Source organism: Moraxella sp. I5G (assembly GCF_055193055.1).
Window position 1 is genome coordinate 1 of record NZ_JBUXLH010000012.1, and the last position, 57,671, is coordinate 57,671.

The following is a 57,671-nucleotide window of genomic DNA, read 5'->3' on the forward strand; positions in this document are numbered from 1 at the left end:
GTGGGTGATTTCCAATTGCACACTTGGCGCTTGTGGGTCGGCTTCGACTTGGTAACCGTGTTGTGTACTTGCAGAACTACCACCTTTAGGCGAGGTAGCATTGATAGTTGCCTCTATTTTTTTATCAGTGTCAGCAACCAAATCTGCTGCTGGAACATTTAAACTATAGCGCCCCTGTGCATCAACAGGTGTGGTGAAAGTCTTGTTATTAATGCTTAATGTAACGATATTACCCGCTGTAAAATCACCAGATACCACACCAGTCACAGGAACGTCAGTGCCTTTTTCAGCCGATTGGACAATATTATCGCCAGCAATACTGGTGATACTGATATTAACGCTTGGTTTATCTGGACCTTTATTTTTGTGTTGGCTTGCAGCTACAGCGCCAACAGCGCCAAGACCACCCAAAAGCCAAGGCAGTGTACTACCAAGCGATGCTGCTGGTGCTGCGACACTACCAACTGTGCCTGCTGTCACCCACCATGGGCTAATCATGGTATTACCACCCAAAGCCTGACCTTCAATTTCACCATTAGCCAATCTAGTTACGTAATCCGACGCTTCACCAGTGTCTGGTACATAGTAGTGGTAAGCTCCACTTTCAGCTTGACCAATCAACGCAGAATCTGGATAGTTATAAAAATCTTCAATGATTAAATCAGTTTCTTGCCCTAATTCTTCAAAAGAAACATGCAAATCTTTTCCAGCACGTTTTGTAATAATATGGTCGGGTGCGCGACCTGTGGCATCTTTGACAAATTCATAATGCATATTGCCATTCGCCTTTATCACAGCAGGCTGACCACTTCTAGTAACAACCTGTACTTGGTTGACTGTTTGAGTAGCATTGTTGGCTTTTACAGTAATATTTTGCATATAACACCTTTTTTACAAATGTAACCCAATAATTGCCTAAATTAGGTTACGGAAATCTTAATTTTAATATTGCCGTTATAATAAATCATTTCCAAAATTTAAGCTATATAAAAACCGTAAAAACATCCCGATTGGCATATTTAAGTATATCAATGGTAAATATAAAACAATCAAATAATTTGTGAAAAAAATACACCGATTACCTTGATTTATCAAGGGTTTTTTTATATTTTATTTTAATATATTTGAATAATTTTTATTCATTTTATAATAACAATTCTAATACAAAAAAAGCCTTATCAATGATTGACAAAGCTTTTTAAAAAATAATTACAAAACTGATTAAAACTAATACAATTTTATATAATATCCATTTATCGGTTAATTCAATCCATTAATCTGAAATCTAATTTAACAAATAATCAACAATGACAGGGGCATGGTCGCTAAACCATTTTTCACGGTAGACCCAAGCTCCCAGTACTTTTTGCGCCCAATTAGGTGAGCACATCTGATAATCAATTCGCCAACCAACATTATTTTCACGTGCTTTGCCACGATTTGACCACCAAGAATACAAATCAGCTTCCGTACGCGCCCTGCGAAAACTGTCTACATAACCCATTTTTTCATATGCATAATCCAGCCATGCTCGTTCATGTGGCAAACAACCAGATGATTTTTGGTTACCTGAAAAATTCTTAATATCAATTTTTTTATGCACCATATTATAATCGCCACAAACAATCAATGATTTGTCTTCATCGCGCCAGCGTTGTAATATTGTTTGATATTCACGCAAAAATAAATCTTTTCGGGCTTGAGCATCGTCGCCTGATGAGCCTGATGGTAAATATAAAGAAGCAATAAACAAAGGTTTTTGTTCAGAAAATGTTGATAAATCCAGTTGCACCATAGTGAAACGCCCTTCAGTATCGGCAAGTTCAAATCCTAAACCATCTACGACTGACACAAAAGGTAATTTACTGTAAATTGCTGTACCAGAATAACCCAATCTTTGGGCAGTAAACAAATGATAATGCCAGCCCTGAGGCTTAAATTTATCGTCCCATTGCTCATGGGTCAAACGGGTTTCTTGCATACAAATTATATCGGCATCACTGGTTGCTATCCAATCAAACAGCCCTTTTTTATGGCTAGCTCGCAGTCCATTGACGTTAATAGAAACCACACGCAACGTGCAGGGAAGTTTTGAAGGGATGATATCGTTGGGTTTTGGGGTGGTCATGATCATTCCAAATTAAATAAAAGTATTGTAGCCTCATACTTTATCTATGGCAACAAAAACACCCCAAAAGCTGTTGCCTTAGGGTGTTAAATACAGGTGTGTTTATCTTATAAAATCACTAAAAAAGTCGTTTCCAGTATTTTGAGACAGCTGAACCTACCACACCTAAAGCTTTTGCACCTTTTTTTACAATTTCGATACCTGCGTCAATACCATCTGCTAAATTATCCACGAATGAATCCCAAAACGACTTTTTAGTTTCCTCTATAAACTTTATGGACTCTTGACCACTTGACCAGTTTTCATCATTTTGGTTAATTTTGTTTGCCATGAGAAAACGTTTTTTCTTTTTGGTGTGTCGCACAATAAACGCCAATAACTTGGATAAATTATAGGGTTTTCTTTTTGCGCCATTGCCTGCTGAATAATAAATCACATCCACATCTATGCCTGTGGCTTCTTTAATACGTTCTTTGGTTGAGATAACTTTATCTTCCAAAAATTCAACTAATTCTGGTTCGGGCTTATTATCTGTTAAATCCCAGCAATTATCCATGGCTTTATCTGCTTTGTTAATCGCCACTAAAATACGATGTTTATCCTCGCCTAGATTTGGTATAATGACACCATTAATCAGTTGACAAGTCGTCCCCAAATCACGACTGCTGCCATCTACAATCACTAAAACCATATCAATTAATAAATCACCCTTACTGTCTTTTTCGTGTAACTTATCAATGATTATTTTTGTATGTCTTTGGTCTGCTTCTTTACCATCGCCAAGACCCGGTGTATCCCACAAAATCAGATTATCCAGAACATAGCGATTAATGCTCATTGTTTCAGGATCAGAGCCTTTGCCAACTTTTGCTATATCGGTATCAAATAATGCGTTGATGGTTGATGATTTGCCTGTACCTGTACCGCCAACAATCATCAAATTAAGTTTGTTACGTTTAAGACGATTGAAATTTCGAAGAAATTTTCCCTTATCCTCATCACTAATACTGGGGTCGTTTTGAACAGAGTCCACAACATCTTTGAGTTTTGTATCAAATTCAGTATCATTTTCGAAACTTTGGTGAGACATATTAGAATGATTCATAATCTTTCCTATAAATTACAAAAAATAATTGAAAATTCACTATATTTATGGGTAAAATTTTAATCTATATATTAAAAACCTCAATCAACCGCTGGTTGAATTTCCCCACTAAAAGTTAATTAGCATGAAAACCCAAGAGAAAATCCGTGTCTTACGCACAGGGCAAAAACTTTCCCAAGAACAAATGGCAGAAAAATTAGAAATATCCTCGCAAGCTTATTCAAAAATTGAATCAGGAAAAACAAAATTAAGTTTAGAACGTATTGAACAAATTGCCCATATTTTAAATGTAGATATTACAGAATTAATAAGCAGTCATGATAGCGAAGTGTTTCTTTTGGTTAATGAATACGGTACAAATCATGGAAAAACCATTTACCAAAATCATGAACTTGCAAAAGAAATAGAAAAACTACAATTAATTATTTCTCATAAAGATGAAATCATCAATCACCTTAAAAAAGAAAATCAGTCTTTATATGATATGATTAGTTTATTAAAATCCAATCACTCATCCTAATATGCCTTTTTCTCATTTCTTTTCCCACCCCGTTCGCCTGCTTGCCCCAATGGAAGGTCTGACTGACCCACTGATGAGACGCATTTTAACCAAAATTGCCAGTGATTTAGGCAGACCTTATGACTGGTCCGTCAGCGAATTTATTCGTGTAACCCACTATCCCCTACCAGCTCATGTATTTTATAAATATGTGCCAGAATTACATCAAAATGGTGAAACCCTAAGCGGTACGCCTGTTCATATTCAGCTTTTAGGCAATAACCCCAATATGATGGCAGAAAGCGCAGTAACTGCTTGTAGTCTTGGAGCAAAAGCTATTGATTTAAATTTTGGCTGCCCTGCAAAAACGGTAAATAATCACAAAGGCGGTTCAATTTTATTAAATGAGCCAGAAACAATTTATCAAATTATTTTGGCGGTTAGAAACGCTGTTCCACACCATATTGGAGTTTCGGCAAAAATCAGATTGGGTTATGAAAATATGGATAACATGGACGAGATTGGCGATGCTGTGTTACAAGCTGGCACAAGCTGGTTAACCGTACATGCCCGTACCAAAACCCAAGGGTACCGCCCGCCTGCGTATTGGGATAAAATTGCATCGTTTACCAAACTTGGTATTCCCATCATTGCTAACGGTGAGATTTGGAATTCTCAGCACGCTACCGACTGTACTCATCAAGCCAAAACACCTCATCTGATGCTTGGACGTGGTGCAGTAACTCGTCCTAACTTAATTGCCACACTGGATAATCATTTGAAAAATAATTTTACTTGGCAAGATTTATTGCCTTATCAACTTGAATTTTTAGCAGATAATACAGACAATCAAAACGGATTGATTGGACGTTATAAACAGTGGCTAGGCATGCTAACATCAGGGTTTGATGAAGCGCAATCATTATGGCAAGTCATCAAAAAAGAAAAAAATAAATCCAACATTCTGCAATTATTATCAGGCAAATAAAACCCCTTTATGTATCCATAAAGGGTTATTAAAACCACTAGGTATAATCTGTTAAATCAATGGAAAGTTTATTTGCCCCTTCATCCAAATCACCATTTTTGGCGTGTTTACTTTCTAGTTTGATTTGTAGACGTAAATCGTTGGGGCTATCTGCGTGTTTAATCGCGTCAGCATAGGTAATCTCACCATTTTCATACAAATCAAACAAGGCTTGGTCAAAAGTCTGCATGCCAATATCGCGAGAACGTTTCATTACTGGCTTAATTTCGTGAATCTCACCTTTACGAATGTAATCAGCAATCAGCTGTGTACCAAGTAAAATTTCAATAGCGGCGCGACGACCCTTACCGTCTGGTGTCGGAATTAACTGTTGGGCGATAATTGCGCGCAAGTTCAGCGACAAATCCATAAATAATTGCCCATGTCTGTCTGCTTCAAAAAAGTGAATAATACGGTCAATGGCTTGGTTGGCGTTATTGGCGTGTAAAGTGGCAAACACTAAGTGTCCAGTTTCAGCATACTGAATGGCATAACTCATGACTTCACGGTTACGAATCTCACCAATCAAAATCACATCGGGCGCTTGACGCAGGGTATTTCTTAAACCATCTTCAAAAGACAAAGTATCAATTCCAACCTCACGTTGTGTAACAATACAGCCTTTATGTTGATGTACATATTCAATTGGGTCTTCAACGGTAATGATATGACCTCGAGAATTTTCATTGCGATAACCCATCATTGCTGCAAGCGTCGTCGATTTACCCGTACCTGTTGCACCTACAAGCAAAATAATACCACGCTTTTTCATCGCCAATTCATTCAAAATAGGCGGTAATTTTAAATCATCCGTGGTTGGGATTTGGGTTTCAATTTTACGCAAAACCATGCCTGCTTTATCACGTTGAATAAAAGCAGACACACGAAAACGGGCTGTTTCTTCTTTGTCAGTAATGGCAAACTGACATTCGTGAGTTTCTTCAAATTCCGCCTTTTGTTTATCCGTCATAATTCCAAGAACCAAAGCCATGGATTGTTCGGATGTTAAAGGTGTTTTGGTCATCGGGTGAATGGTGCCATTGACTTTTAAAGACGGTGGCACCCCTTCAGTAATAAAAAGGTCAGAACCATTTTTGGCAATCATGACTTGTAATAATTTATCAAAATTCATAAGTTTCCTTAATATGATAAAAAATTCATATTATAAAAATGCTTCTGGCTGTTTGGCATACATACGCGCTGATTCTTTGGTGATGACACGGCTAGCAACCAGATTTTTTAAGGTTTGGTCAAGAGTAATCATACCTTCGCCCGCGCCAGTTTGAATTGCTGAATACATTTGAGCCACTTTATTTTCACGAATCAAGTTACGAATCGCAGGCGTGCCAAGCATGATTTCATGAGCTGCCACACGACCTCCGCCAATGCGTTTTAATAACGACTGAGAAATGACCGCCTGCAAAGACTCTGAAAGCATGGCACGAATCATATCTTTTTCGGCTGCAGGGAAAACGTCAATGACACGGTCAATCGTTTTTGCAGCAGAGTTGGTGTGCAGCGTACCAAACACTAAATGCCCAGTTTCAGCAGCTGTCAGTGCCAGACGGATCGTTTCAAGGTCGCGCATCTCACCCACCAAAATGACATCGGGGTCTTCACGCAGTGCCGAACGCAGTGCCGCTTCAAAACCCAAAGTGTCTCGATGAACCTCACGCTGGTTTATCAGCGATTTTTTGGATTCATGCACAAATTCAATTGGGTCTTCAATGGTTAAAATATGTTCTTTGCGAGTCTCATTAATATAATTAATCATCGCCGCAAGTGTTGTTGATTTACCAGAACCTGTTGGTCCTGTTACCAAAACCACACCGCGTTTAAAATCAGAAACCTTTTTGAAAACAGGTCCCATGCCCAAATCATCCATTGTCAAAACTTTGGATGGAATGGTACGAAATACAGCGCCTGCGCCACGATTTTGGTTAAAAGCATTAACACGAAAACGAGCTAAATTAGGAATCTCAAATGAAAAATCCGTCTCAAAAAATTCTTCATAATCAGCACGCTGTTTGTCATTCATGATGTCATAAATCAATTTATGCACTGTTGAATGGTCCATCTCCGGTGTGTTAATGCGCACCACTTCACCATCAACACGAATCATCGGTGGCAGCCCTGCTGACAAATGCAAATCTGACGCTCTGTTTTTGACCACAAAACGCAATAAATCTTCAATACTAGGGGATGACATGATTTACCTTTACTTTATTGTAATATAACTAAAAAACACAAAATCAAGAAATAAAATGAATCAAAATACAACATTGAAAAATGCTATTTTTATGTATGTATTAAAACATGACCAATTTTAAGATACAAGGCATTTTATAACAAAGTTTATGCCTTTGATGGTAAAATTTTGTTAGAATAAATAAAATTGTTTTATTCTTGTATCAATTATGACCACTCAAAATTTACTCATTCAACGTTTTTTGAATGTTAAAAACCATTTAAATCAATATAATCAACAATTTAACCAAAAAACTCAATTATTAGCCGTTTCAAAAACCAAGCCTGCTGAGGATATTCGCACATTATTTCATCAAGGTCAAACCATGTTTGGTGAAAATTATCTACAAGAGGCAGTTGCTAAAATTCAACAATTACAAGATTTACCAATTGTTTGGCATTATATCGGACATATTCAGCGCAACAAAACACGTGATATTGCCCAATATTTTGATTGGGTGCAGACTATTGATCGCGGCATCATCGCTAAACGCTTAAATGAGCAGCGACCAGAAAATTTACCTCCCATCAACGTACTGATTGAGCTCAATATTGATGATGAAGCCAATAAATCAGGATGTAAAGTAGATGAACTTGACAAGTTAATTGATGAAATTTTAAGCTACCCGCGTTTATGTTTGCGAGGTTTGATGATTATTCCCAATAAACATGGTAGCGATGCTTTTGTACGTACTCAGGCAATTTTTACCCAAGTTCAAAAACAGCGCGCACTGAAAAACTGGGATACACTTTCTATGGGCATGAGTCGCGACATGCAAGATGCAGTTGCTCATGGTTCGACAATGGTGCGAGTAGGAACGGCGATTTTTGGAGAAAGAGACTATAAATAATACATCACGCCTAATAAAAATAACAGCGTGTGTTTGTTGGAAATTAAAAACCTGCGTTAAAATTAACACAGGTTTTTGTAAAAGAATAAATATTACTTATTAATGAATATTGCCAAGTTCGTTCGCAAAACTAGCAGCAAAATCATCATCACCTAAATCTGGTTTTGGTGACTCAAGTGACAAAAATTCTTCTTTTTGTTTGGCTTCATCCAATGCTTTTTGGGCGCGACGCTGACGACTTTGATGATATGCAAGCCCCGTACCTGCTGGAATTAGGCGACCAACAACCACGTTTTCTTTAAGCCCACTTAAGTCATCTACTTTGCCCATTACTGCCGCAGCGGTTAACACGCGGGTAGTTTCTTGGAAAGATGCCGCTGAAATGAAGCTTTCAGTTGCAAGACTGGCCTTGGTAATACCAAGAAGCTGACGCTCAAAACGCACAGGGAATTTATCTTCCGCTAAAAGTTTGGCATTTAATTCACGAATCTTATTAAATTCAGCTTGGTCGCCTTTAAAGTAACTAGAATCGCCACCGTCAATAATTTCCACTTTGCGCAACATTTGACGTAAAATCACCTCAATGTGCTTGTCATTAATTTTTACGCCTTGTAAACGGTAAACTTCTTGAACTTCATTAACCACATAATTTGCCAATGCAGTTTCGCCTTTTAAGCGCAAGATATCATGTGGATTTTGAGGACCATCTGACACCACTTCGCCGCGTTCTACCGTTTCGCCTTCAAAGACGTTGATTTGACGCCATTTTGGAATTAGCTCTTCATGAGTGTTGCCATCTTCATCGGTAATGATAAAGCGGTTTTTACCTTTGGTTTCTTTACCAAAACTAACAATACCACTCATTTCTGCCATAATTGCATGGTCTTTAGGACGACGCGCTTCAAATAAATCAGCAACGCGTGGCAAACCACCAGTAATATCTTTGGTTCCTGATGTTGCTTGTGGTACACGACCTAAAACCGAACCTGTAGTTACCGCCTCACCTTCTGTAACACGAATAACGGTTCCTGACGGCAAATAGTAAATAACTTCTTTACCTTCATCTGTATCCAAAATAATTGCAGGACGCACATCTTTTGCAGTACTTGGACGGTCTCTAACAGCTAAAATCTCAAATGAGCTGACCCCAGTTGTTTCGTCAGTTTTTACCGCTGCGGTCATACCATCTATAATGTCATTAAAACGTACTTTACCTGCAAATTCTGTGATAATTGGGTGGGTATGTGGATCCCATTTGGCAATCACATCACCTTGACTGACTGAATCAGCGTCGCAAACCAATATGTTTGAACCATAAGGTACTTTATAACGCTCACGCTCACGACCCTGTTCATCAATCACACCAAGCTCAGCAGAACGTGATACCACCACCAAATAGCCATCAGCATGTTCTACTGTTTTCATATTATGAAAACGCACTGTACCTGTATTATTAACAGAAATACTATTATCTACAGACACTGCACTTGCTGCACCACCAACGTGGAATGTACGCATCGTTAGCTGTGTGCCAGGCTCACCGATGGATTGAGCTGCCATAACCCCAACCGATTCACCGATATTGACCAGATGACCGCGCGCCAAATCACGTCCATAGCATTTTGCACATACGCCGTGATTGGATTCACAGGTAATCACTGAACGCACTTGAACTTCGTCAATAGCATTTTTATCCAGCACTTCAACCAAACGCTCATCAATCAAGGTGCCTTTGGTGATAATCACATCGCCTTTAGCATTGATAACATCTTTAGCTGCCACACGACCAAGTACACGGTCTCCCAAACGCTCAACAATTTCACCGCCATTAATTACAGGGGTCATGCGCTGACCTGCTTCTGTACCACAGTCTTCTTGGGTGATAACCAAATCTTGAGCAACATCAACCAAACGACGAGTTAAATAACCTGAGTTAGCCGTTTTTAATGCTGTATCTGCCAAACCTTTACGCGCACCGTGTGTTGAAATAAAGTACTGCAGTACTGACAAACCTTCACGGAAGTTTGCCTTAATTGGTGTTTCAATAATTGAACCATCTGGTTTTGCCATCAGACCACGCATACCAGCAAGCTGACGAATTTGGGTTGCACTACCACGAGCACCCGAGTCTGCCATCATATAGATGGAATTAAAAGATTTTTCACGAACCGTTTCGCCATTTGCATTAACCACTTCATCGCTTGATAAGTTTTCCATCATGGCATTAGCAATTTTATCACTGGTACGCGACCAAATATCCACCACTTTATTGTAACGCTCGCCAGCGGTCACAATACCTTGGTCAAATTGTTTTTCGATATCACGCACTTCAGCATCGGCAGCATCAACAATGGCTTTTTTGGTTGGTGGAATTACCATATCTTCCATGCCAATAGAAATGCCTGATAATGTTGCTTGGGCAAAGCCTAAATACATCAGATGGTCAGCAAAGAGTACAGATTCTTTTACGCCCAGTTTACGATAACAAGAGTTTAGTAATTTTGAGATGTTTTTCTTGGTCATCTCTTTATTACATTCGTCAAATCCCATGCCTTCTGGCATGATATTCCAAATTAAAAGACGTCCTGCGACTGTGTCTTTGATTTGGGTATGTTTGCTTTTTTCACCCGTTCTTTCGTCAATCATAACCTCGGTAACGCGTACTTTGATGGCAGCATTTACCGATAAATCATCAGAACCAATGGCGCGCAAGGCTTCATTAACGGTACTAAAGACCATGTTTTCACCTTTTGCTCCAATGCGACTACGGCTAATATAATAAAGCCCGAGTACCACGTCTTGAGATGGTACAATAATAGGCTCACCATTGGCAGGTGATAAAATATTATTGGTAGACATCATCAAAGCGCGAGCTTCAAGCTGTGCTTCTAGGGTCAATGGTACGTGTACCGCCATTTGGTCACCGTCGAAGTCGGCGTTAAATGCCGCACAAACCAAGGGGTGTAGCTGGATTGCTTTACCTTCAATCAATACAGGTTCAAACGCTTGTAGACCCAAACGGTGAAGTGTAGGCGCACGGTTTAGCAATACTGGATGTTCACGAATTACGCTAGCAAGCATATCCCAAACCACCGGCTCTTCACGCTCAACCATTTTTTTAGCGGCTTTAATTGTGGTTGCAATATTATTTTGTAGTAGTTTAGCGTAAGTAAATGGCTTAAATAATTCCAGCGCCATTTTCTTAGGCAAACCACACTGATGCAAACGCAATGTTGGACCAACTACAATGACCGAACGCCCTGAATAGTCGACACGTTTACCCAAAAGGTTTTGACGGAAACGACCTTGCTTCCCTTTAATCATATCAGCTAGGGATTTTAAAGGACGTTTGTTTGAACCGGTAATTGCGCGACCACGGCGTCCATTGTCAAGCAACGCATCAACCGCTTCTTGGAGCATACGCTTTTCATTACGAACAATAATATCTGGTGCGTTTAACTCCAACAGGCGTTTTAAACGGTTATTACGATTAATCACACGACGATACAAATCGTTTAAATCTGACGTTGCAAAACGACCGCCCTCTAATGGCACCAAAGGACGTAAATCTGGTGGCAACACAGGCAAAACGGTCATGACCATCCATTCAGGTTTGTTGCCAGAATCACGGAAAGACTCTAACAACTTCAAGCGCTTAGACATTTTTTTAAGCTTCGTTTCAGAACCTGTTTGTGGAATCAGAGCACGCAGTTCTTCAATTTCACCCTCAACATCAATGTCTTTTAACAAGTTTTGAACCGCTTCAGCACCCATTTTAGCAACGAATTCATCGCCATATTGCTCAAGTGCATTAAAATACTCTTCATCATCAAGCAGCTGATATTTTTCCAATCCAGTCATACCAGGATCAGTTACGATATAGCTTTCAAAATAAAGCACACGTTCAATATCACGCAACGTAATATCCAGCAAAAGACCGATACGGCTTGGCAAAGACTTTAAAAACCAAATATGTGCCACAGGTGAGGCAAGCTCAATATGTCCCATGCGTTCGCGACGAACTTTTGCGGCAGTAACTTCTACACCACATTTTTCACAAATGATGCCTTGAAATTTACGGCGTTTGTATTTACCACACAAGCACTCAAAATCTTTAACAGGTCCAAAAATTTTTGAACAAAACAGACCATCACGCTCTGGTTTAAATGTACGGTAATTAATGGTTTCAGGTTTTTTTACTTCACCATGCGACCATGATTTGATGGTGTCAGGTGATGCCAAAGAAATCTGAATGCTGTCAAACTCTTTTATACCATCGGCAGGTTTCATGATGTCTAATAAGTCTTTCAAAGGGTTTCTCCAGTTTGATAAATGGGCAGGTAAGGAGGCGTACCCCCTTACTTTAATCAGTATGATTTAATTGGAATTTTATTTCTTTTCTTTTAAATCAATATTGATACCCAATGAACGAATTTCTTTGGTTAATACGTTAAACGATTCTGGCATACCAGGGTTCATATACTGCTCACCATCAACGATGTTTTTATACATGCGGGTACGCCCCTCCACATCATCGGATTTAACCGTGAGCATTTCTTGCAAGGTGTAAGTTGCACCATACGCCTCTAATGCCCAAACTTCCATCTCACCAAATCTTTGACCACCAAATTGAGCTTTACCGCCCAATGGTTGCTGAGTCACTAATGAGTATGAACCTGTTGAACGGGCATGCATTTTATCATCCACCAAATGGTTAAGTTTTAACATATACATATAGCCCACGGTTACTGGACGGTCAAATTTTTTGCCTGTACGACCATCATAAAGTGTTTGCTGTCCAGTCTTAGACAAACCTGCCAGTTCAAGCAATGATTTGATTTGCGTTTCTTCAGCACCATCAAATACTGCTGTACCCATTGGTACACCTTGACGTAAGTTTTGAGCAAGTGCAAGTAAATCATCATCAGATAAACTATCCAAATCTACCTGCTCACCCCCAACTTGGTTATAAATTTTATCCAGGAATACTCGCAATTCACTAATTGCTGCCTTGGCTTTTAGCATTTCATCAATCTTTTCACCAAGACCGCGAGCAGCCATGCCTAAGTGTGTTTCCAAGACTTGACCAATATTCATACGAGACGGTACACCCAGCGGGTTTAATACGATGTCTACAGGGTTGCCCTTACTGTCATATGGCATGTCTTCTACAGGCATGATGCGAGAAACTACGCCTTTGTTACCATGACGACCTGCCATCTTATCACCAGGCTGGATACGACGTTTTACCGCTAAATACACTTTGACAATTTTTTGTACGCCATGCGCCAAATCATCACCTGCAGTCAATTTGCGTTTTTTCTCGGCAAATTTATCATCGATTTCTTTTTGTTTATCCACTAAAAAATCTGAGATTTGTGTTAAACGCTCTGAAATCTCTTCTTCAGCTGGCTGAATGTCAAACAAAGTATCTAAGGCAAGATTTTCTAAATCAGCTGATGTCAAAACAGTGCCTGCCTTAAATCCAGCACCGCCACTGACTTTCTCACCCTCAAGCAACGCCATGACACGACTACGGGCAGCAGCTTCAAAAATTACCAACTCTTCTTTTAAATCTTTTCGATAATCATCAAGCATTGCTTTTTCAATGGCTTTAGCGCGACTGTCTTTTTCCAAACCATCGCGAGTAAATACCTGAACATCAATAACGGTGCCTTTGGTCGATGATGGTACACGCAGTGAAGTATCTTTTACATCAGCAGCTTTTTCACCAAAGATTGCACGTAAAAGCTTTTCTTCGGGAGTGAGTTGGCTTTCCCCTTTTGGCGTTACTTTACCCACCAAAATATCACCAGCACTAACTTCAGCACCAATGTATACAATTCCCGCTTCATCCAAATTAGATAATGCTGCTTCGCCCACATTTGGAATATCGCCTGTAATTTCTTCAGGTCCAAGCTTGGTATCACGCGCCACACAAGTTAATTCTTGAATATGAATGGTGGTAAAACGGTCTTCTTGCACCACACGCTCTGATAACAAGATGGAATCTTCAAAGTTATAACCATTCCAAGGCATGAACGCCACGCGCATATTTTGACCTAATGCCAACTCACCCAAATCAGTTGATGGTCCATCTGCCAAAATATCGCCTTGAGCAATAACATCGCCTGCATTTACAATCACACGTTGGTTGATACAGGTATTTTGATTGGAACGAGTGTACTTAATCAAATTATAAATATCAATCCCTGCTTCACCCGCTGTCATTTCATCTTCATTGACGCGCACAATAATACGACTAGCATCAACTTCTTCTACAACACCGCCACGTTTAGCAACCACACACACCCCACTATCACGTGCTACGTGGCGCTCCATACCAGTACCAACAAGTGGTTTATCTGAACGCAAAGTTGGTACGGCCTGACGCTGCATGTTTGACCCCATCAAAGCACGGTTAGCATCATCATGCTCTAAAAATGGAATTAGGCTTGCAGCAACTGACACTACCTGACGAGGCGATACATCCATGTGGGTAACTTTGGATGGACTCATACGCACAGACTCACCTTGGTGACGAACCATAACCATCTCTTCGGTCAACTCGCCCTTTTCATTCATGGGTGAATCTGCCTGAGCAATCACCATGCCCACTTCTTCAATTGCTGATACATACTCAATTTCATCGGTAACGCATCCATCAATAACACGACGATACGGAGTTTCCAAGAAACCAAAATTATTTGTTTTCGCAAAAACTGCCAAAGAGTTAATCAAACCGATGTTTGGACCTTCAGGTGTTTCAATTGGACAAACACGACCATAATGGGTAGTATGTACGTCTCGTACCTCAAATCCTGCTCGTTCACGCGTCAAACCACCCGGGCCCAGTGCTGACACACGGCGTTTGTGAGTAATCTCTGACAATGGGTTGTTTTGGTCCATAAACTGAGACAGCTGACTAGAACCAAAAAATTCTTTAATAGAAGCAACCACAGGTTTTGAGTTAATTAAATCTTGTGGAGATAAATTATCTGATTCAGCATTAGTTAAACGCTCTTTAACCGCTCTCTCAACGCGCGCCAGACCAATACGGAACTGATTCTCTGTCATTTCGCCAACAGAGCGAATACGACGGTTACCCAAATGGTCAATATCATCAACTTCGCCACGACCATTGCGAATTTCGATCAGTTCTTTCACCACATCAATAATGTCTTCTTTGGACAAAACACCTTGCTGGCGCTGAACCTCGATATCGTCTGAATCGATAAATTCACGACCTAAACGACGGTTAAACTTCATACGACCAACATTGGATAAATCGTAACGCTCTTGGCTAAAGAACATGGTTTCAAACAATTTTTCAGCAGCATCTAAAGTAGGTGGTTCACCCGGACGCATAACCTTATAAATTTCAACCAGTGCTTCCTCACGTGTTGTAACTACATCGGCGCGCAATGTATCAGCAATATAAGTACCATGATCGATATCATTGGTAAATAGGATTTTAAATTCTTGAATATTTTTCTCAGCCAGTTTTACCAAAAGTTCATGGTCAATCAATGAATTAGCACGAGCAATCACTTCATCATCAACTACGATATCTTCTGCTAAAATGCGCTCATATAAATATTCATCGGGCACAGCCAACTTGGTCATATTTGCTGCTTGCAATTTTTTGATGCGATTAGCGTTGATACGCTTGCCCTGCTCTACAATTACTGTACCATCAGGAGCAACGATATCAAATTGAGCCATCTCACCCGTCAAACGTTCAGGAATCAACTCAATCTCAAACTGCTCTGCGCCCTTATAGATGGTTGTTGTTTCAAAAAACGTGTGCAAGATATCGCTAGTAGTCATACCAATAGCACGCAAAATAATACTTGCTAATAGTTTACGACGACGGTCAATACGGGCGTATACTAAATCCTTAACATCAAATTCAAAATCCAACCAAGAACCGCGATAAGGGATGATGCGAGCATTGTATAACACCTTACCACTTGAATGGGATTTACCCTTATCATGGTCAAAAAACACACCAGGAGAACGATGTAGTTGAGAAACGATTACGCGTTCAGTACCATTAATAATAAATGTACCATTATCTGTCATCAATGGAATTTCACCCATATAGACACTTTGTTCACGAACATCTTTGATGCTGGTTTTATTATCTTTATCTTTAATTACTAAACGAATTTTAACACGTAAAGGCGCAGCAAAAGTTGAGCCACGCATGATGCACTCACGCTCATCAAATTCTGGTTTACCTAAATAATACTCAACAAATTGCAACTCAGCGTTGCCTGAGTGGCTAACAATTGGAAAAATTGAGGAAAAGGCTGCCTGTAATCCTACATTGGCACGTCCCTTAGGTTTTTTATGTTCTTGTAGAAATTGCTCATAAGAATCCACCTGAATGGCGAGCAAATAAGGCACGTCCATCACATCTGGCAGCCTAGAAAAACTTTTGCGAATGCGTTTCTTTTCAGTATAAGAATATGCCATCAAGATTCCTTAATAAACAGTGGTAAAAACACGCTAAATTGATTTTAATTAGTAAGGTGGACAACCAAACCGCTAATCTTCAGCTCAAATCAACCAATCAAAGATACGAAAACAAGCCAAATACTTCTGTATTTAGCTTTTAGAATAATTGGTCAGTCAATAGGTGCTTGCATAGGAGCATGGATTCTTTTTGAAGCAACCAATGATGTAAAAATCATTAAAGTTACATAAAAGGTCAAATCCTGTATTTTACAGCAAAAAACCCAACAATGCAACTACATTGTTGGATTTTATCAATTTTGTCAAACAGCTAAGCTGCTTTAAGAAAATTATTTAAGCTCAACGCTTGCGCCAGCTTCTTCAAGTTTTTTCTTAAGTTCTTCAGCATCAGCTTTAGAAGCGCCTTCTTTAACTACTTGTGGCGCACCTTCAACTAGGTCTTTAGCTTCTTTTAGACCTAAGCCAGTTACTTCACGAACCACTTTAATTACAGCTACTTTCTTATCGCCAGCGCTAGTTAATACAACGTCGAAATCATCTTTTTCTTCAGCAGCAGGAGCGTCACCACCAGCAACAGGAGCAGCGGCTAAAGCGGCGGCAGATACGCCAAATTTCTCTTCCATCGCGGTGATAAGTTCAACGATTTCCATTACTGATTTTTCAGCAATCGCATCTAGGATTTGTTCATTAGTCAATGACATAGCAATTATTCCTATAGAAATAAAAAAATAAAGTTAATAAACGGCACAATTATGCCGCTTCTTCAGCTTGCAATTTATCACGTAAAGCAGCCAAGGTGCGAGCTAGTTTGCCAGCAGCGGCCTCTTTCATGGTACCCATTAGACGCGCAATTGCTTCGTCGTAGGTTGGTAAGGTTGCAAGTTTATCAATAGATTTTGCATCAATAAATTCGCCTTCAAAAGCTGCGCCTTTGATTTCGAACTTGTCGTTAGCCTTTGCAAATTCCTTAAATAAACGAGCGGCCGCACCAGGGTGCTCATTTGAAAATGCAATTAAAGTAGGCCCAACAAACACATCACTCATGCACGCAAATTCAGTGTCTGCCAATGCACGACGCAATAAAGTATTACGTACAATGCGCACATCCACACCCGCCGCGCGAGCTGATTTACGAAGTTCGGTCATCTTAGCTACTGTAACGCCACGAGAATCGGCAACTACAGCAGAGAGCGCACCTTTGGCAACTTCACTTACTTCAGCAACAATTGCTTGTTTGTCTTGAAGATTTAATGCCATGGGTTGTCTCCATATTTATCACAAAGTGATAAGCAAATTTTACAAATATCAACTCAAATGTCGTATTTGCACCAATATTACGGTGACAATTAGTCTTACCGTCTGCGTAGGCTGGAATTTTAAACCAACAATTTTAATTATTAGTACCTACGGTCTTAGACAGCACAACCCGTGTGCTGAACTAAATTTATTACTTAAGGGGTGCTATTATAGGCAAAAAACCAGAAAAATCAAGTCAAATTTTTTGCCGAAACATCCAAAAAGTTGTCAAATCAATTATTTATTAGCACGGTGTGGTACCGGGTCAATAGCAATACCAGGCCCCATAGTGCTTGATAAAGTAATTTTTTTGATGTAGATGCCTTTTGAAGTTGCTGGTTTAGCACGCTTCAAGTCGTTTAATAATGCAGTGGCATTTTGCTCAATTTGTTCACCAGTAAAGCCAATCTGACCAATTGAAGCGTGAATAATACCTGCTTTATCAACACGGTATTGTGCTTGACCTGCCTTAGTATTTTTAACTGCGGTAGCAACATCAGCAGTCACTGTGCCGACTTTTGGGTTTGGCATTAAACCACGTGGACCTAAGATGGTACCTAGTTGTCCTACCACACGCATTGCATCAGGAGCGGCAATCACAACATCAAAATCTAGGTTGCCAGCCTTAATACTTTCAGCCAAATCTTCAAAACCAACTACATCAGCGCCCGCCTCTTTAGCGGCATCAGCAGCAGCACCTTGTGCAAAAACAGCAACACGTTTAGTTTTGCCAGTACCAGCAGGTAGGTTGGTTGCGCCACGAACTACTTGATCAGATTTTCGTGGGTCAACGCCTAGATTGATTGCAATATCAATAGACTCTTTGAATTTTGCTGGTGGTAATTCATTTAAGATTGCCACAGCTTCTTCAATGGTGTATAGTTTGGTATTATCAATTTTTTCATTGATAAGTTTTTGACGCTTAGTTAGCTTAGCCATTATACACCCTCCACATTTAGACCCATTGAGCGAGCAGTACCTGCAATGGTACGAACTGCTGACTCAAGATCGGCAGCGGTCAAGTCTGCTTCCTTGGTTTTTACGATTTCTTCTAATTGAGCACGCGTTACTGTACCAACTTTAGTTTTATTAGGCACAGCAGAACCTTTGGCAACGCCAGCGGCTTTACGCAGTAATACAGCTGCTGGTGGTGATTTCATGACAAATGTAAATGATTTGTCATTAAATACTGTAATTACCACAGGCACAGGCAATCCTGGCTCCATGTTTGAAGAAGCGGCGTTAAACTCTTTACAGAACGCCATGATGTTCACGCCTTTTTGACCCAATGCAGGACCAATTGGTGGTGAAGGGTTTGCTTTGCCAGCAGGCACTTGTAGTTTGATGTAGCCATCAATCTTTTTTGCCATGAGAAAGTTCTCCAGTTATGGGTAAAACGCTAAAAATTTAGCTCCCCGATGATAATAAAACCCAATTCTTACTTGGGGAGGCGAGCATTATACAGCCATTATAAAATTTTTTCAACTTTAGTAAATTCAAGTTCTACTTCCGTTGGACGGCTAAACACACTCACCGTTAAGAACAATTTTGATTTATCATAGTCCACTTTTTTAACTTGACCTTTAAAATCAGTAAATGGACCATCAATAATCAATACTTCTTCACCTGGTTCAAAAATAGTTTTTGGACGTGGGGCTTCAGAAGCTTTATTGATGCGATTTAAAATACGGTCAGCCTCAGCTTGGGTAATTGCCGCAGGGTGTTCAGGGGTGCCACCAATAAATCCAGTGATGTTTGGACAGCTTTTAACAATATGCCAAGTGTCTTCACGCATTTCCATATTAATCAGTACATATCCTGGAAATAATTTGTGCTCAACTGTGCGTTTTTTACCATCACGAATTTCAATCACTTCTTCTGTTGGCACCAATACATCACCAAAATATTCAGTCAATTCACTACGTTTGATTCGCTCTATTAATGCTCTTTGCACTTGTTTTTCATACCCTGAAAATGCTTGAATGATATACCAACGCATAATACACCTAAATTATCTTATATTTTAATATGCAAAATCACACATAAAACAAGCTCATGCGTGATTCTAATCTGGAAGGATTGTATCCACCAACAAAATCGGGTTCCACCATTTTTAAATGGCAAAACTGAAACTGCTAAGGAAGATTTGACAAAACAAATTAATTTAAAATCAAACCAAATAACTGATTAAATAAAGTATCAATCAGCCAAATAAAAATCCCAACAATCACCATTACCACAATCACTTGCCAAGTGTAACGAATGGTTTCATCTTTGCCAGGCCAAGTGACACGTCTTAATTCAATGCCTGCATCTTTTAATAACACTCTGAACGCCCTACCTTGATGAGTAAAGGCCAAACAAACCCCAGCAAGCACAACCAACAGCAAAGTAATGGCGATTTGTGTCCAAGGATTGCTAGCAGGAAGCCAGTACTTAGGTAGGTATTGCGAAATCAATGTTGAACTAATCAATGCTAATATAGCAATCAACCATAAAATCATATCTTTGATTGAGCGTGTTTTAGCAACTTCAACAACATTTTCTTCAGACACAACAACAGCTTTGCGTTTATTTAGCAAATCTTGGGCAAGTGCTTTTGCATCGGCAAGTTTATTTTCTAAATTGTCTTTATTATCACTCATGCAGAAATCTGCCTTGAATTGGCTAACTTTGGAGAAATACAGGAAAATTTTGAAGAAAAGATGGCAGGCGACGAGGGACTCGAACCCCCAACCCTCGGATTTGGAGTCCGATGCTCTACCAATTGAGCCAGTCGCCTAGGGTGTTAAGGACTGTTATTATAACAATGATTTTTAATTTTGCAAGTATTTTTTATAAAATTATTTTGTTTTTGGCTTATAAGAGCCTAAATAAATTGCCAACATAACTAAAAAGACGCCCAACCACTGCATTAAATTAATTGGTTTGGCAAGCCAAAAATAATCAATGAGTAATGCCGCGACAGGTTCACTTAACAATAAAAGCCCAGTTAAGGTTAAGGCAATCTTGGGGATACTATAAGCTATCAATCCCCAAGCAACACATTGCATCAGTGTGCCATAAATTACAATCCAAAAAATATCGTACACATCCACTGGAATTATTTTACCAGAATCCACAATCAGCATAATTGGAAAAAGTGCAGTTGCACCACTAATGCCAATCACGCCCATCATCGGAAAAAGTGGTATGCTTGCCATCTCGTGAGCACGGCGGATAAATACCATAGAAACCGCCAGACACAGCCCTGATAAAATACCCCAGATAAAGCCCCATAATGCGCTTTGATTGTGTTTAAATTCTGGACTTGCTATTAAAGCAACACCAACAGATGCCAAAATCAAACCTAGAATCTGTATGTTAGTTTGGCGCTCTTTAAACCACCAAAAACCAATAAATGCCAAAAAGAAAATTTGTAGGCTATTTAGTAAGGTTGAAATTCCAGGTCCTACAGCGTAAATGCTTTCGTGCCAAAGCGCTAAGTCCAAACCCAGCACCGCACCCGCTAATATTGCAAATTTTAAAGCATGGTGGTTTTTAGGAAATGATTGTTTAAATATAAAAGATAGTAAAAGAAAAATGGGAGCAGACACCAAAAGTCGCCAAAATGCCATGGCAAAGCCGCCTAAATTTTCAACATGAGCAACAATCAAACTGCCCATACCAAAAAGTACACAGCCAAACACCAAACCTATCATAGAAAACCAATGTTCTGATTTGTTTGCCATTTTTAGCATATAACAATCCCTGTCTTTATCTTACTATTTTTTGTTTACCACCTAAAGTCGTTGATTGTCATTTAATATTGTCAAAAATTGTGTTTCATCAATGATTTTTACATTCAATGCTTGAGCCTTGTCCAGTTTACTACCTGCTTTTTCGCCAGCTAATAAAGCGGTGGTTTTTGCTGAAATACTTCCTGAAACTTTTGCTCCTAATGCTTGCAAATGCGCTTTAGCTTCATCACGTCCCATCTGTGATAATGTGCCAGTAACAACCCAAGTTTGACCATTTAAGGGTAAATCTTGGGTGGTTTTATTCACTATTTGCCAACAAACCCCTAAGGCAAGCAGCTCATTTATCACTTCCATATTATGAGAAGCACGGAAAAAATCATAAATATTATGCGCGGTAATTTCACCAATATCCACCACATTTAATAATGCCTCTACACTAGCATTTTGCAAAGCAGATAAATCACCAAAATGCTCAGCAAGATTTAATGCGGTGCTTTCACCTACTCCACGAATACCAAGTGCAAAAATAAAACGGGGCAATGTTGTATTTTTAGATTTTTCAATGGCAGTCAACATGTTTTGTACTGATTTTTCACCCAATCCTTCCAAACTTGCCAGTTGAGACTGTTTTTCTCTTAATTTATAAATATCGGCAACGGTCTTAACAAAACCCATTTGAAAAAAACTAATCAACCATTGTTTGCCCAATCCATCAATATTCATTGCTTTTCGGCTAACAAAATGAATTAGAGCTTCTTGAGCCTGCGCATTGCAAAACAGTCCACCCGTGCACCGCGCTAACGCTTCTCCTTCTGGCAAAATCACAGGCGAACTACACACTGGACAAGTTTTAGGTAACTGTATTGGGTAAGCGTCTTGCGGACGGAGTTCTTTGAGCACCTTACCAACTTTAGGAATGACATCCCCTGCCCGATGAATGCTCACCATATCACCAGCCATCAAGCCTAAACGACCAATTTCCCCAAAATTATGCAGTGTTACATTACTTACTGTAACTCCGCCCACCATAACCGGTTCAAGTTTACCCACAGGTGTTAGCTGGCCGGTACGCCCAACTTGCCATTCTACAGATATCAGTTTGGTTACAGCGGTGGTTGCAGTAAATTTATAAGCAGTTGCCCAACGCGGTTCACGACTTAAAAAACCCAAATCATCTTGTAAAGCTAACGAATCAACCTTTACCACCATACCATCAATTTCAAAAGGTAGTGATTGGCGTTTTTGGCTAACCTCTTCATAATAAGCTTGAATTTGCTCAATATTGTCTGCTAATTTAAATGGCGATACTTCAAATCCTTGATTTTGCAAAAAAATCAAGGCGCCGCTTTGAGTATCAACATCCTCAGGCAACCCCTGAGCGACCGCGTAACCAAAAAATGCCAGAGGACGAGCGGCAGCGACGGCAGGATTTAACTGACGAAGCGAACCTGCAGCAGCATTTCTAGGATTGGCAAAGGTTTTTTCACCCTTTTGCTCATTATCTTTGTTTAATTTAGCAAAACCAGCTTTTGGTATCAAAACCTCACCACGCACCTCCAAAAGCTCAATATCTACACATTTTGGCAAAAAAAGTGGTAAATTGCGGATAGTTTTGACATTTAAGGTAATGTCTTCACCCACCTTACCATCACCACGAGTAACTGCTTGAGTAAATAAACCACGCTGGTATTTTAACGAGACTGCCAACCCATCCAATTTAAGTTCCATTTCAAATTTTGGGTTTTGATTTTTTGCATCCAAACGCTCATTAATTCGGCGAATAAAATGCCCCAAATCGTCTTGATGAAACACATTGCCAAGCGATAACATAGCAATGTCATGATGGACTTCTACAAAAGCAGGTAAAGGCTTATCACCTACTTTATCTGTTGGGCTATCTGGCTGTTTACAATCAGGAAAATCATGCTCCAAAGCTAATAATCTTTGACGCAAACTATCATACTCTTCATCACTGATGGTAGGATTATCCAGCACATAATAAGCATGATTGTGCTGTTTTAAGGTTCGAATCAAAAGACGCATTTGCTCAATAATGGACTGCTGCATAAATTTCCTTTATGTTTTAGTTATTGTTCAGGTTGATAATTTGCTACTTGTATGCCTAATTTATCAAAATCTTCATCGTTAAATGTGTAACCGCCCTCATCATGAATTTCTGCATGCAATGCCCTAGCAAAAGAACGAGCTGTACTGACCATAACTTTATAAGCTCTGTAGGCGTGTGGATGCGGCAAAGATAAAAATAATGATAATCCTGAAAAACGCTGTTCAGGCAGTGTATTTGGGTCAAAATCCTGAACATTACCATCACGTCCAACCCCCAACATACTAAACCATAAAATACCTGTACCCTCTTTGTCATCTTCGTAGCGATGATACATGCCCATCACGCCAAATTTTAATCCATAAGAACGAATGAGATTCATTACTTCCTTGCCTGATATTCCAACTGTATGATTGTATGGAGTAATAAATAAGGTTACGGTATCTTTTGCATTTAACAATGGGTCGTTATTTTGTTCAAAATTTTCTTCTTTGTTTAAATGATTGTCAAGAATGGGTGAATTACTATCAAAGGTGTGTTTGACCGTTGTCAAAATATCTCTACCTTCTCTTTCGCCAGTCATGGTTTGATGATTGATTGTTTGCTGGCTTTGGTTGGAAGAATTTTCAGCAGCATGCGCAAGTCGCGATAATGCATCCTCATCACCCAAGTTGATTTTGATGTCATCATTTGATGGCTCTGGCTCAACAACAGCATCAACACGTTCTGCTCTAGGTAAAATTGGCAAATTGTTTTTATATTCTAGTGATTTATCATCGCCCTTGTAGGTTTTAGAACGCATGAATTGGATTAACATAAATAAACCCACCAACATCACAATGACAATCAGCACAACAATAAAAGTATTCATACAGCGAAAACTCTAACATTTTTTAAGAAAATTCTTTATAGTTTAGCACGCTTATGTTTTTTCGTCATCATTAGTTCAAGACTAATCTTTGGACAATTTTAACATATATTATAACTGGGTAAATTAAATGGAAATTTTTCTTCAAGCCTTCTGAATATAAGGTTTGATTAAATCTGCCATTAATAAAATATGTTCACTGTTTGCATTAAGCGCAGGAATATAAGCATAGTTTTTGCCACCTGCTTGTAGAAAGTTATCGCGATTTTCCACCGCCAATTCTTCTAAAGTTTCCAAGCAGTCTGCAGAAAAAGCAGGGCTAATCACCTGCACTGATAAACCCTGATGACCCCATTCGCTTAATAACTCATCAGTATATGGTTTTAACCATTCTTGCGCACCAAATCTAGACTGAAAACTCATTTGCCATTCATGACTTGCCAAACCTAATTCACTGGCTAAAAGTACGGCAGTTTTTCGGCATTCATCAGCATAGGGGTCGCCTTTATCAGCATAAGGTTTAGGAATGCCATGAAAACTCATAAGGAGCTTATCAGCACGTCCATTTTTTTCCCAAAAATCTCGTACGCTTTTTGATAATGCCTGAATATATAAAGGATGGTCGTGATAATCACGAATAAAAATTAGCTCAGGTAAATCACGAATGCCCTTAAAATATTCAGCTACTTTGTCAAAAACAGCGGCGGTTGTGGTTGCTGAATGCTGTGGATATAACGGCAAAATAACCAAGCGATTAAAACCTTCTTTTTGCACATCTGCCAACACCTGTTTAATATTGGGATTGCCATACGTCATCGCAAAAAAAACGTTCGTTTGTAAATGATTTTGTAAAGCATGGGCTTGCTGTTTTAAAATAGCCAAAAGCGGTGAACCGTCATCTGTCCAAATACTTTGATACGCATGAGCTACTTTTTGGGGGCGAGTGGTCAAAACAAATAACCGTAAAATAACCTGCCAAATAAATACTGGAATCTCTATCACACGCGTATCGCTTAAAAATTCTTTTAAATACGCGCGCACGCCTTTTGGTGTTGGACTATCTGGTGTACCAAGATTGACCAAAACAATTGCTGTTTTTTTATTATAAGATGAAAGAGCCATTGTTGCCTTTATCAATGATTTAAAATGCTTGTTAGTTTAGCACTTTTTAACCATTTAATTGTAAATTAATTTCAATATAAGTTGATGTAAATATCATTGAATCTGTATTTTGTTTACAGATATCAAAATAACATTTTGTTACATTATCATCACGCCTTGTTGCATTATAATGGTGTAAGTAGTTTATTTTTTAAGGCATTTTTATGATTCCCATCAAACACAAAATGACTGAACAGCCAAAAACCAATCGACAACCTGAAAAATGGTTCAGAATACTTTTATGGATAATTGCATTAATTTTTGCAGGATTTTTGATTGGGCTTGGCGGGAAAATTGTAGGTGATTTGCCACTAATTCAATCAGAACCCAAAGAAATCGCTGATTATGTTGATGATAAAAATACTTACCAGCAGTTAAAACAGGAACTTACTCGTCAGCAAAATATACAAAAAGACATACAAAATCAATATGATACGGTTTCATTGCAATTAGAACAGCAAAAAACCATTACCCAAAATGCTCAACACAGTTTTAACAATTGGCTGGCAACTCGCAGTGTTACTGAGCAATCCACCCAAAACCCCGAAGTTATTAAACGCACCAACGAACTGGACAATCTAAAAGCTAAAGAAGCCGAAATCCAAAAAAATCTGGCGGTCATTGAACAAAAACAATTATCCAGTGAACAGTCTTATAATGATACCCAAGATAAAATCCAAAACCTAGAAGACATTGCTCAACACGCCAAAACTCAAGATGACCAAAAAATTGAACTTAGAGTGTTTATTTATCGGTTATTAATTACATTGCCGTTGTTGCTTTTAGCGTGGTATTTATTTACCAGACATAGAAATGGTAATTTATGGCCTTTTGTTTGGGGGTTTGGTTTTTTTGCCTTGTTTGTGTTTTTTGTTGAACTTGTGCCTTATTTACCCAGTTATGGCGGGTATGTTCGTTATGGTGTAGGTATTATTTTGACATTTGTAGGCGGTCGCTATGCAATTATCGCAATGAATCACTATCTACAGCGTAAAAAAGTTGAGGAAGAAATTTCCAGAAATCAACGTCAATCCCAACTAAACTACGAACAAGCTCAAAATAAACTTGCCAAATCCATTTGTCCAAGCTGTGAGCGTAAATTGGATTTAACCGACAATAATTTGGATTTTTGCCCACATTGTGGCATCTGCATTTTTAATTATTGTGATAACTGCCACACCAGAAACAATGCTTTTAATCACTATTGTTACAAATGCGGAAATGACCATTCTCAATCTTTGGCAAACCACAATACGCCCAAAGTCACCGATGCGTCATCAAATAATCCGTAATCATCGTTAGTGTCTCTGTAGTAAATTAGTTTATGATGATTGCGTCTTGTTGGTTTGGGTGATAAATTACAAGGCTATTAAAGTAATGATAATTTTAGTTTACTGCTCTTAGTTTGACTAAAAACAGCTTTATCATTAAAAGTCATTTTAGGAAAAATATCATGTTTAGCGCCCTAACCAATGCTTTGGGTTTAAATCCATTAAAAGTAGATACCTTGATTGACACGCCAATGGTTGTGGTTGGCGACACTTTGCGTGTGGTCATCGCCATTCAGGGTACAACTGCTGCTAAAACCATCAATCATATCAGTCTACACCTTAATACCATTGCTGAAAACGATACGGACAATGGCGATATTCGTCGTGTACACACTTTAGGAACGGTGTACTTGGCAGATAATTTGACGATTAACGCTCATGAACGTGTTCATTTGCCTTTTGAATTGGCATTATCACCAGAAACACCTGTTACCAATATCTCGTGCGTAAAAAATCAAACCAAACTTTGGCTAGAAACCAAGGTTGATGTTGCTGCTACTTTAGATAGCAAAGACAACGATGAAATCTACACCCTGCCAACGCCTGTAATGGCGAATTTTTTACAAGCGATGGAGCAGGCGGGTTTTAGGCTGCAAAAAACCGATGTTGAAAAAGGCATGGTAACCACGCCTTATGGCACGTCAAGTTTTGGTTGTTATCAAGAGTTTGAGTTTAGTTGTTTTAAACTTGGTTTAAACAGCGTAGAAGTTACCTTTTTACCCAAAGATGATTATACTTATGTGGTTTTAGAAATTGATAGAGCATTTCGTTCAGACAGTTATAAAGTCATTGGATTAAATCCACACATGACAATTAATGATATGGTGTATTTAATACAACAAACCATAGGTGTTTAACTTTAAAAATTTAACCCCAATCATTCAATCACGCCCCAAAAGTTAAAACGGCTTTTGGGGCTGGTTAATTGGTGGTGTTTTTTTAAAACAATCATGTTAAAATGACTTGTTTTTTATTAAATTTATCCGTAATAAATTAAGTGGATGCGCTATGACAACAAAATCCGATACGGCACATGATGCTAAACTGATGCAACAACAACTTGAACAAGCCGCCCTACACTATCACGAACACCCCCGCCCTGGTAAAATCTCCGTTACTCCAACCAAGCAAATCGCCAACCAACGTGATTTAGCATTGGCGTATTCCCCCGGTGTTGCTGTACCATGCCTTGAAATTGAAAAAAATCCCAGTCTTGCTGCTCGTTATACCGCTCGCTCAAACTTGGTGGGTGTTATCACCAATGGTACGGCAGTTTTAGGGCTTGGCAATATTGGTGCCTTAGCCTCCAAACCTGTTATGGAAGGGAAAGGTGTTTTATTTAAAAAATTCGCTGGCATTGACGTTTTTGATATTGAAATTAATGAAACTGACCCTGACAAATTCATTCAAATTGTAGAAAGTCTTGAACCAACCTTTGGTGGCATCAACTTAGAAGACATCAAAGCTCCAGAATGCTTTAAGATTGAAAAAGAATTGCGCGAACGCATGAACATTCCTGTGTTTCATGACGACCAGCACGGTACAGCAATTATTTCAGCCGCCGCCTTATTAAACGCTTTAAAATTAAATGGCAAAAAAATTGAAGACATTACTTTGGTTTGTTCGGGCGCAGGGGCAGCAGCGATTAGCTGTCTTGATTTGGTATGCGCTTTAGGTGCAAAACGAGAAAACATCTACGTTCTGGACTCAAAAGGCGTTATTACCACAGACCGACAAAATTTAGATGAGTCCAAACAGCGTTATGCCAGACAAACCAATAAAAGCACCTTGTCAGAAGTTATGGAAGGCGCGGACGTATTTTTTGGTTTATCTGGTCCTGGTGTGGTTAATCAAGACATGGTACGCAGTATGGCAAAAGACCCAATCATCTTTGCCCTTGCCAATCCAACCCCAGAAATCATGCCTGAGCTTGCCCATGCTGCGCGCTCTGACGTCATCATGGCAACAGGTCGTTCAGACTATCCAAACCAAGTCAATAATGCGTTGTGTTTCCCTTATATCTTCCGTGGTGCTTTAGATGTTGGGGCGACGGTTGTAAATGAAGAAATGAAATTGGCGTGCGTGCATGCCATCGCCGAAATGGCACATCATGAATCCAGTGAACTGGACAAAACAGGCAAAGCCGCCAAACATTTTGGAAAAGATTACTTAATTCCCGGACCACTAGAACCTAATTTGATTTTGGAGATTGCGCCTGCCGTAGCTAAAGCTGCAATGGACAGTGGCGTCGCAACCTCACCTATTACTGATTTTGGTGCATATCGTCAAAAATTATCTGAATTCATCTACAACACCGCCTTGGCAATGAAACCTGTCTTTAACAAAGCCAAAAAAGACCCCAAACGCATTGTTTATGCTGAAGGTGAAGACATTAATGTACTGCGCGCGGTGCAAGTGGTGGTTGATGAACAAATCGCTCTACCCATCTTAGTTGGTCGTCCTTCGGTTATTGAAAAAGAAATCTCTGCTTTGGGTTTGCGTTTGGTAAATGGTGAAAATATCACCATCATTGACCCCAATAATAATCCGCGTTATGAAGAATACTATCAATATTATTATCAAACCAACAGACGTCATGGTGTTAGCCTTGAATTAGCGCGTCGTGATGTTCGCCGCAAAACAACCTTGCATTCTGCACTGATGGTAGAACATGGCGATGCTGATGGCATGATTTGTGGTACATTTGGATATTATCATCTGCATCTAAATTATCTTAATCGCGTAATTGGCAAACGTGAAGGGGTGAAAAAATTATCTGCAATGAGCGCTGTTTTAATGCAAAACCGCAATTTATTCATTGCTGACACCTACATCAATGAAGACCCAACCGCTGAAGAGCTGGCAGAAATGACTGTTTTAGCGGCTGATAGCGTTCGTCGTTTTGGTTTAACGCCAAGAGTTGCCCTGCTTTCTCATTCCAACTTTGGCACGTCTGATCGTGAATCTGCAATTAAGATGCGTCAAGTACATGACATCTTAACTCAAATGAATGTTGATTTTGAATTTGATGGCGAAATGCATGGCGACGTTGCACTTGATGTTCGTATGCGTGAGCAAAATTATCCATTTAGTACTTTAAAAGGTGCAGCGAACTTGCTGATTTTACCAACATTAGATGCTGCTAATATTGCCTTTAATTTACTAAAAACTGCAACTGGTTCGGCAGCTTTAGGTCCAATTTTACTAGGTGCGGATAAACCTGTACATATTTTAACGCCGTCAGCAACCGCTCGACGCATCGTAAATATGACCGCCCTTGTTGTATCTGATGCTCAAGACATGGCAAAATAATTTTTTGACCAATAATTTTTAACCAAGCATCAATTAAATAAAAGCACTCCTTTGGGGTGCTTTTTTTATTCTTCAAAAAACGCTACAATTTATGTTATGTTATTTTTTATCCAAGGTAAATTATGCAAGTATTTTTGGTTGGCGGAGCCGTTCGCGATGGTCTGCTTGGTAAAGCCATTCATGATAAGGATTTTGTTGTGGTTGGCGCAAGTCCTGATGAGCTGCTTGCTTGTGGTTTTACTCAGGTAGGAGTCGATTTTCCTGTGTTTTTGCATCCTGATACACACCATGAATATGCTTTGGCGCGTACTGAGCGAAAAACGGGTAAAAGCCATACTGAATTTGCTGTGCAATTTGATAAAACCATTACTTTAAAAGATGATTTACAGCGTCGGGATTTAACCATCAATGCGCTTGCCATTGAAGTTACAAGTTTATTTGATGACACACCCATAACAGGGCAAGTTATTGATTATTATGGGGGGGTTTTAGATTTACAACAAAAAACTTTACGCCACGTCAGCCAAGCATTTAGTGAAGACCCACTCAGAATTTTGCGTGTGGCGAGGTTTTTTGCGCGCTTTGAAGGTTTTAGCATTGATAGCAACACTCAAAATCTTATGATACAAATGGCAAAAAACGGTGATTTATCTCATTTAAGCAAAGAACGTTTATGGGCTGAAAGCAGTAAAGCCATGCAATGTAAAACTGGTTTTTTGTATTGGCAGGTTTTGGCGGATTTAACGATTTTAGAGCACTTTTTGCCCGATTTAGCAAAACTTTGGCAAGACTTAGGATTAAAAACTCAAACCCTTCTGGCATTATCATTAATTTTTCAAGATGATTTTTTTCTATCTTTATCAGATGACAAACGTTTGATGATGCAATTTTCCCTTTTAACGTCTGGATTTAACCAAAAAAGTTTTATCAACACCACTGCTAAAATGCTTTGTGCGCCCAAAAACTGTCTTAATTTTTCAGAGTTATTCTTTGATTTTAAGGATATTTTGCAAAAAAATTGTTCAGCAGGCGATTTGATAAATTTAATAGAACGCACCAAAGCCCATCAAGAAATCAAAGATAAAAAATCAGCTGAAAACTCAGTTGCTTATATGCTCATTGCAAGCATCTATCTTTATTGTCAAGCCTGCCAAATAACGCCTTTTTACACAATAAGCCAAATAAAAAATATCGTTTATCAATCAATCAGTTATTATCAAAATACCAAAATTCAAGAAATTGATGGTCAATTAACTGGTGCCAAGATTGGTCAAGCCTTAAAAAAAATTCGCATGGCAAAAATTCAAAAACTACTTTGGCTTATTCATCATGATACATAACACAACATTACACAAAACCGCCTTCATTACAGGTGGCGCAAAACGCATTGGTAAAGCCATCAGTCAAGCTCTGCACGCTGATGGATTTAATGTGATTGTTCATTATCATCACAGTCAATATGATGCCAAAAATTTATGCAAAAAACTCAATCAGATTCGCCCAAATTCAGCCGTCAGTTTTGGTTGTGATTTGGCAGTTATAGAAGAGCAAAACCACGCAAAAACATTTTTTAAAAGCGTTAAAGATGCTTTTGGTCGCATTGATGTTTTAGTACACAACGCATCGAGCTTTTATGCCACCCCAAAAACCGATGACTGGGAGAATTTGCATCGCGCTTGGAATGATTTATTTTTAACCAATGCCAAAGCGCCTTATTTTTTAAGTCAATTATTCTTCCAAGAACTTCAAAAAAATCAAGGAAACATTATCAGTATTTTAGACATTCATGCTGATAACAAACCATTTCTTGACCACTGCATTTATACCATGGCAAAAGCCTCCCATCGGTCAATGGTACAATCATTAGCCTTAGAATTTGCACCTTTTGTTTGTGTTAATGGCGTATCACCCGGAGTAAATATTTTTCCAGATAATGATGAGTTTTTTAATTTAAAAATACGCGAACAATTACAAGACTCGGTACCGCTTGGCAAAGCTGGCACGCCAGATGATATTGCCAAAGCAGTGCTGTTTTTTGCCAAATCATCGTATATTACAGGACAAATTTTAGCCGTCGATGGAGGACGTAGTCTAACACTCAAAGGCGGATAATCGCTGATAAACCAGCAACAAACCATTCGTTCTACCAAGTTTTGCTCAAAAGTTGAAAATTATGACAATTTGTCAGTTAAAGTTGCTAATTTTTAGCAAAAAATGCTGACATCAACTCATTTTTAAAGTACAATTACCGCTTCAATTTAATTAGTGAAATTTCCCCAAAATATCTTAGGGTTACCGATGATTTTTGGGGATTATTTTGTAAATTTCGGAGTTGATAGCATAATCAAATCTCAAACACGCCCAGAAATCAGATAATCATCTGTCATTAGCAAGCACGTTTGATAGGTATTAAGCACCCCCAACGCCTTTTGTCTAATTTGCGTTTACGCACGCTTTTGGAGAACTCACGTTGAGTACACCTACTGTTGCTAATGCTGCCAAATTGCAGCGTAATCTTGGTTTATGGCATGTCATTATTATTGGTCTTGCCTACATTCAGCCCATGACCTTACTAGATACCTTTGGTCTGGTATCACAAAAAAGTGGTAGTCATGTTCCCATGTCTTATATTTTTGCTTTAATTGCTATTTTGCTGACCTCCATCAGCTATGGGCATATGATTAAAGCCTATCCATCATCAGGTTCTGCCTATACTTACACCCAAAAAGCCATTAATCCATCTATGGGTTTTATGGTTGGTTGGTCAAGCTGGTTGGATTATTTATTATCGCCTATGGTTAATATTATTTTGGCGGTGATTTATTTAGAAGCCTTATTTCCAAGCGTTCATCATTGGGTTTGGGTAATTAGTTTAACTACCTTAATGACCATTGTTAATTTGTTTGGTTCAAGAGTAGTGGCGTACTTTAACAGTTGGATTGTTTTTGTTCAATTTGCCATTATTGCTGCATTTACCTATATGATTTATGATGCGCTGCAAGCTGGCTCATACGCTTCAGGTACATTAATGCAAGATACTTATGAATTGTGGAGCCTTGAGCCATTTTGGAACAGCATGACGTCTGTTGGCGCTTTGATTACAGGGGCAACGGTTTTATGTTTCTCATTTACAGGGTTTGACTCGTTATCCAGTCTTGCTGAAGAAACCAAAGACGTTAAAAACACCTTACCCAAAGCGATGATTTTAACTACTTTGATTGCAGGGATTGTATTTATTATTAGCACCTATTTTATGCAAACCTATCTGCCATCCGACCCAACAATCTATTTTGAACAGGTTGATGAAACCCAACCTGAAATTTTAATGCTTGTTGGCGGCGCAATTTTTAAAGCGTGGGTTCTAGGCTTTGCTATTGTTACTGTTATGGCTTCAGGTATTTCGGCACACGCTGGTGTTTCGCGTTTGATGTATGTTATGGGTCGCGATGACGTTATTAGCAAAAAAATCTTTGGCACAATCCATCCAAAACTCTTTACACCCGTCAATAATATTTTGATTGCAGGCGCGGTGGCATTAACTGCAGGTTTTATCAGCTTTGAACAAGTTGCTGATTTGATTAGTTTTGGAGCTTTGACTGCATTTAGCTTTGTAAATATTTCTGTGGTCTTTCATTATGCTTTAAGAAACAAACTGGTTAAAAATATTAAAGACATCATCAATTACATCATTGTACCCATTGCTGGCTTTATCAGTGTGTTTTTGATGTGGCTAGAGGTGGATGGTGTTACCTTAAAAGTTGGTTTAATGTGGGCAGCGTTAGGTTTTATCTGGCTAGGCATCAAAACTTCAGGTTTTAAAAAGCCTGTTCCTCAATACAATGAGCATGAGTGATGGTTTAGTTTGTTTTCAGTTTATAAAAGTCTGCTTTGGCAGGCTTTTTTGATGGATTTTTTTGTATTTATTATTTACACCACAGGTGGTAATAATGGTTTGATTAATTTGGGAGGCAAACGTTCTTTGGGCATTTTTTCTTCAATCTTTGCAATCATTGGCAAAGCAGGCTGATAATATTTGGGTAAATTTAGAATATGTAAAACAATTGTCAAACGAAAATATTTTCTACTGCCCAAATACTGTTGATAAAAACTAGAATTTAACAATCCTGCCCCACCATGACCAATCGTCCAAATCACCGCCAAATATTCCAAAATATTCATAGTGCTATTTTGCTCATTCAGATAAGTTTGAGCTATGGTGTAGTGATTTTGCATACGCTGCTGACGAATTTCATATAACTGATTGAAATGATGCTTTAGGTCTGTGGTTACACCTGCCAAATACTCTTCAAGCACATGAAAAACTGCTGTTTTTTGTGGATAAATCAACTGCTGTAATATCATGCGCGTAACGCCCGCACTTGCTCCATCGTTAATTTGACTAATGGTTAATAATTTTTTTTCATAATTAATTAAAATTTGCAAAATCAGTTCATCTTTACTAGTAAAGTGTCGGTATAAAGTACCTTTTGCCAATTGTAATTTTTTTGCTAATTCATCTAAAATTAAACGATAATCCCCAGATTCTAAAAGCATGGCTTCAGCAGTTTGTAAAATACGCTGATGACGAGCGATAAATTTATCTTTTCGTTTACTCATAAGCATCTAAATTAGTTGTTGCACTTTAATCCATCAAAGACAAATTACGCTTTGGTTACCAAGAATCGCCTGCACCGCCGCCACCAAAACTGCCGCCGTCACCAGAGTAACTTGATGAATCACCACCAGAATAACTTGATGAACCACCACCAGAATAGCCGCCGCCATATCCACCTCCTGATGACCAACCGCCACCAGAGTCGCGAAGTTTTACAAATAATAAAAACCAAAAAATCACTGCTGTAACGATGCTCAAAAACAGCCCCACGCCAAACATCAAGCCAGATACTAAAATTCCAAATGCGGTAACAGTGGAGCCCAAAAACCGTCCAAATAATCGTATTAAAATCGACCCTACTATCGGTGCAATAATGATTGTCAGCAGTAAAAATCCACCTGAGCGTTTCTCGGCAGCATCCTCTTCTGCTAAAACTTCAGGCTCGGTACGCAGTCTTTTGTCAATTACTGCAATGGCGTCCGAGATGCCTTTAGCGTAATCACCATCTTTGAAGGCAGGAACAATTTCATCACGAATAATTCTTTTGATAATCACATCAGGTAACACACCTTCAACGCCATAGCCTGTCAAAATATAAACTTTCCTGTCATTAATCGCAGCAAATATCAAAATTCCATTATCTTTACCTTTGGTGCCCAATTTCCAACGTTTGGCGGTGGCAAATGCGTAATCAAAAACATCCACCCCATTCGTCGTCGGTACAATCACCACCCCTATTTGCGCTAATTTATCGTTATAAATCTGTAAAATTTGAGCCTGAAGTTTTTCTTTTTCACTGTCTGTCAAAACATGCGCTTCATCAATGACAGGACTGTTTAAAACCAAGTCATCACTACCGATTGGGGATGAATTTGAAGTTTTGGAACCTTGATTTTTATCTGAGCTACTTAGTTCTTTAGCATTGCTACTGTTAGCGGTTGCAGTTGCTTGATTTGACTGCTGATTGGTTTGGCTTAACTGACTTAGTGCTGCCAAATCATCTTCAAGTGTATTTGCAGCATCTTTACCGTAAGCAAAACCAACACAAAACCAGCTAAAAACCACAAATAACGCTGTTATTAGGCTTGTTTGCCAAGCATATCGTTTTTTATCCAGATTTGTCATTGGTTTTCCTTATTGAATCAAGTTTAATGTGCTGCTATTTATTTGCTTGGTTGGCTGGCTGACTGTTTCCAAAATTCACCGTTGGTGCCGTTGAAATGGTTTTTTCATTATCCACGGTAAAACCCGCTTTGGTTTTTAGCCCAAACATCTTAGCGGTTAAATTGGTTGGAAACTGACGCACAGTCGTGTTATAGGTTTGCACATCTTGAATGTAGTTTTTACGAGCCACAGTAATGCGATTTTCCGTTCCTTCAAGTTGGGCTTGCAAATCTTGAAACATCGCATCTGCTTTTAACGCAGGGTATTGTTCTGATACCATCATCAATCGCGACAAAGCCGAGGTCATTTGTGCTTGAGCTTCTTGATATTTTTTTACCGCTTCTGGGTCATTGATTGCTTCTGGGGTTAGCTGAACACTTCCCGCCGCAGCACGGGCCTGCGCAACCTGCACATAAACATCCTTTTCATGCTCTGCATACCTTTGCACAACTGCCACCAAATTTGGCACCAAGTCGGCACGACGTTGATACTGGTTTACAACTTCTGACCAAGCAGCTTTGGTTTGCTCGTCTTGAGCCTGAAGCGTGTTATAACCGCAACCTGACAAAGATAAAGTGCCACAAAGTAGCAAAGCACTGATGATTTTTTTACCAAAATATTTCATTACATTTTCCAAATAATAAACAAAAACAAACTTTATCTTTTTATAATGGCAAGTTTTGCAAAAAAATACAAGCCATAATGACAAATATTTACAACTTATACTTATTGTTAAACTAGATAACCTGTTAAAATTTCTAGCTAAATTTTTAGTTGCTTGATGATTTTAAACAAAATGTAAAATTTTTGCTAGAAATTATTGCCAATTTGTGGCAAATTAACAAATGCAATTTTATGAATTGGATGATAAATTCATCAACGTTTTAGATTTTTTACTAACAACTGTGTGTTGCTTGGGAATGGTAACTCGCCTAAGGGAAATATGATGGAAAATTTTATTAACAGCTTAAATGGCATTATTTGGAGTCCTGCCCTGATTTATTTGTGTTTGGGAGCAGGGCTTTTTTATTCTGTGTTAACGCGTTTTGTGCAGGTGCGTTTATTAAAAGAAATGATTAAACTGATGTTTAGCGGCGTTAAAAGCGCTGAAGGCATTTCCTCATTTCAGGCGTTTGTTGTTGCCCTTGCCAATCGCGTCGGGGTTGGCAATATTGCAGGCGTAGGAGCAGCAATCGGCTTTGGCGGGCCTTCTGCGGTGTTTTGGATGTGGGTGGTGGCATTTTTGGGAGCATCTACTGCTTATGCCGAAGCAACCATGGCACAAATTTATAAAGAAAAAGACCCCATCACAGGGCATTATCGTGGCGGCCCTGCTTACTATTTTGAAAAAGGTTTGGGGCAAAAATGGTATGCCATTTTATTTGCTGTATCAGCAGTGATTTCTTGCGGGGTGTTTTTGCCAGGCGTACAAGCCAATGGTATCGTCAGTGCGGTAACCGGTATTACTGGCGAAGGCGGTCAAATGAGTTTTTTAGGCACAATGGTTGGTGAATATCGCATCTGGGTGATGGTGCTTGTGGTCATTGGACTTAGCACGATTATTTTTGGGGGCATCAAACGCATCGCTCGGGTGGCTGAATTTGTCGTGCCTTTTATGGCTTTGGGCTATATTTTTTTAGCACTAATCATTATGATGACGAATTTAGACAAAGTGCCTGCAGTATTTAGCCTTATTATGAGTGATATTTTAAATCCGATGGCAGGGCTTGGAGCAGCGATTGGCTGGGGCGTAAAACGTGGTGTTTATTCCAATGAAGCAGGTCAAGGCACAGGCCCACATCACGCTGGCGCTGCTGAAGTAGAACACCCTGCACAACAAGGTTTGGTACAAGCATTTTCTGTTTATGTTGATACGCTTTTGGTTTGTTCAGCAACCGCATTTATGATTTTAACCACAGGAATGTATAACGTCAAAAATGAAAAAACGGGCGAATTCATTGCATCTAATATTCCCCAAAGCACTGAAATTGGCACGCCTGCTTTTACCCAAATGGCGCTTGAACAAACGTTTGGCACCTTTGGTCCTTACTTTATTGCAGTGGCGATATTTTTCTTTGCTTTTACAACAATTTTGGCGTACTACTACATCGCTGAGGTCAATATCGCTTATTTGACTCGCCAACTTGATAAATCCATGCAAAAACTTGGGGCATGGCTACCTAAAATTACGGTAGTTTTGATGGTGGCTTATGGCAGCATCAACAGTGCAGGTTATATCTGGAATATGGGCGATATTGGTGTTGGCATGACCGCATGGCTAAATATCGTAGGAATTTTGGTCATGTTTTTTATGGCAAAACCAACACTCAAAGCTTTGCAAGACTATGAAAATCAAAGAAAAATGGGCGTAAGCCATTATCAGTTTGACCCAGTTAAGCTTGGTATTAAAAATGCCACATTTTGGGAAGAAAAACTAAAACAAAACCAAAAATAAATAATCAGCTAAAAATAAAAAGGCGCGTAAAGACGCCTTTTTTTGTTGTATTAAACCGCAGTTTATAATACTTTAATCATACAAATTATAAGTTTGGATTTAACCACTTTTTGGCTGTTGCCATATCCCAGTCTTTACGTTTGGCGTAATCTTCTAGTTGGTCTTGGTTGATTTTACCAACATTAAAATACGTACTATCAGGATGACTGTAATAAAAACCCGACACACTTGACGGTGGCCACATAGCGTAACTTTCAGTTAAAAATGTACCAATGGCTGCTGTCGTGCCCAGCCAAGCAAACAATTTACCTTTTTCAGTATGCTCAGGACAGGCAGGGTAACCCGGAGCAGGACGAATGCCAACGTATTTTTCTTTAATTAAATCATCATTAGATAAATTTTCATCAGATTGATATGCCCAATAATCACGGCGAATCATTGCATGCAAATGTTCAGCAAAGGCTTCAGCAAATCGGTCGCATACTGCTTGCACCATAATGGCATTATAATCATCGCCACGTGCCTTGTAATCACTGGATAATTCATCAGCTCCAAAAATTGATACCGTAAATCCGCCTAAGTAATCATTATCCTTTGGTGAAATAAAATCTGCCAAACTGTAATTGGGTTTTCCTGTTACTTTATCACTTTGCTGACGCAAATGTTCAAAACGATAAGTTTCCACATCATTTTGATTATAAACAGCGACCGTATCAGGGGCGATTCTTTGAGCTTTTTCCAAGCGAAACACTGCCTTTGCAACAACCAGTTTTTCATCAATAAATTTTTGAATCATTGCTTGAGCGTTGGCAAATAATTCTTTGGCTTCTGTACCAACAACGTCATCATCAAAGATTTTAGGGTATTTACCAACCAATCCCCAAGAGATAAAAAATGGCGTCCAATCCACATAAGGTAAAATTTTCTCTAAAGGATAATCATCAAAAACCACTTGACCTGTGATTTTTGGTACTGGGGGCGTGTAATTCTCCCAATCATATTTAAAGCCATTTTCTACCGATTCTAAATAACTTAATTTAGCAGCCTTTGGTTTACGACTGGCAAGACGCTGGCGCACTTGGGCATATTCTTCACGTGTTTCACGAATGAAATCGGCTTTTTTGTCTTTGGATAATAATGTTGTGGCAACTCCAACAGAACGGCTAGCATCTGAAACATATACCACCAAATCATTTTGATAATTTGGTTCAATTTTAACCGCCGTATGTGCTTTTGATGTGGTTGCGCCACCAATCATCAAAGGAAGATGAAAATCTTGTTCTTGCATTTGTTTGGCAACATACACCATTTCATCAAGGCTTGGTGTAATCAATCCTGATAAACCAATAATATCAACATTTTCGCGTTTGGCAGTCTCAAGAATGGTTTCGCAAGGCACCATAACGCCCAAATCAATAATTTCATAACCATTACAACCAAGTACCACCCCAACGATGTTTTTACCAATATCATGAACATCGCCTTTAACGGTTGCCAAAAGAATTTTACCTTTGGACTCACCAGCAACTTTTTCAGCTTCAATGTAAGGGTTTAACCAAGCAACCGCTTGTTTCATAACGCGTGCAGATTTAACCACCTGTGGCAAAAACATTTTACCCGCACCAAACAAATCCCCTACTACATTCATTCCATCCATCAAAGGCCCTTCAATCACATCTAAAGGACGGGGGTATTTTAGGCGAGCCTCTTCAGTATCCTCATTAATGTAGGTGGTAATACCCTTTACTAAAGCGTATTCAATGCGTTTTTCTACACTTTCTTCGCGCCATGCCAAATCTTGACCACCCGATTTCGCCTTACCTCCTGTATGATAAGTTTCAGCAATTTCCAATAAATGTTCTGTTGCATCGTTGCCCTCACCCTGATTGCGATTTAAGATAACATCTTCAATAGCATCACGTACTTTTGGGTCAATATCATCATACAGCTCAAGCATGGCAGGATTGACAATTCCCATAGTCATGCCGTTTTTGATGGCATGATATAAAAATACTGCGTGAATGGCTTCACGAATGGGGTTGCCACGAAATGAAAATGATACGTTTGAAACCCCGCCCGACACCATAGCATTGGGCAAATTGGTGGTAATCCAGCGTGTGGCATTGATAAAATCCACACCATAATTATTATGTTCTTCGATACCAGTTGCTACTGCAAAAATATTTGGGTCAAAAATAATGTCTTCAGATGGAAAACCCACTTCATTGACCAAAATATCATAAGAACGTTTACAGATTTCAATCTTACGAGCTTCGGTGTCAGCCTGCCCTTTTTCATCAAAGGCCATCACAATGATGGCTGCCCCAAAACGCATACACAAACGAGCTTTTTGAACAAATTCATCGTACCCTTCTTTTAGGGAAATGGAGTTTACAATTGCTTTACCTTGAGTGCATTTTAGACCCGCTTCAATAATGTCCCATTTTGATGAATCAATCATCAAAGGTACACGGCTAATATCAGGTTCAGAAGCAATCAAATTTACAAAATGAATCATTGCCTGTTTAGAATCTAACATGGCTTCATCCATGTTAATATCCACCACCTGAGCACCACCTTCTACTTGGTCGCGAGCTACATCCAAGGCTTCAGCATATTCTTCATTTTTAATCAGTCGCAAAAACTTTTTTGAACCTGTTACGTTGGTACGTTCACCCACATTGACAAATAAACTATCACGAGTAATATTAAACGCTTCTAGTCCTGATAAACGGCAGGCGGGCTTATAGTCAGGTAGTTGGCGCGGCGGATAAGCGGATACTTTTTCTACCATAGTTTGAATGTGTTTTGGGGTAGTTCCACAGCAGCCGCCAACGATATTGACAATCCCTGCCTTAGCAAAACCTTCTACCATGCTAGCGGTTTCATCTGGCGTTTCGTCATATTCACCAAACTCATTGGGAAGCCCTGCATTTGGGTGAGCCGAAACAAAGGTTTCACACACATCTGATAACGCTTGAACGTGTGGTTTTAAGGCGTCTGCACCCAAAGCACAGTTAAAACCAATGGATAAAGGTTTGGCATGACGTATCGAATTATAAAATGCTTCAGCCGTTTGACCTGATAACGTTCGCCCTGATGCATCCGTAATTGTGCCTGAAATCATAATTGGCAATTTAAAACCAATCATCTCAAACACACCCGTAACCGCAAAAATCGCTGCTTTGGCATTTAAAGTATCAAATACGGTTTCAATTAGAATAATATCCGCCCCACCATCAATCAAGGCAAGCGTGCTTTCTGTATAATTATCAACCAGCTCATCAAACGTTACATTACGAAAAGCAGGGTCATTAACGTCAGGTGAAATTGAACAGGTGCGTGATGTTGGTCCAATCACTCCCGCTACAAAACGCGGTTTATCGGGCGTTTTTTGGTTGTATTCATCACAAATCTCACGAGCAATTTGAGCAGCGGTTTTATTGATTTCATATGTCAAAGGCTGCATATGATAATCCGCCATGGAAATTTGAGTGCCGTTAAAACTATTGGTTTCAATAATATCCGCTCCAGCTTCTAAATACGAGCGGTGGATATTTTTGATGATATCAGGTTGAGTTAAAACTAATAAGTCATTATTGCCTTTTACGTCGTTATCAATATCAGCAAAACGACTGCCTCGATAATCGCTTTCGCTTAATTTATAATTTTGAATCTCAGTACCCATTGCTCCATCAAGGTACAAAATACGCTGTTTTAATAATTTGCTTAAACGTTCATAATTGGTGGATTGAATATTTTTGTAAACAAATTCACCTTGAGGACGCAAAATAAAATTATCCGGATTATGAGGTTTATGGGTTTTGTTGTCGGTGTTATCAGGACTGCAGCAGGTATGACTCATAAATTATCCAAGTTATACTAAAAGTAATCTAAAAAATAAACCCTGAATTATAACATTTTTATAAAAAAATATTAAATATTATTTTAATAAAACTTTCATCTTATTAAGACTTATCAATCATCTGTTAGTTATCATTTAAATAATAATCATCTGTTATTAGTATAAATTCAATATAAAGTAACTCATTAAAAATACATATTTTTTAATTAAACCCATCAAAGAGTTTTTTGATATTTCATACTAAAACTAATCAATATCGATTGAATTATTTTGATACAATCAAAACCAAATATATCAATGAATAACATGAATATTATTTTATATTTTTCTATATTGTTTTTATAAAAAATTTAAATAAACAAACATTATTTTTAAAATTGTTTTTAAAATAAAAAAAACAAACCAATTTAACCAGCATCCTAACCATTAACTAAAATTAACTATAAATGATGCCTTAATCCAAACAATCACAATACAGGCTAAATGTTTATTGAGAATACAAACACAACATTAATGCTTGATTTATCAGCTGTTCTAAGATTAGGTATTGACAAAAACCTTTTTATGCCCTTAACTATTAATAAACAAATTGTTTATTTTATAATTTTATCGCTATAGATTTAGGGCAGCTCATGACAACCACCACATCCCCAAGCAAAACTAAAAAAAACGATACGCCCAAGGGCAAGTCTTTGGTTATCGTAGAATCTCCTGCTAAAGCCAAAACCATTAACAAATACTTGGGTTCTGGTTATATTGTTCGCTCAAGTGTTGGACATATTCGCGATTTACCTGTGTCTGGTGGTAATAAAGATAAAAAATCCGATGAAGAAGGATTAAGTCGCGAACAAAAAGCCCAAAACGCCCTTATCCGTCGCATGGGTGTTGACCCCGAACATGATTGGCAAGCCACCTATGAAATTTTACCCAATAAAACCAAAGTTATTAAAGAACTAAAAGCACTTGCTAAAGATGCCGATAAAATTTATCTTGCCACGGACTTAGACCGCGAAGGTGAGGCGATTGCTTGGCACTTAAAAGAAGTGATTGGCGGTGATGACAGCAAATATCAGCGAGTAGTATTTAATGAAATTACCAAAACCGCCATTACTGAAGCATTTAACCATCCAATTTTACTCAATATGGACAAGGTTCATGCCCAGCAAGCACGGCGATTTTTAGATAGAGTCGTTGGTTTTATGGTGTCGCCACTGCTTTGGGCAAAAGTTGCTCGCGGATTATCAGCGGGTCGTGTGCAGTCTGTTGCAACGCGCCTAGTGGTAGAAAAAGAACGACAAATTCGTGCGTTTGTACCGACTGAGTACTGGCAAATTCACACACAAACACACAGTCAAAAAGAAAAAGATACGCCCGTTATTTTAGAAGCAGTTCGTCAAAATGGTCAAGATTTGGTTTTGCAAAATGCCGCACAAACCCAAAATGTGGTAAATATTTTACAAAACTCAGCATTTATCGTGAGCCAACGCGAAGAAAAACCCACCAATTCACGACCATCAGCCCCCTTTATTACATCCACACTTCAACAATCAGCCAGTACACGACTTGGATTTAATGTCAAAAAAACCATGTTGCTTGCTCAGCGGTTATATGAAGCAGGTTACATTACTTACATGCGTACTGACAGCACGTTTTTATCTCAAGATGCAATCAATAATGTAAGAACCTATATTGAAAATCATCATGGTGCAAATTATCTACCAAAAAACGCTAACATTTATGGCAATAAACAAAATGCCCAAGAAGCACACGAAGCTATCAGACCATCTGATGTATCTATCATTTCTCATCAACTGAGTGATATGGAACGCGATGCTCAACGTCTGTATGAGTTAATCTGGCGGCAATTTGTCGCCAGCCAAATGCTGCCTGCTCAATATTTATCCATGACTTTAACCGTTATGGCATCCGACATAGAACTACGGGCAAAAGGTCGGGTAATGACTTTTGATGGCTATACTAAGGTTTTAGCCCCTACAAAAAATGACGATGTATTATTGCCTGATTTGGCAATTGGTGAAACACTAATAGTAGATAGCATTGACCCAAGCCAGCATTTTACCAAACCGCCCGCTAGATACACAGAAGCCAGCTTGGTAAAAGAACTGGAAAAACGTGGTATTGGTCGCCCGTCAACCTACGCATCCATCATTTCCACCATTCAAGAACGCGGCTACGTTCATACTGAAAATAAGCGATTATTTGCCGAAAAAATGGGGGATATTGTAACCGACCGTTTAACCATGAGTTTTCCTGATTTAATGGATTACACATTTACCGCCAGTTTAGAAGGAAAATTAGACGAAATTGCAGGTGGTATATTAAATTACAAAACCGTACTTGATAATTTTTATGGCGAATTTAAAGAAAAACTAGAGATTGCCAAAACCAAAGATGGCATGAAGCCCAATACTCCAACCAATGTGCCTGATGTACACTGCGATTTATGCAGTCGCCCCATGCAGATTCGCACAGGTTCAACGGGAGTTTTTTTAGGCTGCACAGGCTATAATCTACCGCCTAAAGAACGCTGTAAAGGCACCAAAAATCTCATGCCTGTAGAGGCTTTTGCCAGCCAAACCACCAACGATGATACCGATGAAATTACCGCTCTTTTAGACAAAAAACGCTGTCCAAAATGCAATACCGCAATGGATGGTTATATTGTTGATGGCGGCTTAAAATTGCACGTTTGCGGCAATAATCCTGATTGTGATGGCTATTTGCTAGAAAAAGGGGTCTTTGATACTGCCCAAAAAGATGATTCGCCCACCATAGATTGTGATAAATGCGATGGGCAAATGGAACTAAAAACGGGGCGATTTGGAGCGTATTTTGCTTGTCAAAAATGTGACAACACCCGAAAGATACTCAAAAATGGTGAAGCCGCCCCACCGCGCATGACACCTATTGATATGCCACATTTGCGCTCTGCCAAATTTGATGACCATTATATTTTGCGTGAAGGAGCAGCAGGGTTATTTTTAGCTGCCAGTAAATTCCCTAAAATTCGTGAAACTCGCCCACCAAAGGTCAGTGAATTAAAAACTGTCGCTGATAAATTGGACGAAAAATTTGCTTATCTATTAACCGCTCCTGAAACCGATGATGCTGGAAATCCGACCATTATTCGCTTTAGTCGCAAAAATAATCAAATATATGTTGGGTCAGAAAAAGATGGCAAACCCACCAAATTCGCCTTGTGGTATAAAAATAAACAATGGGTAACCAGCCTATAAAATTTACCAAAAACACTTGCTATTTTGGATTTTTTTGTTAAAATAGGCAGAGTTTAGGCGTATAGCTCAGTTGGTTAGAGCGCTACGTTGACATCGTAGAGGTCTCCAGTTCGAGTCTGGATATGCCTACCAAAATAATTTAAAGGTGTAATTTGTATTACACCTTTTTGTTTTTTAGATGTTTAGATTGTTCTTATGGGGATACCCTGCTTTGCCATAAAATCTTTGGCTTGAGCAATGGTGTATTCACCAAAATGAAAAATACTTGCAGCCAAAACCGCATCCGCTCCACCCAAAAGCACGCCATCCACCAAATGTTGTAAATTTCCAACACCACCAGAAGCAATCACAGGAATATTGACTTTTTGACTAATGGCTTTGGTTAAAAGTAAATCATAACCCTGCTTTGTGCCATCACCATCCATGCTGGTTACCAAAAGCTCGCCCGCCCCCCGTTTTGTCATCTGTACTGCCCAATCTACCGCATCAATACCAGTAGCTCGTCTTCCACCATGAGTAAAAATTTCAAAACTCAAACTACCATCGGGTTTGATTACACGTTTTGCATCAATTGATACCACCACACACTGACTGCCAAAACGAGCGGCAGCTTCATTGACAAGGTCGGGATTGGTGATGGCTGCTGAATTAATACCCACTTTATCCGCCCCAGCATTTAGTAAGCTGCGAATATCTTCAATTTTACGTACCCCGCCACCTACAGTAAGTGGAATAAAAATAGAACGGGCGATTTCTTCCACCATATGATACGTTGTATCACGACCATCCGATGTAGCTGTAATATCCAAAAAAGTAATTTCATCAGCACCGCCATCATTATAGCGCTTTGAAATCTCTACAGGGTCTCCTGCATCTTTAATATCTACAAAATTAACACCCTTAACCACCCGACCATTTTCCACATCCAGACAAGGTATTAAACGTTTTGCCAGCATAATTATTTCCTAAAAAAACCAAAGTAAAATTTAGATTATTGCTTTTTGGTTGAAAGCCTGATATTTGTAGGGGTATAATACCACGTTTATGGCGTTTTCATTAGGTTTTACTCCAGATCAAACTTTACATTATAAAAATGATGGTCAAACTCTTATTGACAAAAACTCACAGGAAATCTTATGTCTGTTTACACTCATTTATCTGACGATGAATTTTTTGCCTTTTGTGGTCTTTATGGCATTACCTTTAAAAAAGCCATTCCAATTGTCCAGGGTGTCAAAAATTCAAACTGGTTTATCCAAACAGATAAAGATTCAGGTGATGATTTTTCTTATGTATTTACATTATATGAAGAACGTGTGCCTGATGACATTATCAAAATGGCAACAGTAATGCACGCTCTAAAGGATAAGTTGCCAATTGCTCCGCCTTTGATAAAACTAACTGCAAAAGGCGGTCATATTGGCGAAGATTGCGTCATGCGTTATGAAAACAAAGCAATTTTAATCGTTCCAAAGCTGTCAGGCAGTCATCCCAAACAAACCACTATAAGTATGTGTCAAAAAATGGGGGCAGCGCTGGCAACCTTGCACCAGACTTTAACTAGCCTTGAGCCTGCTGAAGATTATGGCGTACCTTTATACGATTGGAGCCGCGTCAAACAAAGAGAATGTGCGTATATGCCCTTTGATGAAGCCAAATTAATGAATGATATTTGGACAGCATACGCTAATTTACCTGACAATCTACCCAAAGGGCTATGTCATTTAGATATGTTTACAGATAACACTCTGTGGGATTTTTCAAACGATGATACATTGACTGGACTTTTGGATTTTACTGAGGTGAGTGTTGAACATTATTTAATGGATATTGCCATTACTATCAATGATTTTTGTACCACTTGGGGCAGTGCTATTGATGGCGAAACGACAAATTTTAGCCACGAAAAAATGGATGTATTTATTGCTGGCTATCAAAGCGTTCGCCCTTTAACTGCTGATGAGAAATCTGCCCTACCTATTATGCTGGCATATTCGGCAACAATTTTTTGGCTTTTGCGATTAAATGTGATGTATTACAACCGTGAACAAGGGCGCACAGGTGGCGATATTATGGTAAAAAATCCTGATTTGATGAAACGTTTGGCAGCGTATCATTGGACAAATTTACAAAATAAATCAATAAAGTAGAAAAGTATGTGCCAACTTTTAGGAATGAATTGCAATACCCCAACTGATATTGGTTTTAGTTTTGCAGGTTTTCGCAGGCGTGGCGGTGATACCGACCATCATGAGGATGGGTTTGGGATTGCATTTTTTGAAAAAAATGAACACGATAAAATTGGTTTACGCTTATTTCATGATGATAAACCATCACATCTATCGCCTGTTGCTGATTTGGTCAATCACTATCCCATCAAAGCCATCAATGTCATCGCTCACATTCGCAAAGCCACCACAGGCGAACATGGGCTTGCCAATACCCATCCTTTTGTTCGTGAAGTATGGGGTGAACAGTGGGCATTTGCTCATAATGGACAAATGAGCGAACATTTCATTCGTCAAAGTCAAAGACTAAGAGCAAATGGTAATGGAGAACATTTCATGCCTGTTGGCGATACTGACAGTGAAATGGCGTTTTGTTACTTATTAAATCGTCTCAAAGCTACCTTTAAAAAACGCCCCTCTGATGAAGCCTTGTTTACCTTTTTAACTGCGCAATGTCGCTATTTATCAGCCAATGGTTTATTTAATTGTTTAATTTCTAATGGCACATGGCATCTAGCTTATGCAAGCAGTTTGCTGTTTTATTTAACCAGAAAAGCGCCGTTTGGAGAAGCAATTTTATCCGATGGTGAAGTGTCAGTTAATTTTGGTGATGTTACTACCAATCAAGACAAAGTTACCATTTTGGTAACCACTCCTTTAACCAGTAATGAAAAATGGCAACAATTGGCAGTCAATGAATGTTTGGTGTTTTGTGATGGCGATGTGATATTTCGAGATACTCCTAGCAAAAAAACATATTTAAGTATCGATGAAGGCATTGCTTTAGCACGACAAGTTGGTGCAAGTGTGTAAATTGAACATATTTTATACTAATTATCCGATAAAACCTCAGCTTAGATGCTTGATTGACTTGAATAATTGACTTTCACCCCAAATTATGTGTTATAATCTGAACAGAAGTTTAGTACTTCTATTCGTTGGATAATTTTCCGCAATAAAAAAGGTAACTATTATGTTTAATAAATTAGCGTTAGTAACAGCCGTCGCCGTTATTTCTACTGCTGCTTCTGCTGGTGGTTTGACTTTTAAAGCTGGTCTTGGTTATATTGACCCAACTGCTAGCAAAAATATGGGTGATGTAAGCACGCCAGATGGATTCGAAAAAGTAGAGGTTAGTGGTGAAGCCGCTTTACTGCCTTCTTTTGATTATCGTTTTGGCAACAGCCCATTTTCTGCTGAATTGCTACTAGCCACTCCTTCTACTCATACAATTACCGCCTTATTTGACGGTGTGAGAGATGAAGTTGCTACAGTAAAACAATTGCCACCTACTCTTACCTTTAAATACAACACCCCTTCTTGGCATGGTATTAGCGCCAATGCGGGTCTAGGTGCAACCGTATTTATTCCATATGAAGCCAAAAGCGTTGCTGGAGATGGTAGCGTGACCAAATTGGATGTGGATACTAAAGTTGCTCCAGCTGCTCAGCTTGGTGTAAGCTGGTCACCTGCATCTTCTAACTGGGGCGTGTTTGCTGATGCTCGTTACGCTAAGCTAAAAACCAAAGTAACAGATAAAACTGATAATGCCAACCTTGGTAATTTAGAAATTGACCCTGTTGTTTACAGCATTGGTGTAAGCCACAAGTTCTAATTTGCTCTTATCTGCTTTATGCCCCAGCTCCTTTTTGGTGTTGGGGTTTTTTATGGAATTTTATGACTATTTTATTTGCCAGTGTTGAGCTTTGCAGCCAAGATAATATTGATGATAATTTGCAAGTTATTGAGCGTGCCGTTATCGAAGCATCAGTACATCAAGCGAAATTTATCGTTCTGCCAGAAAATGCTTGTTTGATGGGCCAGCAATTACCACTTGCTTTGCGTTTCGATGAAATCTGCCACTGGTATTCTGATTTGGCAAGCCGATATCAAGTGCATCTTTTGGCAGGTACATTACCTTGTCCTTTTCGTCCTTGTGGTGAAAAAATTACCAATGGTAAGTTTCGACAAAGCAGTCTATTATTTGACCCAAATGGTATGCTTGTTGCTCGGTATGACAAAATTCATCTTTTTAAAGCAACCGTTGCTGACGGCGTTGGTCAATACGATGAAGGGCGTACGTTTGAAGCTGGCGATACCCCGATTGTTGCACCCTGCTGGATTGATAATCAAAAAGTAAATATTGGTATGATGGTTTGTTTTGATGTACGTTTTTCAAGTCTTTCTAGACAACTTCGGCAACTGGGAGCAGACGTGCTTTGCCTACCATCTGCGTTTACTTACATTACTGGCAAACTGCATTGGCAAACCCTACTACAGGCTCGGGCTTTAGACAGTCAGTGTTTGGTTATTGGTTCAGCGCAAGGTGGCAGGCATTACTTTTACCAAAAAGAAGGAGTAAAAAATCAGCGGAAAACATGGGGACACAGCATGATTGTAGACGCAAATGGTCAAGTCATTGCTAGCACACATAGCTTAAAAACCGCTAAAAAATTTAATATCGCTTATGGCGAACTTGATTTGGATAAGCAACAAAAAATTCGGCAATCTTTGCCGCTATTTTAGGAAAGTTTGTGAAAATTACTCAACTAGACCATTTGGTTTTAACCGTTCAAGATATTAATCAAACAATTAATTTTTATACCAAAATATTATTGATGACTGAAATAACTTTTGGTAACAACCGAAAAGCGTTGCAATTTGGCAAGCAAAAAATTAACCTGCATCAACAAGATCAAGAAATTTTGCCTAACGCCAAACACGCAATGAGTGGCAGTGCTGATTTGTGCTTTTTAACTGAGACGCCACTCACTGACGTCATAAAACATTTACAGAACCACCAAATCACTATCATTGCCGGTATTGTGGAACGCACAGGGGCTTTGGGCAAAATTCATTCTATTTATATCCGCGACCCCGATGGTAATCTAATAGAAATCAGTCGTTATGTTGATTAATAAAATCAGGCAATGTTTTATTAGTTTCTTCTAATTTCTTTTGTTTCTTTTTACCAAGTCCGCCCAAGACTTCGCAAGCGTGACGAAGCCGTGCCAGCGTCATGTCTGCACCTATTAAATACATAGCATTCATCACAGGTGTGCTGGAGCTTGAACCTGCAATGGCAATAAAAAATGGCAGAGTGAAGTCTTTTAATTTGACCTCAAAATGTGCTGCCAGACCTTTCATAACTTGATAAATATTTTCTTCACTCCAAACTGGCAAAGTTTCTAATTGCCAAGTAGTTAGATATAAAATATCTAAAATTTGCTCTTTGGTCAGTGATTTATGGGCAAAATCCGTTTCACTGATGTTGGGTAAATTTTGAAAATAAAAGCCCGCCCAATTCACCGCATCGGATAATGTGTTAATACGTGGCTGGATAGCTTTGGCAATACCTGTTAGTTTATCGTCATTATAAGCCCATGATAAAAAACGATTTTTCAACTCATCTGCGCTTAAACTGCGAATATATTCACCATTTAACCAGTAAAGTTTTTCAATATCAAAAACAGGTCCGCCAAGCGATACTCGTTGAATGTCAAAATCTGCAATCATTTCATCCAAGCTAAATTTTTCAGCCTCATTTGACAAACTATAGCCCATGCGCCCCAAATAGTTCATTAACGCCTCTGGTAACACGCCTGCATCACGATAATAAGTGATGGATGTTGGATTTTTGCGTTTGGACAATTTAGACTTGTCGGGATTACGTAGTAGTGGCATATGACATAAAACAGGCATTTCCCACCCAAAATATTCATAAAGTAACTTATGTTTTGGGGCAGAACTAATCCATTCTTCACCACGAATAACATGGCTGATTTGCATCAAATGGTCATCAACAACATTGGCTAAATGATAGGTTGGCAAACCATCCGTTTTTAATAAAACCTGCATATCCACCTGTTGCCAGGGAATGACAATTTGACCACGCAACAAATCATCAATGATGCAATCACCCTCAGTTGGTACACGCATACGAATCACAAAAGGCTTGCCGCTTTGTGCCAGCTTATCCGATTCTTCACAAGACAATGCAGCATAACGACCATCGTATTTAACGGGCAATCCTTGCGCCATCTGTTCTTCACGCATTTTATCCAGTTCTTCTTGCGTACAAAAACAGCGAAAAGCGTGCCCATTATCTAACAGCTCTTGGGCGTACTTTTGGTAAATCTCACCGCGCTCTGATTGGCGATACGGAGCAAAAGGTCCCCCAATATCAGGACCTTCAGACCATGACAAACCCGTCCAACGCAGCGCATCCAAAATCATCTGTTCAGATTGTTTGGTAGAACGTACTTGGTCGGTGTCTTCGATACGTAAAATAAACTCACCGCCTAAGGATTTGGCAAATACCATATTAAATAACGCAATGTAGGCCGTACCAACATGAGGAAAACCAGTGGGTGATGGCGCAATACGAGTACGAATGGGTTTCATAATGTATCTCAATTTTTTAAAGGAAAAACAACAAACAAAAAACAAAAATAATACAATTTGTATAATAAGTAAATTTACATAAGTAAATCTGTTTAATTTAACCAGTTATCAAGTAATTTAAACGTGCATATAATAGCAAATCTTGCTAATATTGTCGCAAATTTTAATGATTGATTTTTTATTTTTTAAAATATTTCACAATCACTACTACTTTTAATGCATTGATTGAACAGATAAATTGAATAAATTGGCTTATTTTTTATGACAACAACACAATCCCAACTGCCCAAAAAACTCACCATTGGACTAATTTCTATTTCTGACCGTGCAAGTCTTGGCGTTTATGAGGATAAAGGCATTCCCGCTTTAACAGATTGGTTAAAAAAAGCAATCATTGGAGATTTTGATATTCATCATGCATTGATTGCTGACGACCAAACAACCATTGAACAAACCTTAAAACACTTTGCGGACGAACTTGGCTGTCAGCTTATTTTAACCACAGGTGGCACAGGTCCTGCTAAACGCGACGTAACGCCTGAAGCGACACTGGCTATAGCCGACAAGGAAATGTATGGTTTTGGCGAACAAATGCGCCAAGTCAGTTTACATTTTGTGCCAACCGCGATTTTATCTAGACAAGTAGCGGTTGTTCGTAACGATTGTTTGATTATTAACCTGCCCGGTCAACCAAAAGCCATTAAAGAAACTTTGGAAGGGGTTAAAGATAAAGATGGTAATGTTCTAGTTAAGGGTATTTTTTCAGCGGTGGCTTATGGGGTGGAACTTATCAGTGGCGTGTATTTTGAGACCGATGCAGCTATTTGTGAAAGTTTTCGTCCAAAATCTGCCAAACGTTCTTAAAAACAATATCTTATAACTTACCTTTCATGACGCAATTTATAATTTTGGTGAAAATTTATGTTTGATTTAGCTTGTGATACTCTTGATAAACGCCTTTGTTTGGTAGATTTTTCCAAAGCCACACCAACCGCTTTAAATCAGCAAATCAAACAAACTTTGTCCCAAGCTGATGATTATCTAAATCATCTACCCAAAGCTGATAACGCCAAAGACGCTCTTGTTATCATTGATACTCTAAATGAGAAAATCCATGCTTTTAGTCGAGCTTTTGGAATTTTATCCCATTTAAATAGCGTAATGAGTAATGAAGATATTCGTCAATGCCATCATGAAGTTTTGCCAATATTATCAGATTTTTATACAAAGTTTGGACAATCTTTAGACTTATATCATCTATATAAAAAACTTGAAAAAACGCCTTCAAACGATACTGCCCTAAACCGAGCGGTAAAATTAGCTTTAGAAAGTTTTGAGCTTTCAGGTGTTAATTTAGATGACAATAAAAAAAATAAGTTTGCCGAAATTGCCAGTCGTTTGTCTGTATTATCTGCCAAGTTTTCAGACAATGCACTTGATGCCAGTCAAGCCTTTGCCCTACCTTTAACTCAAGAACAATTATCAGGCATTACCGAAAATGGACTTAGCTTATTAAAAAGTGCTGGCGAACGTTATCGTAATACGCACCCAAATACACTTACCGCCACAGATTATGTTGCAACACTTGACATACCAATGTATTTGTCAGTGATGCAGTACGCCGATGACCGACGACTTAGAAAAACATTGTATGACGCCTATAACACCAAAGCCAGTAACCAAAGCACATTTGGGCATATGAAATTTGATAACAGCACTATCATGCTTGAAATTTTGCAACTTAGACGGCAAAAAGCACAGCTTTTAGGTTTTGATGACTATACCGAACTTTCTTTGGCAACCAAAATGGCGGATGATAAAGCCCAAATTGATGAATTTTTATATAATCTTGCCAATCACGCCATGCCATCTGCAAAAGCAGATTTGGCAGATGTAGAAATTTTAGCCAAAACATTGGGGATTGATGTTGTACAGCCTTATGACATCCCCTATCTATCTGAAAAAATTCGCCAAGAAAAATACAATATCAGCAGCGATGAACTGCGTCCTTATTTTCCGCTACCTGTCGTTTTGCAAGGCTTATTTGATATCATCCATCAATTGTTTGGCGTGCAATTTTCGGCGCGTACGGATGTATCACTTTGGCATGATGATGTTCAATTTTTTGAAGTATTTGACAATAATCAGTTAATTGGCGGCATTTATCTGGATTTATTTACCCGAAATGGCAAACGTGGTGGCGCTTGGCTTTCAGGATTTCAAGACAAACATAAAAATGCCAATGACGCCAATTCAAGATTGCCCGTTGGTTTTATTGTTGCCAATTTTACACCCCCCACCCAAGACACCCCAAGTCTTTTAACCTTTGACGAAGTTACAACACTATTTCATGAATTTGGGCATGGTTTACATCATCTTTTGACCAAAATCACCATCAGTGATGTTGCCGGCATCAATGGTGTGGAATGGGATGCAGTAGAATTACCCAGTCAATTTATGGAAAACTTTGCCATTAGCGAACAAGGCATTACCAAAATCAGTCGTCATGTTGAAACAGGTGAGCCACTTCCTAAAGAAAAGCTCACTGCGCTACAAAACGCCAAAAACTTCCAAAGCGGATTGCAAACTTTACGGCAGGTAGAATTTGCGTTGTTTGATTTAGCGGTTCATTACGTTGATATCCATAATTATGATGAAATTTTAACCATCCAAAATCAGATTCATCAAAAGGTTGCGGTGATTCATCCCCCAAAAAACAACCGTTTTGCCAATACCTTTAGCCATATTTTTGCCGGTGGCTATGCATCTGGTTACTACTCCTATAAGTGGGCAGAACTGTTATCTGCTGATGCATTTAGCAAATTTTCAGATAATGGCATATTGAATGCCAAGATTGGTCAAACCTTTAAAGCAGAGATTTTAGAACGTGGTGGCAGTCGCTGCGCAAAAGAAAACTTCGAAGCATTTATGGGAAGAAGTGCTGACATTACAGCGCTACTAAAACAATCTGGTTTTATTCGCTAATGGTTTTGATTACTCAATCAACCGAGAAAACTAATGGGGAACGATGATGCGATACCAATCAAACCGACCTAAAAGACAATTTTTGGCAGGGGTAAAATGCACAGCCTGTGGGCAACTTGATAGCACCGTTCAGATACAAATCTTTAAGCCAAATTATGATGAATATATAGAGTGCACACTTTGTGGGCACACCGAACGTCGCCCAACCGCTGAAGAGGCTCAAAAAATACAACTTGAAAATCAACAAGATGGCACAGGTTTGGTAAGATTTGTATCGGTAAAAATTTAATTGGCATGATTATTGCTCTTAACGATATATCATAGTTACATATTTAGTGTTATCACTAAAACAATCCTAAACAAGTGATACAAGATTGAAAAAATAAACCGCACCAGTGCGCCCATTTTTAATAAGGTTTTTTATGTCAGAACAAAAAAATGATACTTTGGATAATTTGGACTACTCTATTGGCAATTTAGATTTGGACGATTTAACCGCTGACAAGCCTGCGGACATCTCTGACCTTGATGCCTTATTTGCTGAAGACCAAAATACGCCCCAAAAAGCCGCTGACCCAACCCAAAACAGTGGAATTGATGCGGATTTTTTAAGCCAATTAGATGACATGAGCGATTTGGGAACACTCAATAATCAGTCAGAAAAACCAGTTGATTTATCTAAAGACCAAACATCTGATTTTGATGAATTTATGAATGCTTTGGATGATATTCCTGTTGCCAATTCTGATAGTCAAAAAACCATTTCTACCTTTGAAGAAGAAAACCCGCCCACCCAAAATATTCCCGACCCTGCTGTGTTAGCAGGAGCGGCGGCAGCTACTGCGGCGGTGGTGGCAAAAAGTGAAAAACCACAAGGATTTTTTGCTAAATTATTTGGCAAAAAAGACAAAGGCGTTTCAGACAGCAAAACAAAAGCAAAACCTTTATTTGGCAACAAAAAAGCTTCGTCAGAAACTCAGCATAAAAGCCGTTTGGGTAAACTAAAAGCCACCGCAGGGATTGGCAAACCCAAAGCAGCCGATACTACTTTAGAAGAACCACAAGAACCATCTAATTTATCCAATGATACAATAGGCGCTCCTGAGACTAAACAATCAAAAGGGTTCTTTAGTGGGCGTTTTGGTAAAAAGGAAAAACTGATTACTGGCACAACCTTTGATACTCAAGAAAAAATGCCAGGTAATGGATTTGGCGATGTTCCTGATGAATTGATTAATGCATCATCTAAGCCTGCCAAAGAATCCAAGTTTAAAGCCTTTGGTGCGACCAAAAACAATAAAGCCAGCAAAACCAAACTTACCAGTGGCGCCAAATCCAGTAACGGCAATAAAAAGTCCAATGCGTTATTGATTGCTGGTTTGGCGTGCGCTTTGGCAATCGCTGGTGCCGGCTATGTGTTTTTAATGGGAGATAATTCAGCCACAAATACTCCAGCCGCAAACACTGCAAGCGTTGCACCGCCACCCGCTCAAGAGCAGCAGCCAGTAGATCCAAGTTTGCAGGGTGTGCCTGCCGATGGTCAAAATCCAGATGCTATGGCAAACAACCCATCAGCACCTACTACTCAAGATAATGCAGCTATGCCGGGTGCCAATCCAAATGCTGGGCAGGGGGTAAATCCAGATGAGATTTTAAATGCTCAAGTACCTAGTGACCCTGCGCTGGTTAAAGAAGAAATTGACCGTTTATCTGATACTAACTCGCGCCTAAAAGAGCAAGGTAAAATTGCAGAAGACCAGTTGCAAGTTATGGAAAAATTAACCACTGCTAAAGCTGAACAAATTGCACTACTAGAAAAGCAAATTGCTGAATTAGAAAAGCAAAAAAATAACGTGGCGATTCCCTCGCAAGGTGCAAACAATCCACCTCCTGCACAACCTGCTCAATAAAAATAACCAAATATCCAAAAGCCCTTTTCAGGGCTTTTTGGTTTTGTTGAAATTTAAAAAAATCTATGTAACAATACCTAAATCTTTTAAAAAAATTACCCATAAATCAATTATGACAACCGCCCAAAAAAGTATCAAACGTCTATTTCGTCAGTTGGCTTTTGTGCCATTTTTACACAATCGTTGGCTTACCAAAGCCGTCAAAAAAAATCTAACTGAAAAAATTCAACAAGCTGAAATTGGTCATCTTGGTGAGATTGTTTTGGTGATTGAAAACAACCTGCCAATTTACCAAGCTTATCAATATGACTGTCATCAGCGAGCTTTGGATATATTTAGTATGCAAAAAGTTTGGGATACCCAAAATAATACAGGGGTTCTAATTTATGTGAATTTATGTGAAAAAGATTTACAAATAGTCGCCGACCGTGGTATCAACCAAAAAGTTGATTCTGAAATTTGGCAAATGCTTTGCAAAGCAACTTTAAACGACTTTAAACAGGGAAATTTTCAGTTAGGCTTATCCAAATTGATTGAAGAAATTGGACAAATTTTACAAACTTATGATGCTTGTGATGATATCAATGGCAACGAATTGGCAAATGAAGTGGTGTTTTTACATTAAATTAATAAACCCAAGGAATGATTGATGAATGGTTTTGTTTGGTTAGGTGCTC

At 38.9% G+C, this 57,671-nt stretch carries 45 protein-coding genes and 2 tRNA genes (1 of these 47 running past the window's edge); 23 read left to right on the forward strand and 24 right to left on the reverse strand.

The features are described 5' to 3' along the window. From ACZBKJ_RS07355 to ACZBKJ_RS07365, 3 genes are all read right to left on the reverse strand, one after another. Positions 1-879 (reverse strand): Ig-like domain-containing protein (locus tag ACZBKJ_RS07355; protein WP_463200344.1); only part of this gene is annotated, 879 nt, incomplete at its 3' end. 406 nt (positions 880-1,285) lie between these two features. After that, positions 1,286-2,128: an exodeoxyribonuclease III gene (locus ACZBKJ_RS07360; protein WP_463200345.1), complete on the reverse strand. Its 843-nt coding sequence runs from the start codon at positions 2,126-2,128 to the stop codon at positions 1,286-1,288. A gap of 118 nt (positions 2,129-2,246) precedes the next feature. Then, a complete protein-coding gene (locus ACZBKJ_RS07365) occupies positions 2,247-3,233 on the reverse strand; it encodes a GTPase family protein (protein ID WP_463200346.1) in 987 nt (328 codons plus the stop codon). Between the two features lie 124 nt (positions 3,234-3,357). Between ACZBKJ_RS07365 and ACZBKJ_RS07370 the strand changes: the two genes are divergently transcribed. Then, positions 3,358-3,753, forward strand: a complete 396-nt coding sequence (locus ACZBKJ_RS07370; protein WP_463200347.1) for a helix-turn-helix domain-containing protein — start codon at positions 3,358-3,360, stop codon at positions 3,751-3,753. Position 3,754: 1 nt separating this feature from the next. Further along, positions 3,755-4,720 carry a tRNA dihydrouridine synthase gene (locus ACZBKJ_RS07375; RefSeq protein WP_463200348.1) on the forward strand — a complete coding sequence of 322 codons (966 nt, stop codon included), beginning with the start codon at positions 3,755-3,757 and terminating at the stop codon, positions 4,718-4,720. A gap of 37 nt (positions 4,721-4,757) precedes the next feature. Here the strand turns inward: ACZBKJ_RS07375 and ACZBKJ_RS07380 are convergent, their stop codons facing one another. Next, a complete protein-coding gene (locus ACZBKJ_RS07380; protein ID WP_463200349.1) occupies positions 4,758-5,891 on the reverse strand; it encodes a PilT/PilU family type 4a pilus ATPase in 1,134 nt (377 codons plus the stop codon). Between the two features lie 30 nt (positions 5,892-5,921). Next, positions 5,922-6,968 (reverse strand): type IV pilus twitching motility protein PilT, encoded by a 1,047-nt coding sequence (locus tag ACZBKJ_RS07385; protein WP_463200350.1) that lies wholly within the window; start codon positions 6,966-6,968, stop codon positions 5,922-5,924. Positions 6,969-7,176: 208 nt separating this feature from the next. Here ACZBKJ_RS07385 and ACZBKJ_RS07390 point away from each other — a divergent pair, with 208 nt between their 5' ends. Next, positions 7,177-7,857, forward strand: coding sequence for a YggS family pyridoxal phosphate-dependent enzyme (locus tag ACZBKJ_RS07390; protein ID WP_463200351.1), 681 nt, complete (start codon positions 7,177-7,179; stop codon positions 7,855-7,857). Between the two features lie 99 nt (positions 7,858-7,956). Here the strand turns inward: ACZBKJ_RS07390 and rpoC are convergent, their stop codons facing one another. From rpoC to hemH, 13 genes are all read right to left on the reverse strand, one after another. Beyond that, positions 7,957-12,168, reverse strand: a complete 4,212-nt coding sequence (gene rpoC, locus ACZBKJ_RS07395; RefSeq protein WP_463200352.1) for a DNA-directed RNA polymerase subunit beta' — start codon at positions 12,166-12,168, stop codon at positions 7,957-7,959. A gap of 78 nt (positions 12,169-12,246) precedes the next feature. After that, entirely contained in the window at positions 12,247-16,338 is a 4,092-nt protein-coding gene (gene rpoB, locus ACZBKJ_RS07400; protein ID WP_463200353.1) for a DNA-directed RNA polymerase subunit beta, read from the reverse strand. Positions 16,339-16,667: 329 nt separating this feature from the next. Beyond that, positions 16,668-17,039 carry a 50S ribosomal protein L7/L12 gene (rplL, locus tag ACZBKJ_RS07405; RefSeq protein ID WP_463200354.1) on the reverse strand — a complete coding sequence of 124 codons (372 nt, stop codon included), beginning with the start codon at positions 17,037-17,039 and terminating at the stop codon, positions 16,668-16,670. A 49-nt stretch (positions 17,040-17,088) separates the two neighbouring features. Then, positions 17,089-17,595 carry a 50S ribosomal protein L10 gene (gene rplJ / locus ACZBKJ_RS07410; RefSeq protein WP_463200355.1) on the reverse strand — a complete coding sequence of 169 codons (507 nt, stop codon included), beginning with the start codon at positions 17,593-17,595 and terminating at the stop codon, positions 17,089-17,091. A gap of 276 nt (positions 17,596-17,871) precedes the next feature. Continuing rightward, a complete protein-coding gene (gene rplA / locus ACZBKJ_RS07415) occupies positions 17,872-18,573 on the reverse strand; it encodes a 50S ribosomal protein L1 (protein WP_463200356.1) in 702 nt (233 codons plus the stop codon). After that, positions 18,573-19,004: a 50S ribosomal protein L11 gene (rplK, locus tag ACZBKJ_RS07420; protein ID WP_463200357.1), complete on the reverse strand. Its 432-nt coding sequence runs from the start codon at positions 19,002-19,004 to the stop codon at positions 18,573-18,575. The genes rplA and rplK overlap by 1 nt, the downstream gene beginning before the upstream one ends. 98 nt (positions 19,005-19,102) lie before the next feature. Continuing rightward, the gene (gene nusG, locus ACZBKJ_RS07425; protein WP_463200411.1) at positions 19,103-19,636 is read right to left on the reverse strand and encodes a transcription termination/antitermination protein NusG; all 534 of its coding nucleotides are present in this window, start codon (positions 19,634-19,636) and stop codon (positions 19,103-19,105) included. A gap of 157 nt (positions 19,637-19,793) precedes the next feature. After that, positions 19,794-20,279 carry a preprotein translocase subunit SecE gene (gene secE, locus ACZBKJ_RS07430; protein ID WP_463200359.1) on the reverse strand — a complete coding sequence of 162 codons (486 nt, stop codon included), beginning with the start codon at positions 20,277-20,279 and terminating at the stop codon, positions 19,794-19,796. Between the two features lie 61 nt (positions 20,280-20,340). After that, positions 20,341-20,416 (reverse strand) — tRNA-Trp (locus tag ACZBKJ_RS07435). Between the two features lie 61 nt (positions 20,417-20,477). Next, on the reverse strand, positions 20,478-21,374 hold the full coding sequence (locus ACZBKJ_RS07440; RefSeq protein WP_463200360.1) for a DMT family transporter: 897 nt from the start codon (positions 21,372-21,374) through the stop codon (positions 20,478-20,480). 42 nt (positions 21,375-21,416) lie between these two features. Next, the gene (gene ligA / locus ACZBKJ_RS07445) at positions 21,417-23,441 is read right to left on the reverse strand and encodes an NAD-dependent DNA ligase LigA (RefSeq protein WP_463200361.1); all 2,025 of its coding nucleotides are present in this window, start codon (positions 23,439-23,441) and stop codon (positions 21,417-21,419) included. A gap of 20 nt (positions 23,442-23,461) precedes the next feature. Next, the gene (locus ACZBKJ_RS07450) at positions 23,462-24,310 is read right to left on the reverse strand and encodes a cell division protein ZipA C-terminal FtsZ-binding domain-containing protein (protein WP_463200363.1); all 849 of its coding nucleotides are present in this window, start codon (positions 24,308-24,310) and stop codon (positions 23,462-23,464) included. A 141-nt stretch (positions 24,311-24,451) separates the two neighbouring features. Further along, positions 24,452-25,429: a ferrochelatase gene (gene hemH, locus ACZBKJ_RS07455; protein ID WP_463200364.1), complete on the reverse strand. Its 978-nt coding sequence runs from the start codon at positions 25,427-25,429 to the stop codon at positions 24,452-24,454. 203 nt (positions 25,430-25,632) lie between these two features. Here hemH and ACZBKJ_RS07460 point away from each other — a divergent pair, with 203 nt between their 5' ends. The 6 genes from ACZBKJ_RS07460 to ACZBKJ_RS07485 all read left to right on the forward strand — a co-directional run bounded on the left by ACZBKJ_RS07460 (position 25,633) and on the right by ACZBKJ_RS07485 (position 33,964). Continuing rightward, positions 25,633-26,760, forward strand: coding sequence for a serine endopeptidase (locus ACZBKJ_RS07460; protein ID WP_463200366.1), 1,128 nt, complete (start codon positions 25,633-25,635; stop codon positions 26,758-26,760). Between the two features lie 161 nt (positions 26,761-26,921). Further along, positions 26,922-27,656 carry a sporulation protein gene (locus ACZBKJ_RS07465; RefSeq protein WP_463200367.1) on the forward strand — a complete coding sequence of 245 codons (735 nt, stop codon included), beginning with the start codon at positions 26,922-26,924 and terminating at the stop codon, positions 27,654-27,656. Between the two features lie 151 nt (positions 27,657-27,807). After that, on the forward strand, positions 27,808-30,111 hold the full coding sequence (locus ACZBKJ_RS07470; protein ID WP_463200368.1) for an NADP-dependent malic enzyme: 2,304 nt from the start codon (positions 27,808-27,810) through the stop codon (positions 30,109-30,111). Positions 30,112-30,233: 122 nt separating this feature from the next. Then, positions 30,234-31,451: a tRNA nucleotidyltransferase gene (locus tag ACZBKJ_RS07475; RefSeq protein WP_463200370.1), complete on the forward strand. Its 1,218-nt coding sequence runs from the start codon at positions 30,234-30,236 to the stop codon at positions 31,449-31,451. Continuing rightward, positions 31,441-32,223: a pteridine reductase gene (locus tag ACZBKJ_RS07480; RefSeq protein ID WP_463200371.1), complete on the forward strand. Its 783-nt coding sequence runs from the start codon at positions 31,441-31,443 to the stop codon at positions 32,221-32,223. The genes ACZBKJ_RS07475 and ACZBKJ_RS07480 overlap by 11 nt, the downstream gene beginning before the upstream one ends. Positions 32,224-32,581: 358 nt before the next feature. Further along, positions 32,582-33,964 (forward strand): APC family permease, encoded by a 1,383-nt coding sequence (locus ACZBKJ_RS07485; protein ID WP_463200372.1) that lies wholly within the window; start codon positions 32,582-32,584, stop codon positions 33,962-33,964. A gap of 74 nt (positions 33,965-34,038) precedes the next feature. On the opposite strand, the gene ACZBKJ_RS07490 is transcribed toward ACZBKJ_RS07485, so the two are convergent. From ACZBKJ_RS07490 to ACZBKJ_RS07500, 3 genes are read right to left on the reverse strand one after another with little or no spacing between them, the layout of a single operon-like run. Continuing rightward, positions 34,039-34,728: a TetR/AcrR family transcriptional regulator gene (locus tag ACZBKJ_RS07490; protein WP_463200374.1), complete on the reverse strand. Its 690-nt coding sequence runs from the start codon at positions 34,726-34,728 to the stop codon at positions 34,039-34,041. 55 nt (positions 34,729-34,783) lie between these two features. Then, positions 34,784-35,851, reverse strand: coding sequence for a TPM domain-containing protein (locus tag ACZBKJ_RS07495; protein WP_463200375.1), 1,068 nt, complete (start codon positions 35,849-35,851; stop codon positions 34,784-34,786). A 34-nt stretch (positions 35,852-35,885) separates the two neighbouring features. Continuing rightward, on the reverse strand, positions 35,886-36,515 hold the full coding sequence (locus ACZBKJ_RS07500) for a LemA family protein (protein WP_463200376.1): 630 nt from the start codon (positions 36,513-36,515) through the stop codon (positions 35,886-35,888). A gap of 321 nt (positions 36,516-36,836) precedes the next feature. Here ACZBKJ_RS07500 and ACZBKJ_RS07505 point away from each other — a divergent pair, with 321 nt between their 5' ends. After that, positions 36,837-38,345: an alanine/glycine:cation symporter family protein gene (locus ACZBKJ_RS07505; RefSeq protein WP_463200378.1), complete on the forward strand. Its 1,509-nt coding sequence runs from the start codon at positions 36,837-36,839 to the stop codon at positions 38,343-38,345. A gap of 85 nt (positions 38,346-38,430) precedes the next feature. On the opposite strand, the gene metH is transcribed toward ACZBKJ_RS07505, so the two are convergent. After that, a complete protein-coding gene (metH, locus tag ACZBKJ_RS07510) occupies positions 38,431-42,210 on the reverse strand; it encodes a methionine synthase (RefSeq protein WP_463200379.1) in 3,780 nt (1,259 codons plus the stop codon). A 632-nt stretch (positions 42,211-42,842) separates the two neighbouring features. On the opposite strand from metH, the gene topA reads away from it, so the two are divergent. Both topA and ACZBKJ_RS07520 read left to right on the forward strand, forming a co-directional pair. Next, on the forward strand, positions 42,843-45,467 hold the full coding sequence (topA, locus tag ACZBKJ_RS07515; protein WP_463200380.1) for a type I DNA topoisomerase: 2,625 nt from the start codon (positions 42,843-42,845) through the stop codon (positions 45,465-45,467). Between the two features lie 55 nt (positions 45,468-45,522). Continuing rightward, positions 45,523-45,599: transfer RNA gene (locus tag ACZBKJ_RS07520), tRNA-Val, on the forward strand. Between the two features lie 50 nt (positions 45,600-45,649). On the opposite strand, the gene hisF is transcribed toward ACZBKJ_RS07520, so the two are convergent. Then, positions 45,650-46,423 carry an imidazole glycerol phosphate synthase subunit HisF gene (gene hisF / locus ACZBKJ_RS07525; protein ID WP_463200382.1) on the reverse strand — a complete coding sequence of 258 codons (774 nt, stop codon included), beginning with the start codon at positions 46,421-46,423 and terminating at the stop codon, positions 45,650-45,652. Between the two features lie 180 nt (positions 46,424-46,603). On the opposite strand from hisF, the gene ACZBKJ_RS07530 reads away from it, so the two are divergent. From ACZBKJ_RS07530 to ACZBKJ_RS07550, 5 genes are all read left to right on the forward strand, one after another. Next, entirely contained in the window at positions 46,604-47,617 is a 1,014-nt protein-coding gene (locus ACZBKJ_RS07530) for a homoserine kinase (RefSeq protein ID WP_463200383.1), read from the forward strand. A 6-nt stretch (positions 47,618-47,623) separates the two neighbouring features. Continuing rightward, positions 47,624-48,508, forward strand: a complete 885-nt coding sequence (locus ACZBKJ_RS07535; RefSeq protein WP_463200384.1) for a class II glutamine amidotransferase — start codon at positions 47,624-47,626, stop codon at positions 48,506-48,508. A gap of 160 nt (positions 48,509-48,668) precedes the next feature. After that, positions 48,669-49,310: an OmpW/AlkL family protein gene (locus ACZBKJ_RS07540; protein WP_463200386.1), complete on the forward strand. Its 642-nt coding sequence runs from the start codon at positions 48,669-48,671 to the stop codon at positions 49,308-49,310. A 62-nt stretch (positions 49,311-49,372) separates the two neighbouring features. Further along, positions 49,373-50,221, forward strand: coding sequence for a nitrilase-related carbon-nitrogen hydrolase (locus ACZBKJ_RS07545; RefSeq protein ID WP_463200387.1), 849 nt, complete (start codon positions 49,373-49,375; stop codon positions 50,219-50,221). Between the two features lie 8 nt (positions 50,222-50,229). After that, positions 50,230-50,613 carry a VOC family protein gene (locus tag ACZBKJ_RS07550; RefSeq protein ID WP_463200388.1) on the forward strand — a complete coding sequence of 128 codons (384 nt, stop codon included), beginning with the start codon at positions 50,230-50,232 and terminating at the stop codon, positions 50,611-50,613. Here ACZBKJ_RS07550 and gltX read toward each other — a convergent pair. Continuing rightward, positions 50,594-52,099 carry a glutamate--tRNA ligase gene (gene gltX, locus ACZBKJ_RS07555; RefSeq protein WP_463200389.1) on the reverse strand — a complete coding sequence of 502 codons (1,506 nt, stop codon included), beginning with the start codon at positions 52,097-52,099 and terminating at the stop codon, positions 50,594-50,596. The genes ACZBKJ_RS07550 and gltX overlap by 20 nt on opposite strands. A 261-nt stretch (positions 52,100-52,360) precedes the next feature. Here gltX and mog point away from each other — a divergent pair, with 261 nt between their 5' ends. From mog to ACZBKJ_RS07585, 6 genes are all read left to right on the forward strand, one after another. Continuing rightward, positions 52,361-52,963 carry a molybdopterin adenylyltransferase gene (mog, locus tag ACZBKJ_RS07560; RefSeq protein ID WP_463200390.1) on the forward strand — a complete coding sequence of 201 codons (603 nt, stop codon included), beginning with the start codon at positions 52,361-52,363 and terminating at the stop codon, positions 52,961-52,963. A 57-nt stretch (positions 52,964-53,020) separates the two neighbouring features. After that, positions 53,021-55,084: a M3 family metallopeptidase gene (locus ACZBKJ_RS07565; RefSeq protein WP_463200391.1), complete on the forward strand. Its 2,064-nt coding sequence runs from the start codon at positions 53,021-53,023 to the stop codon at positions 55,082-55,084. A 46-nt stretch (positions 55,085-55,130) separates the two neighbouring features. Beyond that, on the forward strand, positions 55,131-55,373 hold the full coding sequence (locus ACZBKJ_RS07570) for a YheV family putative metal-binding protein (RefSeq protein WP_463200392.1): 243 nt from the start codon (positions 55,131-55,133) through the stop codon (positions 55,371-55,373). A gap of 133 nt (positions 55,374-55,506) precedes the next feature. Beyond that, positions 55,507-56,994 carry a hypothetical protein gene (locus ACZBKJ_RS07575; RefSeq protein ID WP_463200394.1) on the forward strand — a complete coding sequence of 496 codons (1,488 nt, stop codon included), beginning with the start codon at positions 55,507-55,509 and terminating at the stop codon, positions 56,992-56,994. 112 nt (positions 56,995-57,106) lie between these two features. Then, entirely contained in the window at positions 57,107-57,619 is a 513-nt protein-coding gene (locus ACZBKJ_RS07580) for a TPM domain-containing protein (protein WP_463200396.1), read from the forward strand. A gap of 24 nt (positions 57,620-57,643) precedes the next feature. After that, a protein-coding gene (locus tag ACZBKJ_RS07585; RefSeq protein ID WP_463200397.1) for a hypothetical protein crosses the window boundary here: on the forward strand, positions 57,644-57,671 show its beginning. 362 nt of this gene lie beyond the right edge of the window; 28 of the gene's 390 nt are visible here — the first part of the coding sequence; its start codon is at positions 57,644-57,646; the stop codon falls past the right edge of the window.

Bases quoted from the DNA above. Each gene is read 5' to 3' on its own strand.
- ACZBKJ_RS07360 (WP_463200345.1), bottom strand. From the start codon at position 2,128: ATGACCACCCCAAAACCCAACGATATCATCCCTTCAAAACTTCCCTGC.
- ACZBKJ_RS07365 (WP_463200346.1), bottom strand. From the start codon at position 3,233: ATGAATCATTCTAATATGTCTCACCAAAGTTTCGAAAATGATACTGAA.
- ACZBKJ_RS07370 (WP_463200347.1), top strand. From the start codon at position 3,358: ATGAAAACCCAAGAGAAAATCCGTGTCTTACGCACAGGGCAAAAACTT.
- ACZBKJ_RS07375 (WP_463200348.1), top strand. From the start codon at position 3,755: ATGCCTTTTTCTCATTTCTTTTCCCACCCCGTTCGCCTGCTTGCCCCA.
- ACZBKJ_RS07380 (WP_463200349.1), bottom strand. From the start codon at position 5,891: ATGAATTTTGATAAATTATTACAAGTCATGATTGCCAAAAATGGTTCT.
- ACZBKJ_RS07385 (WP_463200350.1), bottom strand. From the start codon at position 6,968: ATGTCATCCCCTAGTATTGAAGATTTATTGCGTTTTGTGGTCAAAAAC.
- ACZBKJ_RS07390 (WP_463200351.1), top strand. From the start codon at position 7,177: ATGACCACTCAAAATTTACTCATTCAACGTTTTTTGAATGTTAAAAAC.
- rpoB (WP_463200353.1), bottom strand. From the start codon at position 16,338: ATGGCATATTCTTATACTGAAAAGAAACGCATTCGCAAAAGTTTTTCT.
- rplL (WP_463200354.1), bottom strand. From the start codon at position 17,039: ATGTCATTGACTAATGAACAAATCCTAGATGCGATTGCTGAAAAATCA.
- rplJ (WP_463200355.1), bottom strand. From the start codon at position 17,595: ATGGCATTAAATCTTCAAGACAAACAAGCAATTGTTGCTGAAGTAAGT.
- rplA (WP_463200356.1), bottom strand. From the start codon at position 18,573: ATGGCTAAGCTAACTAAGCGTCAAAAACTTATCAATGAAAAAATTGAT.
- rplK (WP_463200357.1), bottom strand. From the start codon at position 19,004: ATGGCAAAAAAGATTGATGGCTACATCAAACTACAAGTGCCTGCTGGC.
- secE (WP_463200359.1), bottom strand. From the start codon at position 20,279: ATGAGTGATAATAAAGACAATTTAGAAAATAAACTTGCCGATGCAAAA.
- ACZBKJ_RS07440 (WP_463200360.1), bottom strand. From the start codon at position 21,374: ATGCTAAAAATGGCAAACAAATCAGAACATTGGTTTTCTATGATAGGT.
- ligA (WP_463200361.1), bottom strand. From the start codon at position 23,441: ATGCAGCAGTCCATTATTGAGCAAATGCGTCTTTTGATTCGAACCTTA.
- ACZBKJ_RS07450 (WP_463200363.1), bottom strand. From the start codon at position 24,310: ATGAATACTTTTATTGTTGTGCTGATTGTCATTGTGATGTTGGTGGGT.
- hemH (WP_463200364.1), bottom strand. From the start codon at position 25,429: ATGGCTCTTTCATCTTATAATAAAAAAACAGCAATTGTTTTGGTCAAT.
- ACZBKJ_RS07460 (WP_463200366.1), top strand. From the start codon at position 25,633: ATGATTCCCATCAAACACAAAATGACTGAACAGCCAAAAACCAATCGA.
- ACZBKJ_RS07465 (WP_463200367.1), top strand. From the start codon at position 26,922: ATGTTTAGCGCCCTAACCAATGCTTTGGGTTTAAATCCATTAAAAGTA.
- ACZBKJ_RS07470 (WP_463200368.1), top strand. From the start codon at position 27,808: ATGACAACAAAATCCGATACGGCACATGATGCTAAACTGATGCAACAA.
- ACZBKJ_RS07475 (WP_463200370.1), top strand. From the start codon at position 30,234: ATGCAAGTATTTTTGGTTGGCGGAGCCGTTCGCGATGGTCTGCTTGGT.
- ACZBKJ_RS07480 (WP_463200371.1), top strand. From the start codon at position 31,441: ATGATACATAACACAACATTACACAAAACCGCCTTCATTACAGGTGGC.
- ACZBKJ_RS07490 (WP_463200374.1), bottom strand. From the start codon at position 34,728: ATGAGTAAACGAAAAGATAAATTTATCGCTCGTCATCAGCGTATTTTA.
- ACZBKJ_RS07495 (WP_463200375.1), bottom strand. From the start codon at position 35,851: ATGACAAATCTGGATAAAAAACGATATGCTTGGCAAACAAGCCTAATA.
- ACZBKJ_RS07500 (WP_463200376.1), bottom strand. From the start codon at position 36,515: ATGAAATATTTTGGTAAAAAAATCATCAGTGCTTTGCTACTTTGTGGC.
- ACZBKJ_RS07505 (WP_463200378.1), top strand. From the start codon at position 36,837: ATGGAAAATTTTATTAACAGCTTAAATGGCATTATTTGGAGTCCTGCC.
- metH (WP_463200379.1), bottom strand. From the start codon at position 42,210: ATGAGTCATACCTGCTGCAGTCCTGATAACACCGACAACAAAACCCAT.
- topA (WP_463200380.1), top strand. From the start codon at position 42,843: ATGACAACCACCACATCCCCAAGCAAAACTAAAAAAAACGATACGCCC.
- hisF (WP_463200382.1), bottom strand. From the start codon at position 46,423: ATGCTGGCAAAACGTTTAATACCTTGTCTGGATGTGGAAAATGGTCGG.
- ACZBKJ_RS07530 (WP_463200383.1), top strand. From the start codon at position 46,604: ATGTCTGTTTACACTCATTTATCTGACGATGAATTTTTTGCCTTTTGT.
- ACZBKJ_RS07535 (WP_463200384.1), top strand. From the start codon at position 47,624: ATGTGCCAACTTTTAGGAATGAATTGCAATACCCCAACTGATATTGGT.
- ACZBKJ_RS07540 (WP_463200386.1), top strand. From the start codon at position 48,669: ATGTTTAATAAATTAGCGTTAGTAACAGCCGTCGCCGTTATTTCTACT.
- ACZBKJ_RS07545 (WP_463200387.1), top strand. From the start codon at position 49,373: ATGACTATTTTATTTGCCAGTGTTGAGCTTTGCAGCCAAGATAATATT.
- gltX (WP_463200389.1), bottom strand. From the start codon at position 52,099: ATGAAACCCATTCGTACTCGTATTGCGCCATCACCCACTGGTTTTCCT.
- mog (WP_463200390.1), top strand. From the start codon at position 52,361: ATGACAACAACACAATCCCAACTGCCCAAAAAACTCACCATTGGACTA.
- ACZBKJ_RS07565 (WP_463200391.1), top strand. From the start codon at position 53,021: ATGTTTGATTTAGCTTGTGATACTCTTGATAAACGCCTTTGTTTGGTA.
- ACZBKJ_RS07570 (WP_463200392.1), top strand. From the start codon at position 55,131: ATGCGATACCAATCAAACCGACCTAAAAGACAATTTTTGGCAGGGGTA.
- ACZBKJ_RS07575 (WP_463200394.1), top strand. From the start codon at position 55,507: ATGTCAGAACAAAAAAATGATACTTTGGATAATTTGGACTACTCTATT.
- ACZBKJ_RS07580 (WP_463200396.1), top strand. From the start codon at position 57,107: ATGACAACCGCCCAAAAAAGTATCAAACGTCTATTTCGTCAGTTGGCT.